Source organism: Pseudomonas sp. FW300-N2A2, from assembly GCF_017351735.1.
GTDB classification, from domain to species: Bacteria; Pseudomonadota; Gammaproteobacteria; order Pseudomonadales; family Pseudomonadaceae; genus Aquipseudomonas; species Aquipseudomonas migulae.
Map to the genome: position 1 here is coordinate 1 of NZ_JACNDU010000033.1, position 52,943 is coordinate 52,943.

Annotated in this window: 42 protein-coding genes; 7 read left to right on the forward strand and 35 right to left on the reverse strand. The window is 57.4% G+C overall.

All coding sequences use genetic code 11. The annotated features are described in order from the left end of the window. Positions 1-131: 131 nt before the first annotated feature. The 16 genes from J4E42_RS25655 to J4E42_RS25730 form a co-directional block, all read right to left on the reverse strand. Positions 132-875, reverse strand: coding sequence for an SDR family NAD(P)-dependent oxidoreductase (locus tag J4E42_RS25655; protein ID WP_008032084.1), 744 nt, complete (start codon positions 873-875; stop codon positions 132-134). Positions 876-992: 117 nt separating this feature from the next. Next, positions 993-1,517, reverse strand: a complete 525-nt coding sequence (locus J4E42_RS25660) for a nitrous oxide reductase accessory protein NosL (RefSeq protein WP_008037451.1) — start codon at positions 1,515-1,517, stop codon at positions 993-995. A 32-nt stretch (positions 1,518-1,549) separates the two neighbouring features. Then, the gene (locus J4E42_RS25665; RefSeq protein WP_008037452.1) at positions 1,550-2,380 is read right to left on the reverse strand and encodes an ABC transporter permease; all 831 of its coding nucleotides are present in this window, start codon (positions 2,378-2,380) and stop codon (positions 1,550-1,552) included. Beyond that, the gene (locus J4E42_RS25670; protein WP_008037453.1) at positions 2,377-3,300 is read right to left on the reverse strand and encodes an ABC transporter ATP-binding protein; all 924 of its coding nucleotides are present in this window, start codon (positions 3,298-3,300) and stop codon (positions 2,377-2,379) included. Before J4E42_RS25670 ends, J4E42_RS25665 begins: the two co-directional genes overlap by 4 nt. Continuing rightward, positions 3,297-4,586, reverse strand: a complete 1,290-nt coding sequence (locus tag J4E42_RS25675; RefSeq protein ID WP_192226440.1) for a nitrous oxide reductase family maturation protein NosD — start codon at positions 4,584-4,586, stop codon at positions 3,297-3,299. Before J4E42_RS25675 ends, J4E42_RS25670 begins: the two co-directional genes overlap by 4 nt. A gap of 27 nt (positions 4,587-4,613) precedes the next feature. After that, positions 4,614-6,533: a TAT-dependent nitrous-oxide reductase gene (gene nosZ / locus J4E42_RS25680; RefSeq protein ID WP_008037454.1), complete on the reverse strand. Its 1,920-nt coding sequence runs from the start codon at positions 6,531-6,533 to the stop codon at positions 4,614-4,616. 161 nt (positions 6,534-6,694) lie between these two features. Beyond that, entirely contained in the window at positions 6,695-8,875 is a 2,181-nt protein-coding gene (gene nosR / locus J4E42_RS25685) for a transcriptional regulator NosR (protein WP_207286464.1), read from the reverse strand. A 109-nt stretch (positions 8,876-8,984) separates the two neighbouring features. Then, the gene (gene hemN, locus J4E42_RS25690; protein WP_207286465.1) at positions 8,985-10,373 is read right to left on the reverse strand and encodes an oxygen-independent coproporphyrinogen III oxidase; all 1,389 of its coding nucleotides are present in this window, start codon (positions 10,371-10,373) and stop codon (positions 8,985-8,987) included. Between the two features lie 22 nt (positions 10,374-10,395). After that, the gene (locus J4E42_RS25695; protein WP_207286466.1) at positions 10,396-11,742 is read right to left on the reverse strand and encodes a coproporphyrinogen III oxidase; all 1,347 of its coding nucleotides are present in this window, start codon (positions 11,740-11,742) and stop codon (positions 10,396-10,398) included. A 109-nt stretch (positions 11,743-11,851) separates the two neighbouring features. After that, positions 11,852-12,295: a CopD family copper resistance protein gene (locus J4E42_RS25700; RefSeq protein WP_008032069.1), complete on the reverse strand. Its 444-nt coding sequence runs from the start codon at positions 12,293-12,295 to the stop codon at positions 11,852-11,854. Between the two features lie 204 nt (positions 12,296-12,499). After that, positions 12,500-14,500 (reverse strand): U32 family peptidase, encoded by a 2,001-nt coding sequence (locus J4E42_RS25705; protein ID WP_032832365.1) that lies wholly within the window; start codon positions 14,498-14,500, stop codon positions 12,500-12,502. 202 nt (positions 14,501-14,702) lie between these two features. Next, a complete protein-coding gene (locus J4E42_RS25710; protein ID WP_207286467.1) occupies positions 14,703-15,329 on the reverse strand; it encodes a DUF1353 domain-containing protein in 627 nt (208 codons plus the stop codon). 528 nt (positions 15,330-15,857) lie between these two features. After that, positions 15,858-17,243, reverse strand: a complete 1,386-nt coding sequence (locus J4E42_RS25715) for an efflux transporter outer membrane subunit (protein ID WP_207286468.1) — start codon at positions 17,241-17,243, stop codon at positions 15,858-15,860. After that, on the reverse strand, positions 17,240-20,398 hold the full coding sequence (locus tag J4E42_RS25720; protein WP_008037469.1) for an efflux RND transporter permease subunit: 3,159 nt from the start codon (positions 20,396-20,398) through the stop codon (positions 17,240-17,242). The genes J4E42_RS25715 and J4E42_RS25720 overlap by 4 nt, the downstream gene beginning before the upstream one ends. Positions 20,399-20,400: 2 nt before the next feature. Beyond that, positions 20,401-21,534 (reverse strand): efflux RND transporter periplasmic adaptor subunit, encoded by a 1,134-nt coding sequence (locus J4E42_RS25725; RefSeq protein ID WP_192226428.1) that lies wholly within the window; start codon positions 21,532-21,534, stop codon positions 20,401-20,403. Positions 21,535-21,853: 319 nt separating this feature from the next. Further along, positions 21,854-22,753, reverse strand: coding sequence for a LysR family transcriptional regulator (locus J4E42_RS25730; RefSeq protein WP_008037473.1), 900 nt, complete (start codon positions 22,751-22,753; stop codon positions 21,854-21,856). A gap of 410 nt (positions 22,754-23,163) precedes the next feature. On the opposite strand from J4E42_RS25730, the gene J4E42_RS25735 reads away from it, so the two are divergent. Then, on the forward strand, positions 23,164-24,285 hold the full coding sequence (locus J4E42_RS25735) for an amidohydrolase family protein (RefSeq protein WP_219739999.1): 1,122 nt from the start codon (positions 23,164-23,166) through the stop codon (positions 24,283-24,285). A 292-nt stretch (positions 24,286-24,577) separates the two neighbouring features. Further along, entirely contained in the window at positions 24,578-24,835 is a 258-nt protein-coding gene (locus tag J4E42_RS25740; RefSeq protein WP_223434853.1) for a DUF2790 domain-containing protein, read from the forward strand. A 142-nt stretch (positions 24,836-24,977) separates the two neighbouring features. Here J4E42_RS25740 and J4E42_RS25745 read toward each other — a convergent pair whose 3' ends face one another. The 4 genes from J4E42_RS25745 to J4E42_RS25760 all read right to left on the reverse strand — a co-directional run bounded on the left by J4E42_RS25745 (position 24,978) and on the right by J4E42_RS25760 (position 28,993). Then, on the reverse strand, positions 24,978-26,114 hold the full coding sequence (locus J4E42_RS25745; protein WP_207286469.1) for an FAD binding domain-containing protein: 1,137 nt from the start codon (positions 26,112-26,114) through the stop codon (positions 24,978-24,980). Between the two features lie 54 nt (positions 26,115-26,168). Beyond that, positions 26,169-27,281, reverse strand: a complete 1,113-nt coding sequence (locus J4E42_RS25750; protein ID WP_207286470.1) for an alkene reductase — start codon at positions 27,279-27,281, stop codon at positions 26,169-26,171. Between the two features lie 37 nt (positions 27,282-27,318). After that, positions 27,319-27,963, reverse strand: coding sequence for a DsbA family oxidoreductase (locus J4E42_RS25755; protein ID WP_008037502.1), 645 nt, complete (start codon positions 27,961-27,963; stop codon positions 27,319-27,321). 112 nt (positions 27,964-28,075) lie between these two features. Beyond that, positions 28,076-28,993, reverse strand: a complete 918-nt coding sequence (locus tag J4E42_RS25760; protein WP_207286471.1) for a LysR family transcriptional regulator — start codon at positions 28,991-28,993, stop codon at positions 28,076-28,078. Between the two features lie 244 nt (positions 28,994-29,237). Between J4E42_RS25760 and J4E42_RS25765 the strand changes: the two genes are divergently transcribed. Genes J4E42_RS25765 through J4E42_RS25775 form a run of 3 tightly spaced genes read left to right on the forward strand, consistent with a single transcriptional unit; the run spans position 29,238 to position 33,225 of the window. Beyond that, positions 29,238-30,512 (forward strand): c-type cytochrome, encoded by a 1,275-nt coding sequence (locus tag J4E42_RS25765; protein WP_207286472.1) that lies wholly within the window; start codon positions 29,238-29,240, stop codon positions 30,510-30,512. Then, on the forward strand, positions 30,509-30,973 hold the full coding sequence (locus J4E42_RS25770; protein WP_207286473.1) for a (2Fe-2S)-binding protein: 465 nt from the start codon (positions 30,509-30,511) through the stop codon (positions 30,971-30,973). Before J4E42_RS25765 ends, J4E42_RS25770 begins: the two co-directional genes overlap by 4 nt. Beyond that, positions 30,970-33,225, forward strand: a complete 2,256-nt coding sequence (locus J4E42_RS25775; protein ID WP_207286474.1) for a molybdopterin cofactor-binding domain-containing protein — start codon at positions 30,970-30,972, stop codon at positions 33,223-33,225. The genes J4E42_RS25770 and J4E42_RS25775 overlap by 4 nt, the downstream gene beginning before the upstream one ends. 220 nt (positions 33,226-33,445) lie before the next feature. Here the strand turns inward: J4E42_RS25775 and J4E42_RS25780 are convergent, their stop codons facing one another. From J4E42_RS25780 to J4E42_RS25820, 9 genes are all read right to left on the reverse strand, one after another. After that, positions 33,446-34,783, reverse strand: a complete 1,338-nt coding sequence (locus tag J4E42_RS25780) for an OprD family porin (RefSeq protein WP_032832366.1) — start codon at positions 34,781-34,783, stop codon at positions 33,446-33,448. A gap of 211 nt (positions 34,784-34,994) precedes the next feature. Continuing rightward, a complete protein-coding gene (locus J4E42_RS25785; protein ID WP_008037510.1) occupies positions 34,995-36,650 on the reverse strand; it encodes a cation acetate symporter in 1,656 nt (551 codons plus the stop codon). Beyond that, a complete protein-coding gene (locus J4E42_RS25790; protein WP_008037511.1) occupies positions 36,647-37,009 on the reverse strand; it encodes a DUF485 domain-containing protein in 363 nt (120 codons plus the stop codon). The genes J4E42_RS25785 and J4E42_RS25790 overlap by 4 nt, the downstream gene beginning before the upstream one ends. A gap of 31 nt (positions 37,010-37,040) precedes the next feature. After that, positions 37,041-38,261 carry an FAD binding domain-containing protein gene (locus J4E42_RS25795; protein ID WP_207286475.1) on the reverse strand — a complete coding sequence of 407 codons (1,221 nt, stop codon included), beginning with the start codon at positions 38,259-38,261 and terminating at the stop codon, positions 37,041-37,043. Next, positions 38,258-38,740: a VOC family protein gene (locus J4E42_RS25800; RefSeq protein ID WP_207286476.1), complete on the reverse strand. Its 483-nt coding sequence runs from the start codon at positions 38,738-38,740 to the stop codon at positions 38,258-38,260. The genes J4E42_RS25795 and J4E42_RS25800 overlap by 4 nt, the downstream gene beginning before the upstream one ends. Before the next feature lie 305 nt (positions 38,741-39,045). Next, positions 39,046-39,765 (reverse strand): TetR/AcrR family transcriptional regulator, encoded by a 720-nt coding sequence (locus J4E42_RS25805; protein WP_207286477.1) that lies wholly within the window; start codon positions 39,763-39,765, stop codon positions 39,046-39,048. Between the two features lie 67 nt (positions 39,766-39,832). Then, positions 39,833-40,477 (reverse strand): DsbA family protein, encoded by a 645-nt coding sequence (locus tag J4E42_RS25810; protein WP_207286478.1) that lies wholly within the window; start codon positions 40,475-40,477, stop codon positions 39,833-39,835. Between the two features lie 89 nt (positions 40,478-40,566). Further along, positions 40,567-41,484, reverse strand: coding sequence for a LysR family transcriptional regulator (locus J4E42_RS25815; protein WP_207286479.1), 918 nt, complete (start codon positions 41,482-41,484; stop codon positions 40,567-40,569). A 61-nt stretch (positions 41,485-41,545) separates the two neighbouring features. Further along, positions 41,546-42,757, reverse strand: coding sequence for an MFS transporter (locus J4E42_RS25820; RefSeq protein ID WP_207286480.1), 1,212 nt, complete (start codon positions 42,755-42,757; stop codon positions 41,546-41,548). 504 nt (positions 42,758-43,261) lie between these two features. On the opposite strand from J4E42_RS25820, the gene J4E42_RS25825 reads away from it, so the two are divergent. Continuing rightward, a complete protein-coding gene (locus J4E42_RS25825; RefSeq protein ID WP_207286488.1) occupies positions 43,262-44,941 on the forward strand; it encodes a methyl-accepting chemotaxis protein in 1,680 nt (559 codons plus the stop codon). 176 nt (positions 44,942-45,117) lie between these two features. After that, positions 45,118-45,672, forward strand: a complete 555-nt coding sequence (gene pseH, locus J4E42_RS25830; RefSeq protein WP_207286481.1) for a UDP-4-amino-4,6-dideoxy-N-acetyl-beta-L-altrosamine N-acetyltransferase — start codon at positions 45,118-45,120, stop codon at positions 45,670-45,672. Between the two features lie 881 nt (positions 45,673-46,553). On the opposite strand, the gene J4E42_RS25835 is transcribed toward pseH, so the two are convergent. The 6 genes from J4E42_RS25835 to J4E42_RS25860 form a co-directional block, all read right to left on the reverse strand. Further along, positions 46,554-46,913 carry a hypothetical protein gene (locus J4E42_RS25835; protein WP_259331722.1) on the reverse strand — a complete coding sequence of 120 codons (360 nt, stop codon included), beginning with the start codon at positions 46,911-46,913 and terminating at the stop codon, positions 46,554-46,556. A gap of 18 nt (positions 46,914-46,931) precedes the next feature. Further along, complete coding sequence (locus tag J4E42_RS25840) at positions 46,932-47,444, reverse strand: DUF2514 family protein (protein WP_207286482.1); 513 nt, start codon at positions 47,442-47,444, stop codon at positions 46,932-46,934. Further along, positions 47,441-47,992 (reverse strand): glycoside hydrolase family 19 protein, encoded by a 552-nt coding sequence (locus J4E42_RS25845; RefSeq protein WP_207286483.1) that lies wholly within the window; start codon positions 47,990-47,992, stop codon positions 47,441-47,443. Before J4E42_RS25845 ends, J4E42_RS25840 begins: the two co-directional genes overlap by 4 nt. 60 nt (positions 47,993-48,052) lie before the next feature. Further along, positions 48,053-48,523, reverse strand: coding sequence for a hypothetical protein (locus J4E42_RS25850; protein ID WP_207286484.1), 471 nt, complete (start codon positions 48,521-48,523; stop codon positions 48,053-48,055). A gap of 10 nt (positions 48,524-48,533) precedes the next feature. Next, a complete protein-coding gene (locus tag J4E42_RS25855) occupies positions 48,534-49,841 on the reverse strand; it encodes a hypothetical protein (protein ID WP_207286485.1) in 1,308 nt (435 codons plus the stop codon). 3 nt (positions 49,842-49,844) lie between these two features. Then, positions 49,845-52,943, reverse strand: a 3,099-nt coding sequence (locus J4E42_RS25860) for a host specificity protein J (RefSeq protein WP_207286486.1), incomplete at its 5' end; no start/stop codon positions are given.

Genomic DNA, 52,943 nt, shown 5'->3' on the forward strand with positions numbered 1-52,943 from the left:
TAGCGAGGCACCGTACGTCAGGGGCAAAGCCTTTTGCTTACTTTTCGGCGTTTGGAAAAGTGAGTCGCTGTAAGAGCGAAACCATAAGCCGCCGTTACCGCAGAAATGGATATGTACCCCGATCCCCCCCGTCAGCCCAACGTATAACCGTTATCAACCTTCCAGTCCTGTCCATAAACCCCCCGCGCCCCCTGGGACAGCTGAAAAATAATCACGTTGGCCACCGCAGACGCATCAAGAAAATGCCCCGGCAAAAGACGCTTGCCAAGCGTATCGGCAACATCATCAAGCTCACCATCACTCAAGCCCAGGTTGTCCCACATCGAGGTCGCGGTCGGCCCCGGCGAAACCAGGTTGATGCGCACATCGTAACGGGCAAACTCCACCGCCAGCGTGCGCGCCTGGGCCGCCAATGCCGCCTTACTGGCAATGCAAGCCGCCAGGCCGGGAAAACTCGACCCCGTCAGGAAGCTGCCGACAAACACCACCGACGCCGGGTTCGCCAACTCACCGCGCAACGCCGCCAGGGTATTCAACGCACCCGCACCGTTAACCGCCCATTGCCGCTGAAAGGCCGGCATATCCAGGCTATCGGCCATTTCGGCAATGCCGGCGTTGGGCACCAGATAATCCACCCGCCCCAACGTCGCCGCCCGCCGGGCCAACCCTTGCAGATCGTCCTCGCAGGTAACGTCCCCGGCACACCATTGCAGCCGTTCACCATAGATCTGCTGCAAGGCCGGCAAGTCACCGACGGTGCGCGACATCGCCAACACCCTGACCCCACGCGGCAAAAGCGCCGCGCACAAGGCCAGGCCAATCCCGGAACTGGCGCCGGTGATCACGGCCAAACGATCCTGAAACTCGGTTTGCATCATGTTCTCCTGGGCATCGTCGATGCCAAGCACTGGGGACCTGGCGGGCCCCTATCTTTGAACAGATGCAAAAATACCGACTTGACGGCGATCAGATTTTCTCAATGGATCGACCGCTCAATGAGTCGAGTGCGACATGGCCGGTTGCTGCAGCACCGACTGATCGATCTCGCTGAACCGCAGCACGCGACCGCCCTGCTCCGTGGCCAGTTTTTCAGCAGCCTGCTGGCTGGAGAACGACGCCAACACCACACCCATCGCCCCCTTGAGCCGGGTGCCGACCACGTAATACGCATCTTTGGCATCGATCAGTTGGGTGTCATCCGGCGAATTCCAAGGGCTGTGCTCCATGTCGTGGACATACAGCCTGGCATCGCCATGATGGTTTTCCGGTTGCAACCACCAACCGATCATTTCCGCCGTGGAGCAGAATTTCTTGATGCCGCTGTGCTCGACCACTTCACCCTTGGGGCCGGGGAAGCCATCGATGATCATGCCGCAGACATGGCACTCATCACTGGGATGAAAGGCGCTGGGGGCATCGCTGTAGCTGGCTTGCACGGGTTTGTCACACGCCGTCAGCAGCACACAGACCATCAGGCCAGCCAGGTTGCGCAGCGTCTTCCAATCAAGCGTTCTCATCGTCAGGTGCTCCAAAAAACCAAAGTAAGAATTCAAGTCGCCCGTCGACGGAACAGCAGCCAGGCCGTACCCAACGGCGCCGCCACCCACAACAGCAGGCAGAGCCAGAGCATCGAGCCCGGCACAGGCAAATCGCTGCCCAGGGTCAGCACACCAGCGGTACTGGCGACGGCGTCAAAGCCGGAAAGATTGATCAAGCGATAAAGGTCGGCGGGATTGAACAGCAGCAACCAGGGCAGCACTTTGGGGTTGAAGTGCCCTTCGCTGAGCACCAGCAGGGCGAGCAGCGCCAGGTCGAACACCAGCACGAAAAAGAACCACACGCCCAGCGCCAAACCGGCGGCCGTGGATTTCTCGGCTGCCACGCTGCTCAGCACATAAGCCAGCCCCAGGAAGCCCCAGCCCAGTAGCGTCGACGACACAATGAATCGTCCGAAGGCCCAGAGCAGCAGGTTCAGTTCGACGTCGTCCACCAGCACGGCGATCGCGAGCATCGCGCAGCCGAAACCGATCAGCGTCGCCAGCGCCAGGATCAACCCGTGGCCAATGAACTTGCCGAGCAGGATGTGCCCGCGCCCCAGCGGATAGGTCAACAACAGCAGCAAGGTGCCGCTTTCGTCCTCGCCGACAATGGCGTCATACGCCAGCATCAAGGCGATCAGCGGCATCAGGAACGTCGCCAGGCTGGCCAGGCTGGCGATGGTCGCGGGCACCGAGGTAAAGCCCAACTGACCGGACGCCGCCGCTCCCAACCAGGCAATACCAGTGGCCAGCACCGCGAACAACAGGCTGATCGCCAACAACCAGCGGTTGCGCAAACCGTCATTGAATTCCTTGCGGGCCATGTTCCAGATCGGGTTCATAGAATCTCTCCACTGTGGGTCGCAGCGGCCCGTCCCATGTAATAGCGGTAGAGGTCTTCCAGGGACGGCGGAGTGATTTCCACGTCAGCCGGCTCATCCTCATTGAGCAACTGGCGCAACAGGCCCAGTTTGCTGCCATTGAGGGCAGCCACTTCGAGGCCCTCCACGCCCCAACGTTGAGTGACGTGCCCTGCGATGTTCCACGAGGCCTGCAAGGGGCCGGCATGCTTGAGCCCGTTGGCGCGAATCAGCGTCGGCAACCCGGCTTCCTCGCGCAGGCTGCGCAGACTGCCGAGGGCCAGCAGACGCCCCTGGGTCAGGATCGCCGCTCGATTGATATGCGCCTCGACCCCCGGCAAAACGTGGGAACAGAGAATGACGCTGGTGCCTTGGCTGCGCAGACGGTCGAGCAACCGATACAGGTCTTGAGTGGCGATGGGATCGAGGCCGACGGTCGGCTCGTCGAGCAGCAACAGGCGCGGTTCGCCGAGCAACGCTTGCGCCAGCCCGAGGCGCTGGCGCATGCCTTTGGAGTAGGTCTTGACCCGTCGATGCGCCGCCCCTGCCAGGCCAACTTCCTCCAGCAGCCCATCCACCTGAGCGAACGCGGCGCCTTTGAGTCGCGCGAAATGACGCAAGGTTTCCAGGCCGCTCATCTGCGGATAAAACGTCACGTTCTCCGGCAAATAGCCGAGCAGGCGCCGGACATTCGGATCACTGGGCAAGCGGCCAAACACCCTGACCTGCCCTTCGCTGGCCTGCAGCAAACCGAGCACCAGTTTCATACTGGTGGTCTTGCCCGCGCCGTTGTGCCCGAACAAACCCAGCACTTCGCCTTCGGCCAGGCTCAGGCTCAACTGATGCAACACCGTGGTGTGCCCATAACGCTGGCTGACGCCTTCCAGATCGACGACATTCATGTGACGGGCTCCTTGGTCAGGGTGTGCGTGGTGGATTTCATCAACGGATGGCTGTCGAGTACGCCCGGCGATTTCATCACCGGAAACGCCCGTTGCACCCAACGCAGCAGTTCAATCCCGGGGCTGTTCATCAACAGCCGCACCTGCGGGTACAGCCACAGCAGGCGGTCGACGTTGTCGTTGGGTTCGTAGGCGATATCGCCCAGGCCATCGTTGTTGCGGTCCCAGCCCAGATAGTCGCTCCAGTAATTGCCCCGGCCATCCGCCGACCATTCCTGCAAGCGGGTGGCGACGTATTTGACCTGGCGCTGGTTGCCGACAAACGCGTTGTCGGCGATGCGGTTGTCTTCGGAGCCGGCGGTGAGGTGAATACCCACGGCGCTGTGCTCGAAGTGGTTGTGTTCGATGCGGTTGAACAGCGAGTTGTAGATGAACAGCGCCTTGCCCTCGGCGCCGCTGATCATGCTGTCGCCGGTCGAGCCGTCGCGCACGTCGGTGACGAAGTTGTCGCGCAAGGTCGAATAGGTGATGTAGTTCATCAGGATGCCGTAGTTCTGATCCTGTTCGGAGCGGTTGCCGATCACCGTGAGCTTGCGGCTTTGCATCAGGGCGTAGCCGGTACGGGTGCGGCGGGTGGTGTTGCCGATCAGCTGGTTGTCGTTGGCGAACATGTAATGCACGCCGTAACGCAGGTCTTCCAGGGTATTGCCTTGCAGCAGATTGCCGTTGGAGGTGTCGATGTAGATACCATCGCGGGTGTCGCGCACCTGGTTGCCGATGACCCTGGCGCCATGCACGGCATACAGGTGAATGCCGTTGCCGCGATCCTGTGAACGCATCGCCGGATCACCCTGGATGCGGTTATCGATCAGGCTCGCATCCTGAGTCCCATCGACCCAGATCCCGAAACCCTGGCCTTGCAGGCGATTGCCTTTGATCACCGCGCCACGGGCCTTGGGCTGGAGGAACACCGCCGCATTCATGGCCGTGAGGTCGTGCCCCCAGTCCAGAAAAGTGCAGCCCTCGATCCCGACGTCCGGTGCGCTGACAATCACCCCGTTGCCCTGCCCTTGCGCCTGAAAAACCGCGCCGGGCTCGCACACAATCTGCATCGGTTGATCGACGCTGAACGAGCCACGGTATTCGCCCGCCGGCACGTGCCAGCGTTGCTCGGCGTCAAGGCGCAACGGAAGCGTAGTAATGGGTTGCACCGCCAGCACGCTGCAGGGCATCAGCAGGAGCGCAAGCGCGATCACCTTGATCGGGTTTCCCTTGATGTCGGTCATCGGTCCGCTCCTGTCGATGCTCAACCGTCAGGCCCGCTCGACCTTCATGCGGCCGACCATTTCCATGTGCAGCGCATGGCAGAACCAGCTGCAGTAATACCAATGCAGGCCGGCCTTGTCGGCGGTGAAGGTGATGGACGAGGTTTGCTGCGGGCTGATCTCCATGCTCGCGCCGTGGTTGGTCATGACGAAACCGTGGGACACGTCTTCGATCTGGTCGATGTTGGTGATGGTCACGGTCACTTCGTTGCCCTGCTTGACGGTGAACTCGGTCAAGCCATACGCCGGCGCCATGGAGGTCATGTAGACCCGCACATGATTGCCGTCGCGGATCACCTTGTTGTCGGTCTCCAGGTTGATGCCATCCTTCTTGGCCAGCTCCACGGTGGCGGCGAAGAACGGGTCGTTACGGTTCCAGATTTTTTGCGTCTTGATCTGATCCCGCCGCGCGAGGATGCAATCGTGCGGTTCGGCAAACGCCGGGCCGTCGTGCACCAGTTTCATTTCTTCGCCGGAAATATCGATCAACTGGTCGTTTTCCGGGTGCAGCGGCCCGGTCGGCAGGAAGCGGTCCTTGGAGAATTTGCACAACACCACCAGCCACTTGCCGTCCGCCTCACTGGTTTCGGTCAGCGACGCGTGGTTGTGGCCGGGCTGGTAATGCACGTCGAGTTTTTGCTTGATGTAATTGACCTTCTCGCCCTTGTAGGCACGTACCGCGTCCGCCATGTTCCACTTCACCACCTGACTGTCGATGAACAGCGTGGTGTAGGCGTTACCGCGACCGTCGAAGGTAGTGTGCAACGGGCCCAGGCCCAATTCCGGCTCGGCGGCGATGACTTCGCGCGGGTCCTTGAATTTATCGGCGAACAGGTCGTCCAGACGGTCGATGGCGATCATCGATACGGTCGGCGACAGCTTGCCGTTGGCAATGAAGTACTTGCCATCGGATGAGGTGTTGAGGCCGTGGGGGTTCTTCGGCACCGGGATGTAACGGGTGAATTCGGAGTCCTTGCCATCGGTTTTACGACCGTCGACCACCGGCACTTTCGAGTTTTCCAGGGTGATGAACTTGCCGGCCTTGATCGCGGCTTCGATGCGCGGAATGTTGAACACCACGACCCAGTCGCGCTCGTTGCGCATCATGCCGCCGAGGTCGTAGGCCTTCTCCGAGTTGTAGCAGGTGGACGCGGCGTACTTGCCGGTGTAGTCCATGTCGGCGTTGTCCAGATTGCCGTCGACGATCACCTGAAACGCCATTTCCATTTTTTCGGCATCGACGGCGTTGAACATGGTGAAGCTGTTCTTGTCTTGCAGGTCGAAGGTGTGGCCGTCATTGGGGTGCGGAATGACGAACTCGGCGTTGGCGAACACGTACTTGGTGTACGGCACTTTTTGCAGGCGCAGGCCGTGAATGGCTTGCACGTTCGGCACCGTGAGCATCTTGTCGCACTTCATGATGTCCAGGCGGATGCGCGCAATACGGGAGTTGGCCTTGTCGTTGATGAACAGGTACTTACCGTCGTACTTGCCGTCCGTCATGGAGATGTGCGGGTGATGGCAATCGCCGTTCTGGAACTTCGCGCTGTCGCCCATGATGCGCTTGCTTTCGTTGGTCAGGCCCCAACCGGTGGCCGAGTCGACGTTGAACACCGGAATACGCATCAACTCACGCATCGACGGCACGCCCAGCACCCGCACTTCGCCCTGATGACCGCCGCTCCAGAAGCCGTAGTATTCGTCCAGCTCGCCGGGGCCGACATGGGTTTTCGCCTGCGCATCCTTGACCGCAGCCGCCCATGACTCGCGGCTGAACACCGCCCCGCCCAATGTCGTGGCCCCTGCCAGCACCGCCCCGGTGACGGCGCTGCTACCGAGAAAACCGCGACGGCTGAGTCCGGTGTGCTCTTCTTCCTGCACCGGTTTTGTGGATTCTGTGTCAGTCATGCTGCGTACTCCTTGAAGGGATAAAAACTGTGTGCGGGTAGAACTCGGTCAACTGTAGGAGCGAGCCTGCTCGCGATGGACTCAAGAGCGCCGCGTTGAGCCAGTCATTACGCGTCAACGTTAGCGACCATCGCGAGCAGGCTCACTCCTACAAGGGCGCGTCATTCAGGGGCGGTCACTTCCACGACAGGTATCAGTTGCGCCGCCACAGGAGCCGGTTTGCCGCGCTTCTTGCGCTTGTTGATCAGCGGCGGGCATTTGTGTTCGTTGTGGTAAGTCATCTGGCAATCGAGGCAGTAGTGGCACTCGTTGGCATTGATCCGCCCATCCGGGTGAATCGCCTGGATCTCGCATTCTTTGGCGCACAACTGGCAGGGGTTGCCGCATTCCTTGCGGCGCTTGAGCCAGTCGAACAGGCGCAGCTTGGTCGGGATCGCCAACGCGGCACCCAACGGGCAGATGTAGCGGCAATAGACTTTGCGCGTGAAGATGTTGATGACCAGCAGCGCCACCGCGTAGAGGACAAACCACCATTGGCGGTCGAACCTGAGGGTGATGGCGGTCTTGAACGGTTCCACTTCGGCGAACAGTTCGGCGGTGGACATGGATTCCAGGGAGATACCGAACAGCAGCAGCAAAATGATGTACTTGATCGCCCACAACCGCTCATGCACCGCGAAGGGCAATTCGTACTGGGGAATTTTCAGCTTGCGCGCGGCTTCGTTGATCAGTTCTTGCAAGGCACCGAACGGGCACAACCAGCCGCAGAACACCCCACGCCCCCACAACAGAATGCTCGCGGCGGTGAACACCCACAGCATGAAAATCAGCGGATCGGTGAGAAACAGCTCCCAGCGAAAGTGCTCGAACAACGCATGGACAAAGGTCAGGACATTGACCACCGAGAGCTGCCCCAGCGCATACCAGCCGAGGAACACCACGGTGAAGATCAGGTAACCGCGACGCAGCCAGTGCAGGAAATGCGGGCGGCGGGTGAACTTGTCCTGCAGGAACAGGATCGCGGTCAGCAGCAACAATGCGGTGGCGAGTACACCGACCTGGAAGTATTTCTGATACCAGATCGTCAACCACATCGGCCGGTTGGCTTCCTCGATGGCAGCCAGTTCTTCGGCACTCGGTGCGGGGCGCTCAAGGTATTGCTCGGGCAATTGATAAGACAGTTCGAAGCTGCTGAACATGCCGCTGACCGGACCGGTCTGACGCCGTACCAGCAACTCCAGGGACCAGGGCGATCCCGGATCGAAACCCGCCTGCTTGCGCACAATGAACACCGACATCTCATTGAACTCGGGCATGCCCTTGGCGAACACGTCAGAGAGGCGCTGATGGTCCATGTCGCGAAAGCTGATGACATTGCCGAACTGGCGCAATTGCACCCGGTCGAAAATCCCGCCGCGCACGTAACCCGAGCCTTTATACGAATACAAGCCGCGTCCCAATACAGCAATGGCTTGCTCGCCGGGCTTGAGCTCTTGCATGAGGACACGGTATTGAATGTCACCCAGCAGCGCGCGGCCGATGGTCGGCGGGTTCAGGTCGGCGGTGTACAGCTCGATAAAGGTGTCATCGACCTGGTCAGGCGCGGCCGTGTCGACGCCTTCGGCCTCGGTGCCTTTGAAGGCGGCATCGACCTGTCCACGGGTCAGGTTCAAGCGGCGGATGGCGCCGTTTCCGCTCAGTTGCTCCCAGGTGGCGGGCTCGAAAAAGTCCTGGCGCACGGTGGCGGGCTTGCTCGCCACTGCCCCCTTGTCCTCGATCAGCTTGAGCGATACGGCCACTTCATGGGCGGCCCGCATGATGACTTCATTGACCACCATGGCGGTGACGGTTGCGCCGGCGATGGCATCCACGGTGACCGCACTCGGGTCACTGGAGTGGCCGACAACCACTCGCTGGCTGACCTTGATCCCTGTGTAGCGGGCACTGAAACCGTGGAGTTTTTCTTCGGGGATACCGATCAGCAGAATCGGCTCATGGTGTTCCAGGACGTAGGCATCCTGAATCACACCGGCGGTGTCGAGGATCACCTGGGTATTGATCGGCTTGCCCGAGTAGGCCGGAATGTCCACCACGTCCAGGCTCTGGAAGACATAACCAATGACCTTGCCGGCCGCTGATATCGTCCGCACCTTGAACGGGCCTTCCGCTGCGGAAACCGAATCGGTTTGCGGGAAGACCTTCTCGATGCGCTGCTGCTCGATGTCGCCGTATGACTTGGCCTGAACCACCGCGAACATCGCGAGTATCAGCAAGACCGTCACCACCAGACCAACGCTCCAGATGCGCAGGTTGCCAGGTATCGAAGGCGAAGAGATTGTCATGAGCGGGCTGATTTCAAAGGGTCTGCGGTCATGTTAGGGAGCATTGCGCCCCCGTCCCTTGATTGAAATCAACTTGCCGACAATCCCCGTTCCAGAGCGCCAAAATGTCTCAAACAGTGCGTGAAAACTGGCCTTTTTGCTGATCGCCCAAGTAGGCATCAAACGCCATCGCGGCGCTGCGCATCATCAGATGCCCTTGCGGCAACAGCACCAGCTCGTCACGGTGAATCTGCAAGAGCCCGTCGCGAACGTGCTCGCCAAGTTGGGCCAATGACTCGGCGAAATACTCGGTGAAGCAGATCACGTGACGCGCTTCGAACTTGGCGAAATCGATCCGGCCATGGCACATCAGGTCGCTGATCACTTCGCGGCGCAACAGGTCGTCAGCGCTCAGGCGATAACCCCGATGCACCGGCAGCAGACCTTGATCGATGCGTGCGTAGTACTGCGAAAGCTCCTTGACGCTCTGGCTGTAGCTGTCGCCGACCTTGCCGATCGAAGACACCCCGAGGCCGATCAAGTCGCAGTCGGCATGGGTCGAGTACCCCTGGAAATTGCGTTGCAGCGTGCCATGGGCGCGGGCCAGCGCCAGCTCGTCATCCGGCAAGGCGAAATGGTCCATGCCGATGTAGACATAACCGGCCTCGGTCAAACGGCGGATGGTCAGTTCGAGCAACTCCAGCTTGCGCTCCGGCGGTGGCATGTCCTCTGGGCGTATCAGCCGTTGCGCGCGCACCAGCTCCGGCAGATGCGCATAGCTATAGGCAGCAATCCGGTCCGGGCGCAGGGCAATGATCTTGGCGAGGGTGACGTCGAAACTCTGCACCGTTTGCAGGGGCAGGCCGTAAATCAGATCGACGCTGATCGACTTGAATTGCGCCTCGCGCGCCGCCGCGACCAGCGCATAAATCTGCGCTTCACTTTGTTGGCGATTGACCGCCGCCTGGACGTCGGGATCGAAGTCCTGCACACCAAAGCTCAGGCGATTGAAGCCCAATTGGCGTAGCGAATGGATCTGTTCGCTGCTGATGGTGCGCGGGTCGACCTCGATGGAAAACTCATGGTTGTCGCTGTCGTCCATGTCGAATGCCTGGTGCAGGCAATCCATCAGGTCGGCCAGTTGTTCTTGGGTCAAATACGTCGGTGTGCCCCCGCCCAGATGCAGCTGCGTAAGCTTGCGCGTGCTATCGAACAAAGCGGCCTGCATGGCGATTTCACGCTTGAGGTAGGTCAGGTATTCGACGGCCCGATGGGTTTTTTGGGTAATGATTTTGTTGCAGGCGCAGTAGTAACAAAGGCTTTTGCAAAACGGAATGTGGATGTACACCGACAACGGTTTCGGCACAGCGGCCTGGTTGCTGTCGTGGGCGGCACGCTGATAGTCGTCAACGGCAAACGCCTGATGAAACTGCGGCGCCGTCGGGTAAGAGGTGTAGCGCGGCCCGGGCCGGTCATATTTTTCGACCAGGGCACGATTGAAATCGAATGAAGGCTTCATGATCAATCAACTCGCAGGTGGGTTAATGTTTTGCACTGTCCACCTCCTTTTCAAACAGGCTGCAGATAGCATCCACCTCCTGCCGGCCGGCGGGAAGGATGCTGATGAAACGCTCTGACAATTCAATCAAACCGTCACGACTCAATTGCTCCAGCAACGGCCAGACGGATGAGAAATACATGGGGAACACCAGCCCATAGCGCCGCTCGATGGCACGGATATCCAGCTCCTGATCACACGCCAGTCGCTCCATGACCATTTGCCTGATCTGCTCCCCCGCCTCGAAACGCCAGCCACGCGCTGTCGGCAGCTGGTCGCTGTCCAGCTGACGCTGATAGCGCTCAATGGCGTCGGTATTTTGCGTGTACAAATCGTCGATCCGGCTGATGGCGCCCACACCGAACCCGATGTGGTCGCAATAGCCGTGACGGGTGAAACCGTCGCAGGTGCGGCTCAAGCGGCCTCGCTCCTGAGCGATCGCCAGGTCATCATCGGGCCGGACAAACTGCCCCATGCCGATGTAGTGATACCCCGCTGCCAGCAATTGCTCGAAGCAGATCTGACGCATCGCGCCTTTGTCGTCCTGGCTGCACAACGCCCTGGCCTTGTCACCGAGCACAGGCCGATAGCGGCGAGGCGGCCGTGCGTAGTCGAACACCATCAGGCGGTCGGGCTCCAGCTCGATAATCGTCGTCAGCTTCAGCGCAAAACTGTCCGGCGTTTGCCAGGCATGGCCAAAACCCAGATCGACATTGATGGAGCGATAACCAAACGTACGCGCGGCATCGATGAGCGAATGGATCGGCGCCGGATTCTGGTAGCAAGCCACGGACATCTCGCACTCGGTGTCGATGTCCGGAACACCAATGCTGACGTGATTGAATCCCTGGTCACGCAGCACGCCCATGGTCGACCAATCGGTGTGATGCAAATCCACTTCAACGCTGTAGTCGCCAGACTCATGCGCCAGAAAGTTGAACCGGCGACGCAAATGCCCCATCAGTCGCTGAATATGGGCGATGGTGGGCGTTCCACCGCCCAGGTGAAATTGCTCGACCCGTTGCTCTGGATGGGTGTGGCAACCGACCAGGTCGATCTCGTGCTCCAGACGCCGCAGGTACTGCTCGATGGCGCCCTGCTCGCCGCAGGCATCAGCAAGGGTGCAAAAGGATGGCTTGAGGCTGGAAGGCAGGCGCAAGTTCAGGGAGAGCGGCCGGCGTTTCTGGCGGCTGACGCGCAAGGCACGAAGCAAATCCAGAGAGCCGATGCCGTTGTGAAACTTTTGCGTATCGGCATGGCAGTTGGGGTCGAGTACGCCCTGATCGCACCGAGCGACAAGCTCGCCAGGGTTGTGAAAGAAATCGAGCATGACGGGTCTCCCAGACTGGCTGCAGATCTTCAGTGTCCGGGATCGGCAAGCATCGCTCCTTGATTTGTATCAAGCCGCCAGCCAAGTGCTTGCAGAGGCCGACCATCGGTCACCACGTCAGGTAAAACATGCCCTTGGCCAGCAAGACGATGGCGACCATATGGCAGAACAGGCTGCCGTGGATGAATTGCAGGTAACGAGCGTTCATGCGCCCGCTTTTGAACAGAATCATGGCCACCAGAAAATGCAGGAGCACGCTCACGGCAACGACGATTTTCACCATCAGCAACGTGCCGAACGAGGACGCCAGCGGCGTGGCAAGAGCGGGCAAGTAGCGCTGCCAGACCATGCCGATCCCCGCGCCGAACAACACCAGCAACACCCACGGCATCAGCGTCCGTGCTCGACGACCGATCCCCTGCTCGACCAGCATCATCACCCTGTCGGGCAATTGCTTGCGGATGCTTTCCAGAAACAGGACTTCGAAGAACACCGTGCCGATGAAGATCAGCGCGGCGAACAGGTGCAATGTCAAAAAAACGGGATAGACCATGAGAGGGATGGCTCTGATGACTCAGCGAGAAGAACATCAATCCCATTGTGTCGCCAGTGCCGGTGAACTTCGGCCCAATGGGAACTCGCGCGTTCATCCGCAAGGGCGCGCGAGTGTTGCTTCACAGAATACAGAGCTGCCCGCCCCACCCGTTTGACACCGATCAAGAAACGTCCCTGTCCCTGATGCGGGTTAGCCCACCTTTCAGTGGGGCGCGCGAGGAATCGTCTTGAGCAGATCTTCAGGGCTGATGTAACCGACCACCGGCTCCGCGACGCTGCCCGGTAGCGGCAGGTCAAGGATGTGGCCCTTGATCTTGCCGATCACGTGCATTTCGCAAGGTTTGCAGTCGAACTTCAACGTCAGCACCTCGTCACCGTGCACCAGCTGCATCGGCGCAACCTTGGTGCGGACGCCGGTGACGCCTTTGGCCTGTTTGGGGCAAAGGTTGAAGGAGAAGCGCAAGCAGTGCTTGGTGATCATCACCGGCACTTCTCCGGTTTCCTCGTGGGCCTCGAAGGCTGCATCGATCAGCTTGACGCCGTGACGGTGATAGAAGTCGCGAGCCTTTTGGTTGTAGACGTTGGCCAGGAACGACAGGTGCGATTCCGGGTACACCGGCGGCGGGTTTGTCTCGGCCTTGCGACCACCCCGTGGGTGGGCCAGCAGACGGGCCGCGGTCAGCGCTTCGATCACTTCCCGACGCAGCGCTTTGAGCTGCGAGTTGGGGATGAAGAACGCCTGGGTTGCTTCCAGCTTGATGCCGGTGGCGTGGTAGTCGGTGGTGCCCAGTTGACCGAGCAGATCACGCAGTTGGTCCAGGGCCTGCTCCGGCTTGTTGGCCAGACCGAACGGGCCGTCCAGGGACACGCTGGCACTGACGCCCTCCTCGCTGGTGGCGGTCAGTTGCAGGCGCTGCTCGTCCAGCTGTGCGACCCAGGCCAGACCGATACGACGTTCAGCGGAAGTCTTCTGCAAGGCTTGCTGCCAGTTATGGTCCAGGTTGCGGCTCAGTGGATGGTTGGGCCGCAGCTTGTACATCCCGTCCGGCATCTCGTTGGGCTCGACACGGTAGCGATAGCGCTTCTCGCCCTCTTCGAGGAACTCACCCTTGGGCTCGGCGATGTTGGCGCGAAAGCCCACCACTTCGCGCTTGATCTGCACGTTGAGACCGTCGCCGTTGGACAGCGGCTCAGAGGTCACCACCTGCAAGTCACGCTTGCCCACCTTCTCCACCACGCCCACTGGCAGGCCAGTGAAAGTCGGTGAATCGAAGGCACCGATGTCGACCTTGCGGTCGGTGACAAAGTAGTCGGTGCTGCCACGGTGGAAGGTCTTGTCCGGGTCGGGCACGAAGAAATGCGCAGTGCGGCCACTGGACGCGCGGGCCAGGTCCGGACGATCTTCAAGAACGTCGTCCAGGCGCTGGCGGTAGTAGGCCGTGATGTTCTTCACGTAGCCCATGTCCTTGTAACGCCCTTCGATCTTGAATGAGCGAACACCGGCTTCCACCAACGCGCGAATGTTGGCGCTCTGGTTGTTGTCCTTCATCGACAGCAGGTGTTTTTCGTAGGCGACGACGCGGCCCTGGTCGTCCTTGAGGGTGTACGGCAAACGACAGGCCTGTGAACAGTCGCCACGGTTGGCGCTGCGACCGTTCTGTGCGTGAGAGATGTTGCACTGGCCGGAGAACGCCACACACAACGCGCCATGGATGAAGAATTCGATGGCCGCATCGGTCTCGTCGGCGATGGCGCGAATCTCTTGCAGATTCAGCTCGCGGGCCAGTACCAGTTGGGAGAAGCCCGCCTGGTCCAGAAACTTCGCCCGTGCCAGGGTGCGGATGTCGGTCTGGGTGCTGGCGTGCAGCTCGATGGGCGGGATATCCAGCTCCATCACGCCAAGGTCCTGAACGATCAACGCATCAACGCCGGCATCGTAGAGCTGATGGATCAGCTTGCGCGCTGGCTCCAGCTCATTGTCATGCAGGATCGTGTTGATCGTCGTGAACACCCGGGCGTGGTAGCGCCGGGCGAACTCCACCAGTCCGGCGATCTCACTCACTTCGTTACAGGCATTGTGGCGGGCGCCGAAGCTCGGGCCACCGATATAAATGGCGTCGGCACCATGCAGGATCGCCTCGCGAGCGATGCTCACGTCACGGGCAGGGCTGAGCAGTTCCAGGTGATGTTTGGGCAAGGACATATTTTTTATCTGGTTTGTCACGGTCGAGGCACGCATTGTAGCGGGCAAATGTTTGACCGGCATCCGTGGGCTTCTTGGTCAGGGTTGATATCACCTGCCTGTAACAAGCCGAAAGGCGCTTCTGGGCCGCAAAAACGACAGCATCACCCGTCACGACTCCGGCGTTGACCTCGGGCAGCTGAGTGGAACTGCGCGTCAGCCACTATTTGAATTTTATTGTCATCAGCAACTCCCCGGGAGGCGTTTGTTCAGGAATGCCCTGCAGGTTGAAAGCTACGGGTTCGTTACATATACCCTTCTCCCAGAGCCGTTTCGCTATGGGCGAACTGACGGCTGCAACCACCGACTCAAAAACAAAGTAATTTCGAATCTCAGGACTTACCTCCATCACCGCCTTCAAACCCTCTGCCAGGACGATGTGCGTATTTTTGAACGAGTAATCCTTGTACCCGGGGTAACCACACTCATGAGCCACGAAAAGCCAATCGTGAATGATATAAGCGGGGGCGTACCCCCAAGGGGAATAACCATTGACGCCCCATAAAAATCGAGGAATTGACCCCCCATCGGTATACATGGGGCCAGGGCGAATTACTTCACCATTAGAACGTGTAAATCGAAACGGATCATCCTTGCTTGGAACAAACAGAAAATAGTCATTCTTGATCCAGCGCACATCCAAGGCGCCTTCAAACCTTCCCTCATCGGTTTCGCGATACGATATCGGAGCGCAGGCTTGCAGCGTGAGAACAAGAAACACAAGAATTAGAAAGCGCATATTAAGCCTTCCTTGAAAGACGAAAAATTTGCCATTAAAGATGGCAAACATCGCACTTCCACGTTACCTCGCCTCTTCAGTATTCTTCTGGGCCACCTGCTGCCCCCGACTTTTCTCCAGCTTTTCCATCAACATCAAATTATCTGGCACTAACGACGGGACTAACAACAACCTACCAATATCAACCAACTCTAAAACGTGATTTTGATCGTGTCGTGAGTTGCTTTCGGGAGCTGAGAAAAAGCTTCACTTGCGAGCAAGGGATTCTCCAGGTCGGAACCGAGGACCTCCAGAAACCTCGATCAAATCAAAGTCCGCCCCAGCACTCTCCATGCCTCTATCTCCCTTGATTCGCTTCCCGGCTCGGGCGGTAGATCGATTTGCATGCCTTGGTAATCCGCCGTTTTGTGATTCGGAGGGAGGCTACCTGACGTTAGCCAATGGCCATCACTCTGTCCAATTCCCGCCCCCTCTGCTTTGGCGCTGCGCAGACGAATACTTAGGCGCTACTGTGTTGTGGGGCGTAAAAGTAGGGAGAATCCATTTCATGGCCAAAAAGGAGGATCCGTGGTCGTCATGTCAGCCCTGCCACCCTCCTCCCAGCGCTTTGTACAAATCGATAGTTGCCGCTCGTTCGGCCAACTGATCACTGATCAACGCTTGTTGTGCAGCGAACAGCGTCCGTTGCGCGTCCAAAAGAGTCAAAGAGCTGTCGATACCTGTCAGGTAGCGACTTTCCGCCAGCCGATAGTATTTGGCACTCGCGCTGACCAGCCCTTGTTGCGCCTCAATCTGCTGTCCAAAGGTCTGCGTTGCAGCCAGTCCATCACTGACTTCCCTGAAGGCTGACTGAATCGCCTTTTCATAACGCGCCACTTGTATGTCTTTCTCGACTTGAGTGACGTCCAGGCTGGCTTGCAAGCGGCCCGCATTGAAGATTGGCAGACTGATCCGGGGGAAAAAGCTCCAGACACCCGAGCCTCCATTGAAGAGCCCTGACAGTTCTTCGCTCGAGGTGCCAGCATCCGCCGTCAGGCTGATTCGGGGAAAGAACGCAGCCCGGGCTGCGCCGATATCCGCATTGGCAGCCTTGAGCAATAACTCTGCTTCCACTATGTCGGGCCGACGGTTGAGCAGATCCGACGGCAATCCCACTGGCACCTCAGGTAAAGATTGTCGCTCCCAATCACCGCTCGACAGATCGGTGGGGAGTTCACCTCCAATCAACAACACCAACTGGTTTCGGTCGTCGGCAACCTGCCGACGATACCGGGCCATCGAGCCTCGAGCGCCTTGCACCAGGGTTTGTGCCTGGCTCAACGCCAAATCTGAAACGGTACCTACTTCAGCGCTGCGACGTGTCAGCTGGTAGCTGTTTTCATAGGTGTCGAGGGTATCGCTGGTCAGTCGCTCCAGTGCTTGATCGGCCTGCAGAGTGAGCCAGGCATTTGCAACGCTTGCCACCAGCCCGATACGGGCTGAACGCTGTGCTTGTTCACTGGCCAGGTAACGCTGCAATGCTGCTTGATCGAGGCTGCGCACACGGCCGAACAAATCCACCTCATAACTCACGTTCAGCCCGACAGAGTACTGACTCTCGATCGTGGCTTTATCACCGGATGCCAGATCTGCCGGAACTCGCTGACGACTACCACTGCCCACCGTCGAGACGTCCGGCAACAGATCCGCGCGGCGAATGCGATAGCGCGCCTGATAGGCCTCGACGTTCAACGTGGCAATCCTGATATCCCGATTGTTGGCCAGTGCGGTCTCGATCAATCGATGCAAGGCCGGATCGGAAAAGAACTCGCGCCAATCGAGCGCTGCGGCACTCTCATCACGTGACACTGGCGCCAAGGGGTAAGTCGCCGCCACCGGTGCCTGAGGTTGCTGGTACTCCGGGATCAGAGAGCAACCACAGAACAACAACGAACTCAGGACCAGAAAACTGAATGGTTTGATCATGACATGACCTCTTCGTGAGCGACTGCGGCCAGAGCGACGGACGATCGACGTGCGAACAGTGACGACACCGACACATAAAAGAGTGGAACCCAGAAGATGGCCAGGACGGTGGCGGTCAGCATGCCGCCGATCACACCGGTGCCAATGGCATGCTGACTGCCAGAACCTGCACCGGTGGAGATAGCCAACGGCACAACCCCGAGGATGAACGCAAGCGAGGTCATGACAATGGGACGCAAACGAAGCCGCGCCGCCTCAATCGCCGCTTCGGCATAGCCCATGCCCTGCTCATGCAGTTCCTTGGCGAACTCCACGATCAGGATGGCGTTCTTCGCCGCCAGCCCGACTGTCGTCAGCAGGCCTACCTGAAAGAACACGTCGTTGGACAGGCCGCGCAAGGTGGTGGCAAGCAATGCCCCCACAACACCCAGCGGTACCACCAGCATCACGGCCAAGGGTATGGACCAGCTTTCGTAAAGGGCCGCGAGACAGAGGAACACCACAAGCAGCGAAAGCGCATACATGACAGGTGCTTGAGACCCGGAAAGCTTTTCTTCATACGACAAGCCCGTCCACGCCAGCGCGACACCAGGCGGCAACTGAGCAGCGATGGCCTGTGCTTCAGCCATGGCATCACCCGTGCTGTAACCCGGTGCCGGGCCACCCAGTATTTCCTCTGCCGGCACACCGTTGTAGCGCGCCAGTTTGGGAGAACCGAAGACCCACTCGCCGGAGGCAAAAGCGGAGAACGGCACCATCTTCCCGGCGGCGTTACGTACGTACCATTTGTCCAGATCTTCAGGGGACATGCGCGCGCTGGCCTGGCCCTGTACAAACACTTTTTTGACTCGGCCACGGTCAATGAAATCATTGACGTAGTTGCCGCCGAAGGCCACAGAGAGCGTGGTGTTGATGTCTGTTTGTGAAACGCCCTGCGCCCTCGCCCGCCGGTCATCGATCTTCAACCGATACTGGGGCTCATCGCTCAGGCCGTTGAGTCGAACCGCTGTCAGCACTTTGCTTTCGGAGGCCAGACGCAGGAACTGATTGCGCGCCTGCCCCAGGACTTCGTGACCGACGCCGGCCTGATCCTGAAGGAATAAATCAAAGCCCGAAGCGTTGCCCAACTCACGCACTGCTGGAGGCACCACGGCGAATACCATTGCATCGCGCATGCCTCTGTATTTCGCTTGAGCGCGCTTGGCCAACGCGAGCGCCGCATCTTCAGGACCGCGCTTTTCCCACGGCTTGAGCAGAACAAACGCCATGCCCGAGCTTTGCCCACGCCCCGCGAAGTTGAATCCATTCACGGTAAACACGGCGTCTACAGCGTTAGCCTCTCCCCCCTGCTCAGGAGTGGCGAGCAAATACTGACGCACACTGTCGAGCACCTTTTGCGTGCGCTCAGCACTGGACCCGGCGGGGGTCTGCACTTGGGTAAAGATCACGCCTTGATCTTCATCGGGCAGAAACGCAGTGGGGATGCGGCTGAACAGCAAGACCATGCCAACGACGATCAACAGGTAGGCCAGGAATGCCGGCGCCTTGTGCCGCAACATCCCGGCGACACCACGCTCGTAGCGTTGCACGCCGCGATCAAACCCGCGATTGAAAGCACGGAAGAAGCCGAGACGTGCGAGCCCATGCGTCGGGTCATGGGGCTTGAGCATCGTGGCGCACAAGGCAGGCGTGAACACCAGCGCGGTGAGCACCGACAGGGCCATCGCCGACACGATGGTGAGGGAAAACTGACGGTAGATGACGCCGGTTGACCCGTCGAAAAATGCCATCGGCAACAGCACCGCCGACAACACCATGGCAATGCCCACGAGCGCGCCCTGGATTTGTTTCATCGAGCGAATCGTGGCTTCTTTCGCCGACAACCGCTCCTCACGCATGACACGCTCGACGTTCTCGACCACGACGATGGCGTCATCCACCAGCAGGCCGATGGCCAACACCATGCCGAACATCGACAAGGTGTTGATGGTGAAACCGGCGACCGCGAGAACACCGAACGTACCCAGCAGGACGACAGGAACGGTCAGCGTGGTGATGATGGTCGCGCGCAGGTTCTGCAGAAACAGCAGCATCACGAGGAACACCAACACGATCGCCTCACCCAGGGTATGGAACACACCATGGATCGAGTCGCGCACCACTGGCGTGGTGTCGTAGGGGTAGACCACTTTCATACCGCGAGGGAAAAACGGTTGCAGTTGGTTGAGGGTGTCGTGGATCGCCTTGGTGGTGTCCAGCGCGTTAGCCCCGGGGGCAAGCTTGATGGCGATGCCGGACGCCGGCATACCATTGAACTGGGCGTTGACGCTGTAGGTTTCACCGCCCAATGCGACATCGGCCACATCGGCCAGACGCACTTCGGAGCCGTCAGGATTGACCTTGAGCTGGATGTCCTTGAATTCTTCTGCTGACTGCAAGCGGGTTTTGCCAATGATGGTGGCGTTGAGCTGTTGGCCCGGCAGTGCAGGCAGGCCGCCAATCTGGCCGGAAGACACTTGCACGTTTTGGGCTTGAATCGCACTTTTCACATCGACGGGCGTCAGGCCGAAACTGACCAGCTTCGAAGGATCAAGCCAGATCCGCATGGAGTACTGCGCGCCGAACACCTGGAAGTCACCGACGCCGGAAGTGCGCGACAGCGGATCCTGCATGTTGGATACCACGTAGTTGGCCAGGTCCTCGCGGGACATGCTGCCGTCTTCGGAAACGACGCCAATCACAATCAGGAAGTTCTTGACCGCTTTTGTCACCCGGATCCCCTGCTGCTGCACTTCCTGCGGAAGCAAGGGCGTGGCCAGGTTGAGTTTGTTTTGCACCTGAACCTGAGCGATGTCGGGGTTCGTCCCTTGGTTGAACGTAACCGTGATCGCCATGGTGCCATCGGAGTTGCTTTCCGAACTGACGTAGCGAAGGTTATCGATGCCGTTGAGCTGTTGCTCGATGACCTGGACCACGGTGTCTTGCACAGTCTGGGCCGATGCCCCTGGGTAGGTCACCTGAATCGAAATCGCTGGCGGAGCGATGTCAGGGTATTGGTTGACGGGCAGCTTGAGGATCGCCAGCCCGCCGGCCAGCATGACGATCAATGCGAGTACCCAGGCAAAAATGGGCCGATCGATAAAGAACCTGGACATGTTCAGTTCCCCCCAGCCACGGCACCGGCCAACACCGGTGCCACGTTTTGCGCGGCAGTCACGGAGACCTTCATGCCTGGCTTGACGAACTGCAGCCCTTCAGTGATCAAGCGATCCCCCGCTTCGAGGCCACGCTCTACCAGCCATTGGTTGCCCACTGTGCGATTGGCCGTCAGGGGACGCTGTTCAACGGTTCCATCAGCGCTGACCACCAGTGCGCTGGGATTCCCCTTCAGGTCGCGGGTCACCCCTTGCTGCGGAGCAAGGATGGCGGCTTGTCGGACGCCGCTCTGAAGTTTTGCACGCACAAACATGCCTGGGAGTAGCAGGTGCTCCGGGTTGGGAAACACGGCGCGCAGGGTCACCGAACCGGTGGAGGGGTCGACTGACACCTCAGAAAACTTCAAGCGCCCTGGCAGTCCATAGGCACTGCCATTTTCCAGCGCGAGGCTCACCACGGCGGCGTCCGCCCCCGCCGTCTCCAGACGCCCTTGCTTGAGATCATCACGCAGTTTGAGCAGGTTTGCAGATGACTCCGTGATATCGACATAGATGGGGTCGAGTTGCTGAATCGATGCCATGGCCGCTGCCTGGCCGTTGTTCACCAGCGCACCTTCGGTCACGCTGGAGCGGCCGATGCGGCCAGCAATCGGTGCGAGCACACGGGTGTAACGCAGGTTGATCTCGGCACGTTTGAGGTCAGCCTCCGCCGTCAATTGTCGCGCCTGTGCATCCTCGAACTCTTGACGGCTCACCGCCTTTTCTCCGATCAGCTGTCGATAACGGTCTGCGAGGGAACGGGCCTGTTGAAACGATGCGCGGGCGCGGGCGACGTCTGCTTCGTACGGTGATGGATCAATGCGGTACAGCGGCTGTCCGGGTTTCACCTCACTGCCCTCGTCAAACAGACGCTGCTCGATGATACCGTCCACTTGCGGCCGCACTTCTGCAACGCGGAACGGCGCGGTACGTCCCGGTAGCTCGCTTTGCACTGTGTACGTTTGTGATTGAAGCGTCACGACACCAACCTGTGGCGGTGTAACAGCTTGTGCGGGGGCCTCTTGCTTGCAGCCAGCGAGCACGACCGCCAGCGCCAGAGCCGAGAGGATCAAGGGAACCGTCTGCAGGGGTTTCATGGGACATTCCTCATACTTTCGCCAGGCGATAGCGGGCCGTAGCCGGCCGAATCGGGGCGAGTTCCAATTGAAAAAATTTGTCAGTGCCGCGGGGTGGCGCGTTGACGACCGGGGTCAGTTGATGGGCATCACTTTACGAACCCGGGCACGCCGGGAGAATCGCTGCCCACTGCAAGGCTTCGTTGCGCATTCGGCAACGCTGCCGTTGCGCGAGCGCGCAATCAAGGCAGCACGCTGTGCGCCGCGATGGCATCGGCCGGCATTTCGATTCGGCCAAAAGCGACGCGCAACGCCGTCTGGTCAAATGCACTGGACGTGCTTAGGGGGCGAGTATTTCCTTGAGAAACTCTATGAACACATTGATGCGGCTGGAACCACGATGATTGGGCAGATACAACGCATTGATGCAGGTGCTTGCACTGCCAGGGTTGACCTCATACTGCTCCAGCACGCGCGTTAGCCGACCTGCGCTGACATCGTCACGCACCAGCCAATCGGCCAACAGCGTCACCCCGCCACCGGCCAACGCCGCCTCGCGCAGAATGTCGGCGTTGTTGCTTTGCAACCGTCCCTGCACATTCAAGCGGATAACTTCTTCGTCGCCCTGAAAGGTCCAATTGTGGTGACCCGTGCGGTAATCAAAACGCAGACACTGATGCTCCAACAGGTCACGCGGGTGCCGGGGCAGCCCGGTACGCGTCAGGTATTCGGGACTTGCCACCACCCAACGCTGGAAATCACCGATTCGCTTGCTGACGATGTCATCACTGACAACCGATGAACCAAGACGCACGGACACATCGATTTGCTCGCTGAGCAGGTCACTGACCTCGTCGCTCAGCGAAAGGCTGATCTCCAGGCCAGGATGGCGCTCAAGCAACCGCCCCAGATGGGGAGCGATGATACGTCGGCCGAATTCCACCGGGACGCTGGCCCGTAATCGCCCCTGGGCTTCACTGCCGCGGTCGGTAACGACGGCATCGGCCTCGTCGATGGCCTCGAGTATCGCCACGGCTTTATCGAAATAGTTCTGGCCCGCCACCGTGACGCTGGTGTTGCGCGTGGTGCGGTTAAGCAGGCTGGCGCCTAACTCGCTTTCAAGTCCGGCTACCTGTCGCGTCACTGACGAAGTGGAGATGCCGAGCTTGCGCGCCGCTGCCGAATAACCACCACAGCGAACCGTTTCGACAAACATTTTGAGCGCCAGCAACTTATCCATGAACGGATTCCGAGATCGAAAAGTAAAGGTAACGACTGTGCATGACCAGGCGGTGGGCGTCTTGCATGGCTGTGCTCAATCGGTAGCGGGTTTGGGGTTGCATGGCTTCTGACTACCTGCGCGGGCGCTCTTGCGGCGATTCCGCCAATCAAGCGCGTCTATCGGATCAGAGGTGGAGTCAGTCATTGCCACTCCTTTTTATCGAGCGATCAGTAAGCTCGCGACTATAGCAGAACGTTCATCACCGCCAACGCTCCCCCCATGATTCCGATTGAGAACGAAGGCCAATTGAAGCCCCTTGCATTATTTCAATTTATCGATTGATAATCAAAACCCAAAAGTAATCGACTGATCAATAAAGGCGTCTCGGCGTTCATCGCCCAACAAAAACAATAAAAAGGAGATTGACCATGCAATGTCCCTGCTGTCTCTCGAAGACCCGTCGCCAACTGCTAGGCATCATGGCAGCTACTGCGGGCGGCCTGCTGGTCACCCGTTTGGTACCCGCCTCGGCGGGGCCAATCAAGAGGGGTGCCGACATCCCGGTGAGATCGGTGGACATCCATGCGCATTACTATCCTGAAGAGTTCTTGCACCTCTTGGGCGGTGATGGCAAAGCTTTCGGTGGAAGCTATACCCGCCAGGAGAACTCATTCAGCTTCGCTACCCCGGCTGGCGGATTAGGGCCTTTGCCCCTGAAATTTATCGATGTGCAAGCGCGCTTGCTCGACATGGATCGCGCAGGCGTCGATGTTCAGGCGCTGTCCTTGAGCGTGCCGATGGTGTACTGGGCAGATCGTCAACTCAATGCTCGCCTGGCACGTGCCTGGAACGATGCCGCGTCAACTGTTCATCGCCAACACCCGCTGCGTTTTGTGGTGCTGGCGACGTTGCCGATGCTGGATGTGCACGACGCCATTATCGAGCTGGAGCGCACAGCCGAACTGCCCGGGGTGCGGGGCGTTTATATGGGCACCAATATCAACGGTCTGGACTTGGACGATCCACGCTTTGCACCAGTCTTTGCCCGCATTGAACAGCTGGGACTGCCAGTGTTCCTGCACCCGCAACAAACGGTTGGCGGCAGCCGCTTGAGTAACTATTACCTGAGCAACCTGCTAGGCAACCCGTTCGATACCGCTATCGCGGCTTCACACCTGATTCTCGGTGGAGTACTGGATCGCTACCCACAGCTGCATGTGTCATTGCCCCACGCCGGTGGAGCATTGCCAATACTCGTCGGGCGTCTCGACGCAGGCTGGAATTCACGTCCCGAGACCCGGCGTCTGGCTCAAAAGCCGAGCAGCTATTTGACGCGATTCAGCTACGACACCGTTTCACACTCCGGGCCGGTTCTGGACTATTTGATCGCCAATGTCGGTATCGACCATCTGGTACTGGGCAGCGACTACTGCTTCGACATGGGATACGAACAACCGGTGCGTTTTGTAGAAAGCGTAGGTCTGGGCCCCCGCGAAAAGGCTGCAGTGCTCGGTGGAAACGCGGCCAGAATCCTCGGACTCCGCGGATAACTTTAGCGAAACACTCAATTTCCCTTTGGCCGGTCTGACCGGCCTTTTTTTTTGCTCCGATTCAAGCCTTCATGACGAAGTGGACAAGTGAGCAATACCTGGCGCTTTGTCGATCATGCAACTTATCAGTCACTTGTTGTCAGGCACGTTGGTGACACATCAATTGTGGTAATTACCGGTATTTGAATTGGGTATTTTTATAAACTAACGCTCGACATCACAATTAACTCCAGAAGCACACAAAGAGTTCCTTCTTAAACAACCTCTGGAAATCACCCTCATGAAATACGCAATGCTCGCCTCACTCATGATGTTCAGCGTTTACGCTTCCGCCCAAAGCGCTTCCAACGTCAAGGTCGCCACTCCTGAACCTGAGCACTACAACTACTCCGAACACATGGATATCGCCAAAGTCATCAACATCACTACCGCCGAGGACACAAATAACGCTTGCGGCCCGGTGGATGCGCACATGGTGTATGTGGATCACAAGGGCGCAACGCACGACCTGCAATACAAGATATTCGGTAGCGCTTGCCTGAATGGTTAATGCCTTAAAACATGCAGATGCCAAAAAGAGGAGAAAGCTTCGAGCTGAAGCTTTCTCCTCTTTTTATATTCCAGACTGGAAATACGGCAACAACAACTCGCCTGTAAACGAACTTTTTCCAGTTAAAGCGGCTGAATCAGGATCAGTTGATGCCCATGATCCGGTCACCCATGCTCACCCCCCAATCCGCCATACGCTTGCCTTCTGCAAGTTGCAGTTGCTGCCAGACCAGCAAGCCTTTATCGATGTCGCCAATGTCGTCGATCGCTTGAGCCAGGGACAGTGCATTGCGGGCGGCCTTGGCCGTGCTGCCGGCCGTATGAGGACGCGGCACAAAAGCGGCATCGCCAGTCAGCAACACGCGACCAAACACCATTTGGGGGACTTTCAGATCAAGGATCGCTTGAACGAAAATATCCTTTGTCTGGCGAATCAGTTCACGAAAAGCCGGGTTGGCATGCTGCTCACCCATGTCCCGCAGGTAAGCATCCTGCTGAGCGGCCAAGGCTCCCGGTGGAATGGAGTGGCTACGCCGATGACCATTGTTATCAGTAAGCACAGCATCTAATGCTGCGCCTTGGGCAGCTTTCAAATACCAGAGCCAGTTGAACCGTCGCTCGCCAGGATTAATCGAGCCATTCAAGCCCGGCACCATGTATTCCAACATCAACGATTCAGGGTCTTGTTGAAAGACAAAGTCTTCGTAAAGCTGCGCTTTGGCGAAGTCTGGAAGTCCGTCTTCATCAACCAGACCACGCCAGACTACATACCCCGAATAGGTGTATTGCGCACCAGGCAACACCAGACTTCGCACGGTTGAACCCGCACCATCGGCACCAATTAGCAGGTCTCCCTCAGCACTGCTGCCATCTGCAAAATTCGCAGTCACTCGTTGCTCATTTTGAGTCAGATCAACCAGCGTCTTTCCACGGTGATAGTGCTCGGCAGGAAAGGCAGAGAACAATGAGTTGTAGAGCGTGTTCCAGGACGTCTGAGTTTGCGGCATCGGCTCTTTATGCACGACGGTGCCAGCTCGATTCAAATACAGACGATCATGGGAGCGGACCCCAAGTGCATTGGCAGGTTTGATTCCGGCATAGCGAAAATGCTGAAGAACATCTGCTTGCAGAACAATGCCTCCACCACGGCTATCCATCGCCGCGGGGGATCGCTCGAAAATATCGACGTGCCAGCCAATCGCACGCAACGCCGTGGCGGCGAACAGTCCTCCCAGGGAACCACCAATGACCAAGGCCTTCGGAACGTCTGAACTCTTCATTACCTCTCTCCTCGTAGCAGGGTGATTCCCACAGCCTCTGGATTTGACGTTGCGTTATGCCAACACCGGATAGTCGATGTACCCCTTGGCGTCGCCGCCAAAAAAGCTGTTGCCGTCCGCCGGGTTGAGTTCGGTACGGCCACGCAAACGCGCTGGCAAGTCGGGGTTGGCAATGAACGGGCGACCAAAAGCGATGAGGTCGGCACGCCCCTGCGCGATGGCCTGCTCGGCCGTTTCGCCGGTGTAACCACCCGCCAGCATCAGAACGCCATGGAAGTCAGTACGCAGCTGCTTGATGATGGCGTCCCAGCGGGGATCGTTACTTTCGTCGAGCACCGTGCCGACCATCATCGGTTCTACCAGGTGCAGGTAAGCGAGATTCCAGTGATTGAGCCGGGATGCAATGTAGCCAAAGGTTTGTTCCGGGGTGTCATCGCCCATGCCCATGAAACGCCCCATCGGTGTCAGGCGCACAGCAACACGTTCGGCGCCTATTTCTTCGGTCACGGCTTGCACGACTTCGAGCAATAGCCGCGCGCGGTTTTCGATACTTCCACCGTAGCGATCGCTACGCTGATTGCTGGCGCTGTTGATAAATTGGTCAAGCAGATAGCCATTGCCTGCGTGAATCTCCACACCGTCCATACCGGCAAGAAGTGCATTGCGAGCGGCCTTGCGGAAGTCGGCAACGATCGCTTCAATGCCTGGAATGTCCAGTTCCTGAGGAACCGGTACATCACCCCAGACCCCCTCGCCCTTTTCATTCAGGATGAACGTCTTGCCGGGGACCGGCTGCGCGGTCGGTGCCACCGGCAGGCCGCCGTCAGGTTGAAATACCGGGTGCGACACCCGCCCCACATGCCAGAGCTGCAGGAAGATGCGCCCGCCTTCTGCGTGCACGGCTTCGCTGACAGCTTTCCAGCCCTGAATCTGCTCGTCGCTATGGATGCCGGGCGTCCAGGCGTAACCCTGCCCCTGCTGCGAAATCTGCGTAGCCTCGGTGATGATCAACGCGGCACTGGCACGCTGACGGTAGTACTCGACGTTCATTGAGGTCGGTACGTTGCCAGGCTGGCCCGCACGGGAGCGAGTCAAAGGGGCCATGGCGACGCGATGATCAAGGGTGAGCAGGCCGAGTTTGATCGGGCTGAACAAGTGATGAGTCATGATGATTTCCTGAATGAATAGGGATTGAAAAAACGGCTTAAGCCGCTTGGCTTCGTCTTAGTATCTGGATCATTACTTCGATGGGCTGAGCACCACTGATGACGTCGTCTGCGATCTGAATACTCGGTACCGAGCGCACACCGGAGGCCTTGGTTATGGCCTCCAGCTTCAGGACTTCAGCGGTGCCTTCCTCGGTGCTGAGAAAGTCGACAACAGCCCCCCGGTCCAGCCCCGTTTCGGCAGCGATGTCGGCCAGCACATTGAGGTCGCCGATATCCCGCCCCTCGCTGAAGTACGCCTTGAAAATGGCCTTGATCAGGAGGGAAGCGTCTCTACCCGCCAGTTGCTCTCGCCATACCAGCCGATGCCCTGCCAAGGTGTTGGGGGTTTTTTCGACTCGTTGGTAATCGAACTCCAGACCGACAGCCTTGCCGGCGTGGGTCACCTGTGCGTCCATGGCCTGGCTACGCGCCCAGCTGCCGAACTTGCCAGAGCGGTAGGCTTTACGATCCATGCCCTGAACAGGCATGTCCGGGTTCAACTGATAAGGCAGGAACGTAATGTGGCCGTCAGCTGAATAATCCGAAGCGGCAAGCGCGCGTTCGAGATTTTCCTCACCGATCCAGCACCATGGGCAGATGAAGTCGTAAGTCACCTGAATCTTGGATGAGTGCAAACTCATGGCAGTCTCCGTGGTTGAATGTTTTCACACCCCCACGGTAGGCGGCCGGTCCCCGTCAGAGAATCCACCTTCTGCACAACGTTGCGTTTCGCAAAACGCAAAGGTGGGGCGATCAGCTCACGAGCTGACACTCCGATCCGAGTAATTCACTGAGGAAATCAATAAACGTATTGATACGTTTCGAGCCGCGGTGGTTGGGCAGGTACAGGGCCGAGATCGCCGAACTTGCGCTGTCCGGATTGACGACAAAAGCGTCGAACAAGGACGTCAATCGACCACTGTCGATATCATCATTGACCAGCCAATCGGGCAAAAGCGCCACCCCGCTACCGGCCAGTACCACGTCACGCAAAACCTCGGCATTGTTGCTCTTGAACTGCCCGTCGACGGGCACGCGAATCGCTTGTCCCTTGCCTGTAAATGTCCAGACCTGCTGCGGTGCACCGTAGTTGAAGCACATGCACTCGTATCGCATGAGGTCCATGGGTTGGTCAGGAAGTCCGCGAGCATTCAGGTACTCGGCACTGGCGACCACCCGGCGTCGAAAGCTGCCGATGCGGCGACTGACCACAGCTTCCATCGCCGCCGGCGACCCCATCCGGATCGATAGATCGATGCTTTCGCCGAGCAGATCGACGATGTCGTCAGATAACGTCATATCCAGCATGAGCATTGGGTAACGCTCTAAAAGCGTGGAGATATGAGGGGCGATGAGGCGGTGTCCAAACGCCACGGGGACCGAAATACGCAGCTGCCCTGCGGGCACTTCACCACGATCCGAGACCGACTCGTCAGCCTCCGCCATGGCATTCAGAATATCCCGGCCTTTCAAGTAATAAGCACTCCCGGCATCCGTCAACGTGACTTGCCGGGTAGAGCGATTAAGCAGCACGGTACCGAGGTCACCCTCAAGCCTGTCGATCATTCTGGTCACTGAAGAAGTCGCCAGATTGAGTTGTCTGGCGGCCGCCGAAAAGCCCTTGGAATCTACCGACTGGATGAACATTTTCAGTGCGAGCAGCTTGTCCATGAAACTCCTTCAATGCCATCGGTACATTCCTTGAGGATCCATCTTTGGACAAGCGCGCAAGTGGCGCGAGTTAACGGTTGTTAATTCTGACGTCGTTGCGCTGGGCGCAATGTAGCGTTGCGCCTTGATGGGGTACTCCATCACAACCGCCCTCTCTAAGCTCACGCCACAGAAAGTCGCCGTACGCCAATCGCACGCGGCGGATTGAAAAATCTGTCGTTAACTGAGCTCGAGAGGTAAGGCGATGAAGCGCAAGACGATCATCGGTGCCGTTCTGGCAATCGGCATCGTGGGGATAGGGTTTGCATTCTGGATGATGTGGAGGCCGGAAATCGCCACTGTCAGCCCGCCCGAAAATGCAGATCGCGAGACCCTGGACAGAGGCCGACGCGTCGTCGAAGCGGGCGATTGTGCGGTCTGCCACACACGACCTGGCGGCGCTTACATGGCGGGAGGATTGCCGCTGGTAACGCCCTTCGGAACACTCTTCACCACCAACATAACCCCAGACCGGGAAACCGGTATCGGCCAGTGGTCGCTGGACGCCTTTGAACGGGCCATGCGTGAAGGCATTGCGCGCGACGGCCATTTTCTCTATCCGGCGTTCCCCTACGTGCATTACCGAAAGATGAGCGATGCAGATATTGCGGATGCCTATGCCTTCCTGATGAGCGTGGACCCGGTCAACTACACCGCACCGGAAAACCATATGGTCTTTCCCATGAATTTCCGTCCGCTGGTGTCTTTCTGGAACCTGCTGTTCCTGCATGGGGATCCACTGGAACCACTTCCCGGGCAAACAGCGCAATGGAACCGTGGACGCTATCTGGTCGAGGGCGCGGGACACTGTTCATCCTGCCATTCGCCCCTGAATTTGATTGGCGGGGAGAAAAGCAGCGAGCTGTTCAACGGCGGTATCGTCGACGGCTGGACGGCCCCTGCCCTGCGCGCAATGGCCTCTGCGCAACATCCCTGGAATGAAGCCCAACTGGTCGCCTACCTGACCGGCGAGGTCGCCGAAGGACACGGCGCAGCAGCGGGCCCTATGTTGCCGGTCAGCCTGAGCATCGCGCAGATGCCGGAGGAAGATGCCCATGCCATCGCGCTGTACATTCTTGACCTCAAGAAAACCTCACCGGATGCGACGTTGCCGCCCTGTACCTCTGAGGCCAAGCCCAGTGCCAAGGCGCTTCTGGGCGCCTCGTTATTCGAAGGTGCCTGCGCGAGCTGCCACGGCACCGCCGCCCCGATGCGCGCCATTGAATCGAGGCCCGCTCTGGCAAGCACTTCGGCAGTAACGGCGGACTCACCACGCAATTTAATCCAAACCATCCTGCAAGGCATCCCGATGTCCAGTGCCGCCCCCAGCCACTACATGCCGGCCTTCGCACACAACCTCGACGATAGCCATCTGGCCGCCATTGCCGAGTATCTGCGCACCGAAAGCTGCGCGACCAGACCCTGGACGGACCTGGAGAAAACTATCAAGAGCATTCGGGCTCAGGAGCAGCAACCGTGATCACACTCGACATCAACGGCAAGACTCATGTACTGGACATTGCGCAAGACATGCCGCTGCTTTATGCCTTGCGCAACCAGGTGGGGCTCAATGGTGCCAAGTACGGCTGCGGCCTGGGTCAGTGCGGCGCTTGCACGGTTTTAGTAGACGACAAACCGGTGTTTTCATGCCTGACACCGTGCGGCGCGCTGGCGGGAAAATCTGTGCGTACCGTGGAGAGCCTGGGCAGCGCCGACCAACCGGGGCCGTTGCAGAAGGCCTTTATCGACGAACAGGCGGCCCAGTGCGGTTATTGCATCGCGGGGATGATCGTACGGGCGCAGGCTTTGTTGGAGGCCAACCCTCGTCCGGATGATGAAACGATCCGTCGCCACATGGCACCCAACCTGTGTCGCTGCGGCACCCATGTGCGGATCCTCGCCGCTATCAAGTCGGTCATCGCGCAGGGGGCCAAGGTATGAAAACCTCGACGCAAAACGTCAATCTGAGCCGCCGTGCTTTCGTGATCAATGGCACGTTGGTGATGGGTTTCGCGATGCTCCCAGGCATTCCGCGCGCCTTCGCCGACACCGAAGTGGACACCTTGGGCACGCAAATCCTGGCACCTGACCTGCCGGGCAGCCTGCGGGCCACGCCCTATCTGGACGCCTGGATCCGCATTGACGCGAAAGATGGCATCACCGTCTACACCGGCAAAGTGGAGCTGGGCACTGGCGTCAAAACGGCGCTCCTGCAGATCGCCGCCGAGCGCCTGGAAGTGTCGCCCGGGCTCATCCGTTTTCTCACCGCCGACACCGCGCTGACGCCCAATGAAGGCTATACCGCCGGCAGCCATACAATCGTCGACAGCGGCACTGCGTTGTTCAATGCTGCGGCCCAGGTACGTCAGCTATTACTCGAATCCGCAGCACGGCAATGGCAGCAGAAAGTCGACAGCCTGAGCACGCGGGACGCCGTGATCTACGATGCGCAAGGTCGCAGCATGACCTACGTGCAAGCGGTTGTCGGGGTTCAACTGCATCGCTTCGCATCGGCCAGCTCGCCCTTCAAGCCAGCCAGCAGCTTCACCCTGATCGGCACATCATTGCCTCGACTGGACATTCCAGCCAAGGTCAGCGGCGGTGCGGCTTATGTGCAAGACATGCGTCTGCCCGACATGCTGCATGCCCGTGTGATACGCCCACCCCGGCGCGGCAGTCAGCTGCTGGACATCGATGAGGCGGCCCTCAAAAAACTCCCCGGTGTAGTGAAACTGGTCCGCAACGGCAGTTACCTTGCCGTGGTCGCCACTGATGAATGGCTGGCAGTCAAAGCGATGCGCGAAGGCTACGCCTCTGCCCGCTGGACAGAAGGTAATCCGCTGCCCGACTCAACACATATCCATCAACTCCTCACCGAGTTGCCAGCGCGACGCTACCCGGTGAGCGCCAAGGGCAACCTCGCGCAACCTGCGCCACGCGCCTACAAGGCACGGGTGACCAAGCAATACCTCATGCACGGCTCCATCGGACCGTCGTGTGCGATGGCCTGGTTTCAGGACGGAACACTGACCGTCTGGACCCACACTCAAGGCGTCTATCCTCTGCGCATGGGCATCGCCGAGATGGTCGGCCTGCCAGTGGCTCAGGTGCGTTGCATCCACGCTGAAGGTTCCGGTTGCTACGGCCACAACGGCGCGGATGACGCCGCAGCCGATGCCGCGCTGATCGCCATGGCCATACCCGGCAAGCCGATACGGGTGCAATGGATGCGCGAGCAGGAAAATCTTTGGGAGCCCTACAGCTCGGCAATGCTTGCCGAAGTGGAAGCAGGACTGGACGACGGCGGGCGCCTTCGGGACTGGAAATACGAACTCTGGAGCACGCCGCACAACGAACGTATCGTCAATGCCGGGCGCTTGTTACCGGCGTGGCTGTTGGCCAGGCCCTTCACCCCAGCCCCTTCGATCCCTATTGCCCAGCCCGAGGGTGACGGCGACCGTAACTCGGTTCCGTTGTACGAGATACCCAACCTGAAGGTCGATCTGAACTTCGTTTTGAGCATGCCGTTCAGGACCTCGGCCATGCGTTCGCTCGGCGCCCATATCAACGTGTTCGCCATCGAGAGCACTGTCGATGAACTGGCAGCGCAGGCCGCCGTGGACCCGGTGCAATTTCGCCTCAATCACTTGAGCGATCCACGAGCACGGGCGGTGGTGGAACGTGTGGCCAGCAGCTTCGGTTGGCCGCAAAAGGCAACTGGCCCCGGCAGCGGAATCGGCTTCGCCTTCGCTCGCTATAAAAACATCATGGGTTACTGCGCCATCGCCGTGCAGCTGCATGTGCAACGGCAGACCGGGCAAGTGACGATTGATCGGGTGGTGGCCGCCGTCGATGTGGGGCAAATAGTCAGCCCCGATGGGCTACTCAATCAGGTCCAGGGTGGCATCGTTCAGTCCGCCAGCTGGACGCTCTATGAACGAATCCTCTATGACGCCAGCGGCATGCATAGCTTCGACTGGAGCGGCTATCCGATCATGCGTTTTCCCGAGTTGCCGAAACAGGTCGAGGTGCACATGATTGATCAGCCCGGCCAGCCATTCCTCGGCGCGGCGGAAATCGTCCAGGGCCCCATGGCCGCGGCGCTGGGCAACGCCATCAGTGATGCCATCGGCAAGCGCTTGCTGGATCTGCCGTTGGCGCGACGTGGTTGGCAGGATGCTCTGGGATCATGAACGCCCCCTGTTCAGAATAAAAAAGGGCGGTGAAGGATCACTTGCACCGCCCTACCCCAACTAAGGGAAACGTTACTCTACTTAAAAACATGCCGTTGGAAGAGAACGACATGTACACGCAACACTCGTTAAAGCGCTGCCTGTCAGTTACAGCGGCCAGTCACAACAGCACTGACTCACCGTATTGTTTCCGCTACAAACTATCGCCTGCATTTAAAAATCAAAACAATGCCAATTGGTAATTTATAATCACGCGATTCTCGTCTTGTTGGCGGGCGTTCGGGATATTATTCCGCACCATTGCATTTTTCCACATGACACCCAAGCCTTTGAAAGGACCTGATTGCACGACATAGGCGAGCGTAATATCACGTTCCCATTCGCTGGAATTGCTAGATGCGACAGTATTGATATCATTACCTTTAACATACACAACACCTGCCGTCGCACCAGGCAGACCCAGTTTTGCGAAGTCAAAAGAGTAACGGGCTTGCCACGACTTCTCGCCAGCACGAACAAACTTCTGAACCTGCATTTCCGTGATGGTGTAGGTGGTGGGGCCGTCCCCCTGGTTTAAATAAGGGAAGTCACTTTTCCCATCACTGACCTCATAGCCTGCTCCGAAAGTGTGACCCGCAACCGCGTAGGTAAACAACCCACTGTACAAATCGTTATCGACTTTTCCTTTCAGCGTGTTACCGCCGTAGTAGCCCGTCGTAAAATACGCAGGATCATGGCCGTTTGCACCATCATCCTTGCTATTAAAGTATCGAACATCACTGGTCAGCACACCAGGTCCGATTGCCCAGTTGTGAATCAGGCCAAGAAAATTCTGCTTATAAAAATCTTTGAGATTGCCGTAGTAGTACTGCAAGGTTAGATCTTTAGTCAGCTTGTAATCGCCACCGGCGTAAATGAATTTATTACTGAAGCGGCCAGTGACCGCATTATTGGCGCCTGCAATGGACATATTTTCATTGTTGCTGGAGTTGCGCCCCTTCACCTCTTCAATTTGCCCACCGATCAAGGTCAGGTCTTTGATGTCGGCCGAAGAAACCTGGGTTCCTTGCCAGGTTTGAGGCAACAAACGCCCGTCATTGCTGAAGATCACCGGCAGTTTTGGGACCAGAGTTCCAAGCTTCAGTTCGGTCTTGGATATTTTCATTTTCCCGGTCAGCCCCAAGTTGGAGAAATCGTCAACCGCATGGTCGCCGTCACTTGGAAATACCACGCCACCGTAGTTCGTACCCGTCGGATTGCCATGTTTACCGGCGCTTGAATCCAGCCTGACGCCCAGCATGCCCAGCGCATCAACACCAAAACCTACAGGCCCCGGGGTATAGCCCGAGATGAACTCGAGTTGAAAGGCTTGCCCCCACTCCGCTTGATAACTCTGGTTGGCTGCTTTCTGAGCGGGTGTTGCCGAGTCTCGGTAATCGCTATTGATATAGAAGTTACGCAGTTTAATCGCTGCCTTACTATCATCGACAAAACCAGCCGCATGGGCTTGCTGCGCCAATACACACATGGCTGCCGCCACAGCAAAAGTACACTTCATTTATTTTCACCCAGGTTTAAATTGTTATTTTTGTATGAACTATTAAGCGACTTTCCAGACGTAGGTATTCCGACAGCTTATGGTGCGCGAGAAGCACACAGCCAAACCATAGTTCGCTTATTAAAAATCAACTTCTCGCGACCAGCGTTGCAGGAGCTACACTTTCATGCAGAAACTTGTAGTTATTTAATGTAGACAGCCATCACCTGGCTTAATCAGCTTTAAGTTGCGCCTTCCATGTTGCCGGCGTACCCAGCTCCGTATCGACCAACTGATTTTCGAATCGACTGCGTTCAACTACGGCGCTGGCGGAACGATCAGTAATGGAGAACCAAAAAATACCGATAAATGCGACAGCCATTGAGAACAGGGCCGGGTATTCATACGGGAACCAGGCTTGCTGATGATGGAGAATCTTGACCCAAACAGTAGGACTGAGAATGCACAGGGTAATTGCAGACACCAGCCCCAACGATCCGCCAATCACGGCACCACGCGTCGTTAAACCCTTCCAGTAAATCGACAACAACAGCACTGGAAAATTGGAACTTGCGGCGATGGAGAACGTTAAGCTCACAATAAATGCGATGTTCTGTTTCTCGAAAGCAATCGCCAGCAGAATCGACAACACACCCAGCACGATGGTTGTAACACGAGAGACGCGCATTTCTTCACGGTCGCTTGCGGTACCACGGCGCAAGGCATGTGCATAAAGATCATGAGAAACGGCAGACGAGCCTGCAAGGGTCAACCCTGCCACTACTGCCAATATTGTCGAGAACGATACCGCACACATAAACCCGAGGAAGACATTGCCGCCGACGTTATGTGCGAGGTGAATCGCAACCATATTAACGCCACCCAATATTCCACCTGACGCATCATGATAGGCAGGATTGCTGGCAACCAGGGCGATGGTGCCGAAACCGATGATGACGATCAGTGCGTACCCTATGCCGACAAGACCGGTGGCATAAAGAATACTTTGGCGCGCAGCCTTGACGTTACCGACGGTGAAGAACCGCATGAGAATATGTGGAAGACCTGCCGTACCGAAGACTAATGCCAGCCCCAGGGAAATCGCAGACACAGGGTCAGTAATCAGCCCTCCTGGACTCATGATTGCTACATGGGATGGATGCACTTGGGTAGCTTGAGTGAACAGCTGGTTCAGGCTGAATCCGAATTCGGATAACACCATGAAAGCCATGAAGACACAGCCAGTCAGCAGTAAGACTGCCTTGATGATCTGAATCCAGGTGGTTGCCAGCATCCCGCCAAAGAAAACATAGATGACCATTAGCGTACCGACGAGCAGCACAGCTGCGGTGTAATCGAAACCGAACAGCAATTCCACCAACTTTCCAGCGCCTACCAGCTGAGAAACCAGATAAAGCAGAACGATCACGATCGAACTGGACGCCGCAAACGCTCGTATGGGTCGTTGTTTCAGGCGATAGGACAGTACGTCCGCCAGCGTGTAGCGACCTAGATTGCGTAATGGTTCGGCAATCAGGAACAGAATGATCGGCCAGCTTGCAAGGAAACCGATTGAGTAGATCAGTCCATCAAAACCGCTGGTAAACACCAACGCGGAGATACCCAGCAAAGACGCCGCGGACATATAGTCTCCGGCGATGGCCCAACCATTTTGGAAGCCGGTAATTTTTCCGCCTGCGGCATAGTGATCGGCAACACTATTGTTTTTGCGTGCGGCCCATCGTGTGACAAACAGAGTAAAAATAACAAACGCTAGAAACATGCCGATGGCAATGGGGTTATGTTTGTGGACTGTGCTTGGAGCGTCGGCAGCGTATACCGCTACCGAAGCCAGGATGGCTGAGACTGCAATAAGTAGACGCTTCATTTGTTGAAGCTCCTGATGATTGTTTTTATTTTAGGGTCGTAGCAGGTATTAGTTCGCCATACGTAGACAGCAACGAGAAGAATCGTGAAGGCGAGCATTCCAAAGCCAATTGGCACGCCCCATGTCATCGGTTGCCCTTCGATGATAGGTGTACCCAAACGGGCCGGTATAAAGGCTAGAGAAAGAATAAATCCGAAATAAACTGCCAGCATCAGGGCAGTCATACTCCACGAAAATATCCGTCGCTGTTTTACCAAAGCACGAAACTCCGGATTTTCGAGAATCGGGTTTTGAATAGCGTTATCAACCTGTTCAGCGGACAGGGCCGAGCCACCGTCTTGCGGATATGCATGTTCCATGGTTGTCTCCTGCAAAGGGCTTTAGGCTGTATTAAAACTTCACGGGCACCGCTGTCTCGCGCATTACGGCTTCCGGGGTTCGGTACAACTCAGCCATTTCGCGCTCTTCCTCGCTTTTCAGTTGCGCCTGCATATACGCACCCAAATGCCTGGCATGCTGAACAATCGACGCCCCGAAACGACAGCGTTGCTCGCTATAGTCCGCCAGTGCCTCTTCAACGGATGCATGTCGCTCAAGTGCTTCGACGATTGCCAACGCGTCACCGGCGGCCTTGGTAACACCCATTCCACAATGGGGACGCGCCACAAATGCCGCGTCGCCGAGCAAAGCGACACGCCCGAAATTCATCTTCGGTACTTCCAGGTCGTAAATGGGCTGGAATAAAGGTTGCGCGGCTTTCTTTACAACTTCGGCGAACTGCGGGGCAAGTAATGTCTCGGCGGACTGGTACATAGTGTCGAGCACATCACGGCGTATCAGCGCCGGAGGAATTCCACCTTCAAATTGTTTCCCGCTTTCGTCCCTCAACAAATCGCGCAAATCGTCGTCGCCACTGGTGCGGTACCACACGAAGTTATAACGGCGTTCGCCTACAAGAGTGCTGTTGGAGTGCCCGGCAACTGGATACCCCAGGATCTGCTCGTGTGGCGGCAAACAAAAAGCGAATTTATCGAATAGCGCTGCGTGGGCAGAGTCCGATAGAGCACTTTCATCGACTAACCCACGCCATGCGATATATCCAGCGTATTGCAGGTGTACGTCAGGTAAAAAATGCTGGCGGATTGTCGACCGAAATCCATCAGCGGCAATAATGACGTCCGCTTGATGAGTTGTGCCATCGGCCAACGTGACGCTGGCATGCGTGTCAGTGCTTTCAACCGAGATGACGCTACCACCGCAGCGGTACAGCGAGTCCGGAAATGCGGCGCGAAGAACCTGGTACATTTTCCCCCACGCGGTCAACGTCTGAGGGAGCGCGTTTTCAAGTACCACATCGCCATCCTGGGCCAACGTGACACGCGAAAGCACATTGATACCGACAGATGCATCGAGGGGTATTCCCGCAGCGGCCATCGCCTCGAACAATTCAGGGTGTGTAACGATCCCGGCGCCTCGTCCAGCGAGTTCATCCGGAACACGTTCGAAAACCTCAACATCCCAACCTTTGCGTAACAGCATATTTGCTGCAAACAGACCACCCAGCGAACCGCCCACAACAATGGCGCGGGGTTTATTCAACGTATTGATCATGGCCGTTCTCCCACAGTGGCAGCTACATGGGAGGCGTAAGAACCAACCGCTTCAATCTCGGAGGCTGGAAAATTGAGCTCGATGGTGACACCTGACGGATCTTCGATGAAAACCTGATGCAGGCCGAGGCTCGGAACGGTGCGATCACGCCAGGCAATGCCTTCGGCCTTGAAGACGCTCCAGAATGCAACCAGGCCAGTTACCAGAAAGGCAATGTGGTCAACGGTTCCAGTGCCTGTCAGCGGGATTTCTTTATCGCCGAGGTAGTTCTTCAGACCTTCGGGGTTGGAAGGGTCAATCCCGATAATGTGGACCGTGCCAAAGTCCTCCTCATCTCCTCCCATGTACAACCAAACGCCAGGAAAATCGAACGGCGGTCGATAGCCAGGGGTAAAACCGAGCACCCTTTCATAAAATCGGCTGGACCTCTCCAGGTCGAACGACCGGATCGAGTAATGAGCGAGCTTCAGGACTTGCATGGTGCCTCCAACGTTTTTTGTATTTATTTATCACTCGATAAACAATACGTCCTGACGAAATTGAAGTAAATAGCCGATGGGTCAAATTTTTGAGGGCTGGCCTGGACCACGTCATGGCGACGCAAAGGGGAAGCGGGTTTCAAGCGTTGGGAAAGGGCTTTTCAGGGCAAAATGACAAGCGTACGCCCCCTACCACCTGATCAGCTGAAGGCTGAAACAGGTGATGAGTGGTCGACAAAAAAGAGAGGCAAAGCAAAAGATCAGCGGGCGGGTAAAGCAGAAAAACCAATTCAAATTGAAGCCGGTCAATTCAAGCCAGGCTTCTCGCCGAGGTCGTTATCGACTTGTTGCAATACGTGGGGACTGCCGTTAAGGAATGCATCGACCATCTGCTCGATCAGCGCATCAATGTCCTCCGTTACTGGAAGATCGTAAATCCATTTGCGCACGCCGATATAGAAAATGCTGGCATGCAAACTCCAGATCAATTCCAGCTCTTTGTCATTGATCGTTTCACCTGAGGAGGGTGCCAATCCATGAGCATGGCGAATCTCTGCGATGACAGGAATGAAGACTCGCTCACGCAATTTGGCGAGATACCGATCGTTGATACCTTCACGTGTCAGCCCGGCGAAAACGAAGATACGAATCCATTCCCGCCGCAGAATCACCCCTGCGTATGAGGTATAGAAACGAACCAGACGAGACTGAAGGGGTTCCGAGCGATCCTTGATCATCGCTTCCCACGAGGAATCCCACTGGTACACCTCGTCGTACACGCGATCTATCAGCGCCTCTTTGCTAGGGAAATATCGATAGAGTAAAGGCTGGGTAACATCAAGTTGTCGCGCCAGCTCACGGGTGCTCCCCGAGAATCCGCACGTCGCAAAATGCTCGATGGCTTTCTGCACAATCTGCTTTTCCCTGACCTCTGGCGAAAGGCGTCGAGTCGTCGATTTGACGAGGCTTGCGGAGTCTTTTGACTTGCCTGGCTCGTTCTCGTCCACATTTTTTGAGTCTTGCATAACGCCTCACTAGAGCTTCATTCAGGCATCATACAAAACAAAAGAATGTGCTGGCTATGAACCACACCTATTTGGCCAGGCGGCTTTCAATATCCGTCTTGAACAATGTGGGTCGACTTAAATAATGCCCCATGGCCAACACTTCCATCTCGCCATCGATTTCCAGCGCAAATGCTGGAAAGCCACGCGCATTCAGGGCTTCCAGCATCCCGTTGCTGCGCTCAAGATGGTCCTGCAATGAGTCTGCGGTGACCGAATCAAAAGCCGCCATAAACCTATCTGATTCAAAGCCAAGTTCGCCGGCAATGTCGGCAATCACCCCACTGTCAGCAATGGCCCGTCCCTCCTGGTAGTACGCGACTTGCAAGCGTTTGAGCATTTCAACGCCGCGTCCTGACAGCTGTTGAGCCGTCATCATGGCTGCAATGGGCGGTGAAGAGTCCAGGTAAACGTTTTCATGGTCGAGTACGCCCTGGACGTAAGCGTCTGCGAAGGTTTGTTTGCTGAACGCGGTAATCCGAGCTTCGTGAGGACGAACAAAATCGCGCCACTCACCCGACACAAACTTGCTTTTGTCTCCCGATAACATGCCTACACCATGAGCCTGAATTTCCAGGCCAGGAATCGTGGTGGCCGCCGTGATCATTGGTGCCGCTCCATAGCACCAGCCACAGAACGGATCGTAGACGTAATGCAATGTTGCGGCGCTCATTCAAGCCTCCCGGATCTGCTGTATCTATACAGCGAAAGTGGTCCATTACGTCGAAATCCAACGCTTTAAATTAAGCAACGGTAACGAGATCAGCTCACTGGCAAGCCCTCAGGCCCGAGCAACTCGCTGATGAAATCGATAAATGCATTGACGCGCCTGGAGCCGCGATGATTGGGGAGATACAGCGCAGAGATAACCGAACTCGCGTCGTTCGGATTGACAACAAAAGACTCGAACAATGACGTCAGGTGACCGCTACCAATATCATCGTTGACGAGCCAATCAGGTAAAAGAGCCACCCCTCCGCCCGCCAGCGCGACCTCGCGCAAAACCTCCGCATTGTTGCTTTTAAAGCGGCCTTCAATAGGTACTCGAGTCTTCTCACCGGACTTTAAGAAACTCCAAACCTGTTGCTTTTGGCCATAACTAAAGCGCATGCATTCGTGCTGCATGAGGTCCATAGGATGTTCGGGGAAACCATGCGCATTCAGGTACTCGGCACTGGCAACCACCTTACGGCTGAAATGACCGACAGGACGACTGACTACACCGTCCATTGCTGCTGCGGAGCCCAACCGGATCGATAGATCGACGCGCTCACCCAACAACTCAACAATGTCGTCAGAAAGCGTCATGTCCAACACGAGTTGCGGGTAACGCTTCAAAAGCGCGGCGATATGCGGCGCAATCAGACGACGTCCCAGCGCCACGGGTACAGAAATACGAAGATGCCCTGCCGGGACTTCCCCACGGTCAGTGACCGAGGCATCCGCTTCGGCTACAGCGTTCAACACCTCCCGCGCTTTCAAGTAGTAGGCAGCCCCGGCATCTGACAATGAGATTTGCCGCGTGGAACGGTTAAGCAGGACAGCGCCCAGCTCAGCCTCAAGCCCATCGATCATCCGGGTCACGGAAGACGTCGCCAGGCCCAACTGTCGAGCAGCGGAAGAAAAGCCCTTCGAATCCACAGCCTGGACGAACATTTTCAATGCGAGCAACTTGTCCATGACACTCCTCGACTATCCCCGTTCTCATCTTGGGCATTGCGCGTTCCAGCGACCGATTGACTCAGTGAACCTGCCCGGCTCGACGAGAAACAATCGAGAAGGCGATCAGAGCGACCAGCGACAAGGCGCTTCCCACCGCTGCAATCGCCAACCAGCTGGCATGTTCATAAAGCGAACTGGCCACCGAGGAACCGATTGCACCGCCAACGAAGATACTGATCATGTACAACGCATTCAGGCGGCCTCTGTTGGCGGTGCCCAAGGCGTAGACGGCTCGTTGGCCAAGCACCATGTTCATCTGCACAGCAAAGTCCAGCGCAACACCGGTGACAGCCAAACCAATCACACCGTAAAAGGGATTAATGAAGGCTGGAAGGAAACTCACCACGCCCAGCACCATGGCCAACTGTGAGGCTCGTCGAGTGTGCCCTGCATCAGCGAGCCGACCACTGATAGGTGCAGCGACTGCACCGATGGCGCCGACCAGAGAAAACATCGCAATCTGACTTTGCGTGAGGCCGAACTCACGACTCAACACCAGCGGTACGGCGGTCCAGAACAAACTGAACGATGCAAACATCAGCCCTTGATAAAGTGCTCGCTGACGTAATACGGGTTCGCGGCAAAACAGTTGTCCAAGGGACATCAGCAGTTGACCATACGACGCACGATGGGCTGGCTGCCATTTGGGCATGGTCATGCCGATCACTATGGAGATGATGAGCATCAAGGCAGCAGCCCCGATAAACACTGCCCGCCAGCCCAAATGATCAGCAATCAGGCTCGACAGCGGCCGCGCAAGCAAAATCCCCAGCAGCAAGCCTCCCATGATCCCGCCAACCACTCGGCCGCGAGACTCTTCCGGAGCCAGATGCGCGGCCAATGGAATAAGCATTTGCACGGAGACCGAGCTGAAACCGATGAGCGCCGATACGACAAGAAATACGCTCGGCTGCCTGGCTAAACCAGCGGCGAGCAGACTGAAGATCGTAATCACGATCGTCGCTATCATCAGTCGGCGGTTTTCGACCAGGTCCGCCAAGGGCACCAGGAAAAACAATCCGAGTGCATAACCAATCTGAGTCAGCGAAACAATAAGGCTCGCGTGGCCACTCGACATACCGATATCCGGGGCAATCAAGCTGATGATCGGTTGTGCGTAATAGATGTTGGCCACGATGGCACCGCAACAAAACGCAAACAGAAGCACCAGCCCTCTGGTCATTGAAGCTTTTTGTATCGTCGTTGCTGTACCACTTGTAGAAACGCCCATGCCATAGACTCCTGAAGTTCGACAGCGGTGACTTTCCAATGAAAGGTCACTCGCTTTACTGTTTGTCAGGTCAACAAAATAGGCGGCACTCCCCCTCGAGAGAATATGGGCAGGACGCAACGTGACGTTGCGTCCTGCGCAAAAGATGCGCGGCGCAGTCAACGTCCCCTCTTGAGTCAATGGCGCGCAATTGAGCGAGATACCTCATTGCCGGCACCCACCTTTGTGCATCGCGCCTGCTCATCTCCAATATCAGCACCTGGCTTGAAGGTGACTCAGCCATCGTCCTCACCGGCCATCGACAAGCCGTTTGAGCTGAGCGTAGACTACTATTGATCGATCGATCATTAATAGTGTTTTTAACAAAAGAAGGCCTTAAATCGCTCCAGGCTCAACCGCTCCAACCTAAAAGCTTCCCTCCTTTTATGCGTCGTCGAGCCAGCCTTGGCCGAGATAAAAATGGGTGGATAAAAATAAAATCTCTTGAGTGAGGCGAAACTCATCGTGACGTTAAGTCTTCGTAGCAAAGTCATCCTTCTGACGATCATCCCTGGCCTTTTGCTGGCTGCAGTGATCAGCGGCATCACTTTTTGGGTTTTGCAAAAGCTGGCATCCGAGGAGGTTGAGCAGACGCGCGACCTCTTGATCAATGAGCGAAAAACTTCACTGAAGCACTATATGGAAATTGCCCAAGCGTCGATTCAGCCGATATATGACGCTTCCAAATATGGGGATTCCGACGCTCGGGATCAGGCTGTGAAGATTCTGCGAACGCTGAGTTTCGCTAAACAAAACTATTTTTACGGCTATGACTCTTCGTCTGTTCGAGTGTTCTCCGCCAACCTGAACACCGATATCGGCAAGAGCTTTGTTGATAGCAAAGATGCCAACGGCGTGTATGTGATTCGAGGGCTGGTTGAAGCGGCCAAGACGGGTACACATTTTTTCCGGTACGACTGGCAAACCCCCGTCAGCCCGAAACCTACGCCCAAGCTCGGTTACACCGTTTATCTGGAGAAGTGGGACTTGATCGTGGGCACGCAAGTGAATCTGGATGATCTTGAAGTTCAGGTACAGGCCATCGCCAGTGAGCGCTATGAGCGAATCGGTCAGTACACCGCGTACATCCTTTTCCTCGCCGTTTGCGTGCTGCTCCTTGTGGCGCTGATTGGTATTTGGCTAGGAAACAGCATTGTGAAACCTTTACTGGCCATCAAGAAGAACCTGGACGACATCGCCGCTGGAGATGGCGACCTGACACACCGCCTGCCAGTTTCGAGCAACGATGAGCTGGGCGATTTGGCTCACTCGTTCAACTTGTTTGTGGAAAAAATTCATAACCTTGTGCGTCAAATCGTGGAGATGACCGGGCAACTGACGGCACTGGTCGAAGATATGTCGGCCCAGGCACAGCGCTCAGAGCAGGCCATGGATCGTCAGCGCCAAGAGACTGATCAAGTGGCGACAGCCATTCATGAAATGTCCACGGCTGCGCATCAGGTCTCCGTCAGCGCCCAAGGTGCTTCGCAAGCAGCACGAGAAACCAGCGATGTTGGTGGGCAGGCAAGAGATGTCGTCAACAAAAGCATCGAAAGCATTCATTCGTTGATTGAGGAAATAGGACAAAGTAGCTCGTCACTGGACAGCTTGAACAAGGATGTGCAGTTGATTGCCGGTGTAGTTGACGTCATTCGCTCTATTGCGGAGCAAACCAATCTATTGGCTTTGAACGCCGCCATTGAAGCAGCAAGGGCTGGCGATGCGGGTCGTGGTTTTGCAGTGGTCGCCGACGAAGTTCGAGCCCTGGCCAGCCGTACGCAAAAGAGTACCCAGGAAATCCACGGGATGATCAGCCTGCTTCAAAAAGGCACCCAAGATGCCATGATCACGATGGGCCGCTCCAGCGAAACAGGCCGAACAACAGGGGAACTGGCAAACCGGGCGGGATTGTCGCTGGATGCCATCAGCCAACTGATTTATACAATTAACGACATGAACGCTCAGATCGCCAGCGCGTCCGAAGAGCAGACCGCTGTGGCCGAGGAAGTAAACCGTAGTATGACTCACATCTCCCTGACGACTGATGTGGTCGCCGGGGACGCCAAAGATGGTGCACAAACCTCCAGAAGTCTCAGTGAGTTAGGTAATCGTTTAGGTCGTTTGATTAGCCAGTTTCGGATCTAGTAGTGAACCACCGCATCAAGTTATCGGACTTGATGCGGTCCTCTGTAAAATCACCAAAGTGACGCTTGCGATACTGATGGCTCTGGAGTGACTCTGCAAACCAAGTCGCTTGAAAAGGTATTTTCTCTATGAAGCTGTTAGCCTTTTAAGTTTTCTGGTCCCTGTGAGGTAATCCGGTGCAGTTTATTCCTTTAGTTGACGCCAGCCCCTCTGTTCAAGCACATGTGCGCACTCTCCGAAACCAGGAGGATGTCCGAAACAACATGTACACCTCCCACGAAATCACCGAAGAGGAGCACGAGGATTGGTTGCGTTCTTTGAAAGGAAACAAGCGCCAAGCGGTGTTCGTGGCCATGAGGAATGAGCAGTCCATCGGTGTCGTTTCACTCAACGCCATAAATGCAGCTCAACAAACAGCCGATTGGGCGTTCTATCTAGACACTGAACATCAAGGAAAAGGCATAGGAAGCATTGTAGAGTTTTGGATGCTTGACTATGCATTCAATGACGCATGCCTGGAAAAGCTCAATTGCGAGGTATTGGAAACTAATTCTGCCGTAATAAAAATGCACCAGAAGTTTGGCTTTGAACTTGAAGGAGTTAGACGCAAGAACATTCTGAAAAACGGAAGCCGAATTGACGTGGTACTGCTCGGCATTACCAAAGAAGAATGGAAAAACAAGCGCCCCGCGCTTGAGCCGCTGATTTTGCGTCTACGTAAGCAGGAATGACAATCGTGGGAGTTCGACTTGGACGCCCACCCCTACTGGGTTGATGGTGAGGCTCACTGCCTCGGATGGGAGCCCGAAATGCCTCCGGCATATGAGTGGTTCTTGCTCGGCATTTTCGACACTGAAGACAGCCCGTATGTGCAGTGGGCTCGGCGCGAGGTTTCGCCATGATCGCCCTCGCCTGGTTCGCCTACATGTACTGCCACAAGGATCCACGACCAAGAAGTAAGCCCACCCTGACCAGTTGCGGCCACTCAGCATTTCTCTGAAACAGCTGGCAGGGCGAACTACTGGACCTTATTCGAGCAGGCCTTCTTCGTATATCAGCTATACCCTGATACCCACCGTCAGCGCCCCCGCCGAATTCGTCCAACTGCAAGCCAAAACCTTACGACTCACAGCCTGCCGGTGAACGGCGGGCGAGGAATTCTATTGCCATGCCAAATCCTGCAACCAATGCAGCACTGTCACTGCACCTGTAGAAGAAAACCGGAAAGGATGGGCAGAAAATTGCGGGGCATGCGAACGAGGGCATGATCAAAAACTACCAGCGGGACCACGAGGGAGTCGTTTGGGCTGAGGAAATTCTGGACCTGAACATCAGCGAAATCACCGGGTAGTTTTGCGCAGACACAAAAAAGCCGATCTAACTGATCGGCTTAAGTGTCTGATTTTACTCAGGGAATATGGTCGGGACGGAGTGATTCGAACACTCGACCCCTAGCACCCCATGCAAGCAGATGGGGCTACACACCGCTAAACACGTGACTCCACATGGGGCGCTCGCTGCAACGATGCCCAACCGTGTTTAACGTCGAGTGACTTTGTCACTCTCTTTTCCCTCGACCCCTAGCATTTCCCATCTCCGGCGTTCTGCCGACCTATCGAACCTCCCTGCAATACCACGACTGCGCATACAGGCAGCCGTCGATCTCTTCCAGGCCGCTGATCGTGAAAGCGTTAGTCGCCATACCTGAAAGCCGCGCGTCCAGCAGCGGAAGCAATGGCACTTTATCCAGCGGCATACCCGGCGGATTCATCTCGGCGATATCGCTGGTCCGATTCAACTGCTGGCACATCTGGTTTCTGATGTTGATGTCACCCCTGATCGGCGTGGCGCCGTGGATGTCTTTCCAAGAGCGTGCGACGCCCCTCTCTCTCATGACAGTAATAAGGAAGTACATGGCCTGCTCGAATACTGGATAAACAAACAGCATCCAAAACAGCGAGCCAGCATTCAACCCGGCTTCGACAGAAGGCTACCGACCCAGACCATCATAGGCCTGCTCGCAGGTCACGCCCCTGGCTCGGGCTTGATCAGCAGCTTCAGCCAGTTCGCCCGCTCGCTGGTCAGCGCGCTTGAGCACGTCGGCAAGCACCATTGCGGCGCGGGTAGCTGCCTTGCTTGCGGCGGCAGTGCAGGAATTGCCGCTGGCTTCACTGGCTGCGAGTCGACCGGCAAGGTCGTCGGCCGCCCCGCGCAGGCTGTCAGCAGTAGCGCGAGCATTGGCAGCATCAGCTGTTGCTTGATCGATCGTGCGTTGACCATCTTGAATCGCCTTGTTGGTCGAGAGTTGACGGGCTTGTTCTTTGACGCGTTCAGCGGACTCATTGGCGGCCAGCGCCTTGGCGTCCAGGGTGTTGCGGTCATTCCACCTGCCCAGCCACTCAGCATCCTTGACTGAAAGGCCGTGGTGGTAGGCGCCGAACAACGCGCCGGCCACCAGAGCGACCGCCGCTATATAAGGAAGGATGCGCAGCCAGATGCTCATACCAGCACCTTCATCGCGGCGCTGTAGAAAGCAAGGCGTTCTGCCAGGCCGTTCAGGCCGCCATTGATGCGCCGAGTGATCCCGTTGAAGTCGCCAGCATCGGCCAAAGCATTCAGGTTCCGCGAATTCCAGAACCACGCCGCCGACTTGCACGCCCACTCGGCCTGCTCGAGCAGTTCAGGTGTCCGCAGCAGTCGATCATCACCAAACAGCGCCTTGCTGCACGCCAGGTAGTTGTCGTGCCCAGTGATTTGGATCAGCCCCCTGCCCCGGTACTTTTGGCCGTCGCCATCTGCCTCGGGCGTATTGCCAAGGCGTTTGGCCAGTAGCCCGGTGTCGTACTTGCTGAGGTACTGGTCGCCGCCGAGCTCCTTCACGTAGCGGAACTGCCCCGACTCATGTCCCACCTGGGCGATGAAGGCCGCCATGCGCAGCCGGGTGTTGATCTGGAACCGCTCCATGGCCAGATTCAGCGCAGACGCAAAAACGCCGGCTTGTTTGCCGGCGTTTGGGAGTATCTGCAACAGCTGCTGCGCGGTTATGGGCATTGCTTTCTCCTGGCACAAAAAAACCGCTCAATGGCGGCCGGTTTACAGGGTGGTTTCGCCTTAGGCGGTGGATGGAGCCGAAGCTGAGACCGTAAGGTCCATCCCGCTTGTTGGCTGAACCGGCCAGGTAACGACGGTGTGCCAACCTGCCTGTGTGGTCACGCGCCCCAACGAAATGGAGTAGTTCTTCCATTTCGTCAGCTGGGCTTTCCGGACCGGATACTCAGCTTCCTCCTCGGGCGTGGCCGCGAACTCCTCTTGCCCTTCAATCCCGATGTTTTCGATCGCGCTTTCAAGGTCGCCTATTCGATTAGTTAGAGCGGTTTTTTGGGCTGCCGCAAGTTGAATAAGTTGCTGTAACTTGGCGCTGTTGATGGCGAGATAATCCGGCGGCGGGTTAATGAATGCCAGATAACGCGGATCATCATCAAGCACTTCCCCCTGGTTCGGATACTCCGCCGGATCCTGCGGACAGCCAAACACCGAAACCACTGCCACCTGCGATGCATCCGAAAATTGAACGTATGGCATATGACCGCCTTTAGAAGGTGTAAGAAGTGACATAAATGAGCGCCGTTAGCGTGCCGGCCGATGTCGACACCGCATACCACATGGTTTGCAGCGTGATGACCACTAAGTTGAAATAGCCGGATGCGCTCGTGTAACCGCCTGTCACAAATGTCTGTCCGATGCCCACGGAGTTTGCCGACAGCCGTGCGGCATAGTCACCAGCACTGCTCGCCGACACCTTGACATAACCACCAACGCTTTTTGCATTGGGTGGAATTGCCGTCGATAGAGAGAGCGACGTCAGGCCGGCGGAGTTGGAGGATGTACTTAAAACGTTTACATCAGGCGTGGCCACCTTGCGAGAGTCCGAATCCAGATAGGCAATACCAAACTGGCCCGAGCCGGTAGTCGGCATCACCCCGATCAATGCGGACGCGGTGTACCCGGAGGGCATATTCGCCCCGGAATAAACCTCTGTCTGGACGCCGGCGGTGGCGTTCTTCGCCAACAGCGCACTCGCCAGAGTGGTCGGGTTGTAAATCAGGTAGATGGCAACCCATCCACTTGCAGGCGATGAGCCGGTATCCATACCGCCAGCGCCAACGGAACCTAGGTTAATGGTCTTGCTGAGGCTGGAAAGTTTGTAGCCCGTCCCGCCAAGTGCGGTTTCGACGATCACCTCGTCCGCCGTAAAGGTGGCGGTGGCTGACGCTGCGGTAATCGACATCTTGCCATTGCGGGTGCTGCCAACCACTGGCGGCTGGATTTGAGCAAGAGTCACTGCATGTTTGCTTTTTGTCGCATCTGCCACCTGCTGCGGCGCACCGGTGCAGAACAGCAGGACGTACGAGCCGCCACCAATCGAAGCGTTCCATTGAATCCAGGCGATACCGTTGGCGATGATCTCGCCACCCTGGAGTGCCGCATGCGCAGCGCCAACGATCGCCACCACACCCAAGCCATCGTTGATGGTGGCTGCGGCGGTGTTCGCGTTCGCAGCCTTGAAGCGGAGTGGTGTGCTCTCGCTTCGCGCGGTCAGCGCTGGCACGAAATTGCACACGTAGGCGCCGGCTGCACCGGTGTCGGCGACGAATTCACCCTGGCTTGCCGCGTCGCGTAGCGGGGCATCCAGCGGACCTTTATCAAGCCATGCGGAATTCGCTGCGTTTCGTTGTTTGAGACGTCCTGTCCCGGTGTCTCCCCAAACTTGGCATGGGAATGTCGGGCTTGGGGCCGAAGCCCCGCTGCTCTGAGACGCAAGCGCCTGCAAAGCAGCATTCGCATCATTCCGGAATACCAGGCCAGAGGCATTGTCCAGCGTCATATCATGTTGCGACATAAGTCAGTATCCCTTAGAGATGTAGTCAATCGAGCGGCCTGACTGGGCGACCCCACTGGAATTGCGAATGAAGACCGTGAAGCCCGTTGCGGTCTTGGCTGACACGTCCGGCCAATCACCGGGCGCGAGGTTTTGCGCAGTGATGCTGACGGCCGGTGAGGCGTTGAACGGCGGTGAGTAGGTGACGGTAAGCCCGCCCACTGGAACCTCGATGTCGTTTCCGCTTTCGATCCGGTCCGGCATGTCGATCACCACCTCGAGTTTGGATACATCGATCCAGTGAGTGGTCTGCTCGACCGAGCCGCGAAGCTGGAAGTCGAAAACCCGAGCGCGGTAATCGCCGACAACAAACGGCTTCCATGCCGACCAAACCTCGGGCAGCACCACATCAGAGGTGCGCACCCAAAGCGACAGCGAGGCGCCATTTGGCGGATCACCATCAATGCCCAGCAGCGCATCGAAGTCCGTGATCGTGTCAATGTAGGTTCCGTCGTCATACAGCGATGCCACGACATCGGCCGTCAGCGTGCAGTCGTAGACGTACCCGAGGTCAGCAGGTGCCGTGAAGCTGTAGGTCGAGCTGAGCAGCGAGCCGCCGAACTTGTCGATCTCGCCCAAGACAGCATCTATATCAGTGACATCATCGATAAAGCCGGCCCCGGACATTTTCAGCAGACCGCCCGATGGCGCCGCGTTGACTGCCACACCGGTAAAGGCTGGTGATTCAGTAATGGTCAGCACCACGTTGGTCGGCAGCGGAACCTGTGCGTCGGACCAGACCTCAGTCACCGGCCCACCGACACCAGAGGAATCGACCGCCCGCGCCAGGTACTTGCCGGGCAGCAAGGCGACCACGGACGACGTGGACCGCCCCGCCACTTCAGCCAGTGGTAAAGCAGCATCCCAGTTGGCAGATGTATTGCGCGTATGCCGGATGGAGATGCTGCCGCCGAGCTTCACATCAAGCTCCGGTGCGGCATCCCACGCCAGCGTGGCCACGCTGCTGATCACATCCAGTCGCAGACCGGTGAGCGCCGACGGCGGTGCCAGCAGCGCCTGAGCGTTGTACTCCTGTATCGATCCAGGGCCCGCCAGACCAAGGACTGACTTCGGCGTAACCCGAACCGACCACAGCCCAGATGAAGCCGAGTCGAAATCAATCGTTGGCGTGTTGATCTCCGTCACGTACTCCCAGTTACCGCCCGGTTTCTTGACTTCGATCTGATAACGCATCGCGCGTCGCGGCGGTGTCCAACTGACCGTCAATCGAGCAGCAGCCAGGCCGGTGCCGGTGTCGTACAGCGACTCAAGGAACGTGAGTTGCCCTACCGCATCCGGTTTGCCGAGATTGACGATGCTGGTCGGATTGTCGACGTCAGGCGTACCAAATTCGACCTGATCGAACTTGTCCGGGTCGTAAGCGATGCCGCTGATCGCGTAGGTGCCGTCATCACCTTCGCTAACGCTGATCACGCGAAACTTCTGCGTTTCCAGTTCAGGGGTGGAAAATACCCAAGGCGCAGTGGCCAAAGGGTCAGATGCAAGCGGCGGAGAGACAGTGATCGATGTTCCGCCAACCCCGACGGTTGCCGGAACGACGGCATAAGACCCGTCTGGCATGACAACGCCGACTGTCCCCGTACCGGCCAGGCCGATCGGAGCATCCAGCAGTAGCGTTGAAGCGGTACTGCCAGTCAGGAGCCGGCCACCATTGCGAGCACCGGCTCGATTCGCATCAGCGATATCAATGATGTCGCCTGGAAGCGGCAGCGCCCCGTCAGCACCGACGGCAAAGGAAACCGCCTCAGTTTCTGCATACAGCAACCAGCGACCAAGGCGGCGCGCCTGGCCACGGGATGTGCAGCCGATGGCCACGACGTCGCTCTGTTGGATGCGGTTCCACTTGGCGATCAGCTCAGGCCGCTCGACGATCTCGACCGACTGCTTGTATTGCTGGAGCGGATCGTTCCAGGTGACAGCTGCGACGTTGAAGCGCTGATCGGACGCGACCGACTGATAGTTGAAGTCGCCGCCGACCACGTTGGAGTTGTTGAACAGGTAGCGGCTGGAGTGCGGAGCGTCCTGCACAGCAGTCAGCGAGCCGCCGGCCCAGAAGCAAATCGCCCGGAACACCGACACCATGTCGTTGACCAGCTTCCACGCATCTTGCTGGGTGGTCAGGGCGATGTTGCAGGTAAATCGCGGTTCCCAGCCGCCAAAGCCGTTCGGCACCAACACATCGCAGTACTGGGCGATGCTGTACAGCGAGTACTTGTCGATCAGCGTCGAATCGAGCAAACCACCGAGCCCGTAGCGGGTGTTGGTGAGCATGTCGTACCAGATCCAGGCCGGGTTATCTGTCCATGCCCGGACAAAGGTGCCATCCCAAGAACCGGTATACGCTCGCGTGCCGGTGTTGTAGTTGCTCGGCACCAGGACCTTGATACCGTGGATCTGGAAAGCCATGCGTGGAATGCTGGAAAACTGCTGTGCATCGATTGAGATGCCGATCATCGCGGTGTTCGGGTAACGCAGCTTCTCGTCCCACAGCAAGGTGTAGCTGTCGAAGAAGGTACGGTTCTGGACTGCGCCACTGATGGAGTCGGACGACAACCGGGTCGCACGGATGTAGCGCGGCAGGCCGCCGGATGCCGGAAGGCGGACGTAATAGGAGAACTGCGTCCGGCTCATGGTCTTGCCAGTGACCCAGATGTCGTCACACAGCTGGAACCAGGCGCTCGCCCCGATCTTCCCTTCCAGCCGGAAAGCAACAGTTGAACCAGTGGTGTCGCCGTTCGTAGTGTTCTGCTCGCTCAGCTGCGGAACGCTGATCGTGACCCGAGTGGCATCCACGTCGGTGTCGGTGATGGCGCGCTCAATGGCTACGCCGTATTTCAGCTCAACCCCTACCGACTGCTCAGCCTCGAGGCCGGTCATCGGCATGTAGGCTTGGCCTTGAGTGCCGAGGCGGATATCGACGCCGACACCGGAGAAGTTGTAGCTGCCGTCGGCGTTCTGGAGCGGCACGTCGTCGAAGAAGATCTGCTGCGCGCCAGTGATGCCGGAGATTTCGCCTTCAGAGATAGCGTGCAGCACCCTTAC

Coding starts and splice junctions, on each gene's coding strand:
- J4E42_RS25735 (WP_219739999.1), top strand. CDS start 23,164: ATGCAATGTCCCTGCTGTCTCTCGAAGACCCGTCGCCAACTGCTAGGC.
- J4E42_RS25705 (WP_032832365.1), bottom strand. CDS start 14,500: ATGTCCTTGCCCAAACATCACCTGGAACTGCTCAGCCCTGCCCGTGAC.
- J4E42_RS25795 (WP_207286475.1), bottom strand. CDS start 38,261: ATGATCAATACGTTGAATAAACCCCGCGCCATTGTTGTGGGCGGTTCG.
- J4E42_RS25760 (WP_207286471.1), bottom strand. CDS start 28,993: ATGGACAAGCTGCTCGCACTGAAAATGTTCATCCAGTCGGTAGATTCC.
- hemN (WP_207286465.1), bottom strand. CDS start 10,373: ATGAAGCCTTCATTCGATTTCAATCGTGCCCTGGTCGAAAAATATGAC.
- J4E42_RS25805 (WP_207286477.1), bottom strand. CDS start 39,765: ATGCAAGACTCAAAAAATGTGGACGAGAACGAGCCAGGCAAGTCAAAA.
- J4E42_RS25655 (WP_008032084.1), bottom strand. CDS start 875: ATGCAAACCGAGTTTCAGGATCGTTTGGCCGTGATCACCGGCGCCAGT.
- J4E42_RS25840 (WP_207286482.1), bottom strand. CDS start 47,444: ATGAGCATCTGGCTGCGCATCCTTCCTTATATAGCGGCGGTCGCTCTG.
- J4E42_RS25660 (WP_008037451.1), bottom strand. CDS start 1,517: ATGAGAACGCTTGATTGGAAGACGCTGCGCAACCTGGCTGGCCTGATG.
- J4E42_RS25845 (WP_207286483.1), bottom strand. CDS start 47,992: ATGCCCATAACCGCGCAGCAGCTGTTGCAGATACTCCCAAACGCCGGC.
- J4E42_RS25855 (WP_207286485.1), bottom strand. CDS start 49,841: ATGTCGCAACATGATATGACGCTGGACAATGCCTCTGGCCTGGTATTC.
- nosR (WP_207286464.1), bottom strand. CDS start 8,875: ATGACAATCTCTTCGCCTTCGATACCTGGCAACCTGCGCATCTGGAGC.
- J4E42_RS25665 (WP_008037452.1), bottom strand. CDS start 2,380: ATGAACCCGATCTGGAACATGGCCCGCAAGGAATTCAATGACGGTTTG.
- J4E42_RS25730 (WP_008037473.1), bottom strand. CDS start 22,753: ATGGATAAGTTGCTGGCGCTCAAAATGTTTGTCGAAACGGTTCGCTGT.
- J4E42_RS25790 (WP_008037511.1), bottom strand. CDS start 37,009: ATGGAACATGCATATCCGCAAGACGGTGGCTCGGCCCTGTCCGCTGAA.
- J4E42_RS25745 (WP_207286469.1), bottom strand. CDS start 26,114: ATGAAGAGTTCAGACGTTCCGAAGGCCTTGGTCATTGGTGGTTCCCTG.
- J4E42_RS25695 (WP_207286466.1), bottom strand. CDS start 11,742: ATGCTCGATTTCTTTCACAACCCTGGCGAGCTTGTCGCTCGGTGCGAT.
- J4E42_RS25720 (WP_008037469.1), bottom strand. CDS start 20,398: ATGTCCAGGTTCTTTATCGATCGGCCCATTTTTGCCTGGGTACTCGCA.
- J4E42_RS25725 (WP_192226428.1), bottom strand. CDS start 21,534: ATGAAACCCCTGCAGACGGTTCCCTTGATCCTCTCGGCTCTGGCGCTG.
- J4E42_RS25820 (WP_207286480.1), bottom strand. CDS start 42,757: ATGGGCGTTTCTACAAGTGGTACAGCAACGACGATACAAAAAGCTTCA.
- J4E42_RS25765 (WP_207286472.1), top strand. CDS start 29,238: ATGAAGCGCAAGACGATCATCGGTGCCGTTCTGGCAATCGGCATCGTG.
- J4E42_RS25775 (WP_207286474.1), top strand. CDS start 30,970: ATGAAAACCTCGACGCAAAACGTCAATCTGAGCCGCCGTGCTTTCGTG.
- J4E42_RS25850 (WP_207286484.1), bottom strand. CDS start 48,523: ATGCCATACGTTCAATTTTCGGATGCATCGCAGGTGGCAGTGGTTTCG.
- J4E42_RS25750 (WP_207286470.1), bottom strand. CDS start 27,281: ATGACTCATCACTTGTTCAGCCCGATCAAACTCGGCCTGCTCACCCTT.
- J4E42_RS25700 (WP_008032069.1), bottom strand. CDS start 12,295: ATGGTCTATCCCGTTTTTTTGACATTGCACCTGTTCGCCGCGCTGATC.
- J4E42_RS25675 (WP_192226440.1), bottom strand. CDS start 4,586: ATGACCGACATCAAGGGAAACCCGATCAAGGTGATCGCGCTTGCGCTC.
- J4E42_RS25810 (WP_207286478.1), bottom strand. CDS start 40,477: ATGAGCGCCGCAACATTGCATTACGTCTACGATCCGTTCTGTGGCTGG.
- J4E42_RS25755 (WP_008037502.1), bottom strand. CDS start 27,963: ATGAGTTTGCACTCATCCAAGATTCAGGTGACTTACGACTTCATCTGC.
- J4E42_RS25815 (WP_207286479.1), bottom strand. CDS start 41,484: ATGGACAAGTTGCTCGCATTGAAAATGTTCGTCCAGGCTGTGGATTCG.
- nosZ (WP_008037454.1), bottom strand. CDS start 6,533: ATGACTGACACAGAATCCACAAAACCGGTGCAGGAAGAAGAGCACACC.
- J4E42_RS25800 (WP_207286476.1), bottom strand. CDS start 38,740: ATGCAAGTCCTGAAGCTCGCTCATTACTCGATCCGGTCGTTCGACCTG.
- J4E42_RS25780 (WP_032832366.1), bottom strand. CDS start 34,783: ATGAAGTGTACTTTTGCTGTGGCGGCAGCCATGTGTGTATTGGCGCAG.
- J4E42_RS25715 (WP_207286468.1), bottom strand. CDS start 17,243: ATGATCAAACCATTCAGTTTTCTGGTCCTGAGTTCGTTGTTGTTCTGT.
- J4E42_RS25710 (WP_207286467.1), bottom strand. CDS start 15,329: ATGTTTGCCATCTTTAATGGCAAATTTTTCGTCTTTCAAGGAAGGCTT.
- J4E42_RS25785 (WP_008037510.1), bottom strand. CDS start 36,650: ATGAAGCGTCTACTTATTGCAGTCTCAGCCATCCTGGCTTCGGTAGCG.
- J4E42_RS25670 (WP_008037453.1), bottom strand. CDS start 3,300: ATGAATGTCGTCGATCTGGAAGGCGTCAGCCAGCGTTATGGGCACACC.
- J4E42_RS25740 (WP_223434853.1), top strand. CDS start 24,578: ATGCTCGCCTCACTCATGATGTTCAGCGTTTACGCTTCCGCCCAAAGC.